Origin of the sequence: Zoogloea sp. (genome assembly GCF_041908905.1) — a bacterium.
GTDB lineage: Bacteria > Pseudomonadota > Gammaproteobacteria > Burkholderiales > Rhodocyclaceae > Zoogloea.
The window spans coordinates 1-53,419 of record NZ_JAYREK010000006.1; the positions used below are offsets into that span (position 1 = coordinate 1).

Genomic DNA, 53,419 nt, shown 5'->3' on the forward strand with positions numbered 1-53,419 from the left:
ATCGTCGTCGGCGCCGCCTTCGCGCTGGGCCTGCTGGCGATGTGGTTCGTCGAACTCTTCCACCGCCCGGCGCCGGCCCGGGCGCCGGCCGCCACCACCACGGTGATCGTGCCGCCCCAGTGGGGCGCTCCGGGCCACCCCGCCGCCGCGCTGCCCGGCGTTGTGCCGCCGGCCCCCGGGATGCTCCCGGCCGGCGGCCCGGCCCCGCTGCTGGCCGCTGCCCCCCAACCCATGCCCCGCGAACTCCGCCAGGAGGAGGCCGCGGCCCTGCTCGCCGCGGCGGGCGAGGCCCGCTTCGCCGTGGCCTTGCTGCTGCTCGGCCTCACCGTCGACGAGCTGGTCGCCCTGCGCGAGGGCGATCTTGCGGCCGATGGCGTAAACTTGCAGATCGGCGGCCCGGCCCGGCGCACCCTCGCGCTGCCCGCCTGGCTCGCCGCCGGCCGCCCGGCTCCCACCGGCGCCCCCGACACGCCGCTGCTGCGGGATGCATCCGGTGCCGCGCTCGGCGCCGCCGATGTCGAATCGATGCTCGCCTGCGCCGCCCTCGATGCCGGCCTCCCGGCGCCTGCCGGTGTCAGCGCCGAGGCCCTGCGCCACACCGCCATCGCCTGGCTGGTGCGCCAGGGGCTCCGGTTTTCGGAGCTGGCCGGCCTCGTCGGCCGCCCGAGCGCCGAGGCGCTGGCCTGGTATGCCGAGCTGGCCCCCGCCGGCCCCAAGCGCGGGCTGGCCGAGATCGACCCGCTGATGCCCGCCCTGCGCCAGGGCTGAGCGCCGCAAGAACAGGATTTTTTCAAGGAAGACACGATGCTGCAGAAATTCTCCGCCTTCCCGGGCGTTCCGGGCCCGGTCGTCGTCATCGTCATGGACGGCTACGGCATTCCCAAGTCCGATGTGGGCAGCGCCATCGCCGCCGCCCGCAAGCCGACCCTCGACGCGCTGTTCGCCGAATGCCCGCACATCACCCTGCGCGCCCACGGCACCGCGGTGGGCATGCCCTCCGACGACGACATGGGCAACTCCGAGGTCGGCCACAACGCCATCGGCGCCGGCCAGGTGTATGCCCAGGGCGCGGCCCTGGTGGCCAACGCGATCGCCGACGGTGCGATCTGGGCCGGCGAGGCCTGGCAGCAGATCGTCGCCGGGGCCAAGGCGGGCCGTGGGGTGATCCACTTCATCGGCCTGTTCTCCGACGGCAACGTGCACAGCCACATCGACCACCTGAAGGCGATGGTCGCCCGGGCCAAGCTTGAAGGCGTGCGCACCGTGCGCATCCACGCCCTGCTCGACGGCCGCGACGTGCCCGAGACCAGCGCCCTCGACTACGTGGTGCCCTTCGAGGCCTTCCTGGCCGAGCTGTCCACCGACGGCTTCGATGCCCGCATCGCCTCCGGCGGCGGCCGCCAGTACATCACCATGGACCGCTACGACGCCAACTGGGCGATGGTCGAGAAGGGCTGGAAGACCCACGTGCTGGGCGAGGGCCCCCAGTTCGCCAACGCCACCGAGGCCGTCAACGGCCTGCGCGAGCGGAACCCCGGCACCATCGACCAGGATCTCCCCGAGTTCGTCATCGCCGACGCCGGCCAGCCCGTCGGCACCATCGAGGACGGCGACTCGGTGGTGTTCTACAATTTCCGCGGCGACCGGGCCATCGAGATCACCCGCGCCTTCGTCGAGGCCGACTTCGACAAGTTCGACCGCGTGCGCGTGCCGCAGGTCACCTACGCCGGCATGCTCCAGTACGACGGCGACCTGCAGCTGCCCAAGCGCTTCCTGGTGGCCCCGCCGGCCATCAAGGACACCTCGGGAGAGTGGTTCAGCAGGATGGGCCTGGCCCAGTTCGCCTGCTCCGAGACCCAGAAGTTCGGCCACGTCACCTACTTCTGGAACGGCAACCGCTCCGGCAAGTTCGACGGCGAGACCTGGCAGGAGGTCCCGAGCGACGTGGTGCCCTTCGAGCAGCGCCCGTGGATGAAGGCCGCCGAGATCGCCGACGCGATGATCGCCGCGCTGCAGTCGGGCCAGTACAAGCTGTTGCGCTGCAACTTCGCCAACGGCGACATGGTCGGCCACACCGGCAACTTCCGGGCCGCCACGATGGCCGTCGAGGCCGTCGACCTGGCCCTGGCGCGCCTGCTGCCGGCCATCGAGGCCGCCGGCGGCGTCGCGCTGATCACCGCCGACCACGGCAACGCCGACGAGATGTTCGAACTCGACAAGAAGACCAGGCAGCCCGCCCGCAACCAGGACGGCAGCTTCAAGGCCAAGACCGCCCACACCCTCAACCCGGTCCCGCTGATCCTCTTCGACAAGGTCAGCGGCGGCAGGCTCGGCCTCAGGCAGACCGCCACCGCCGGCCTCTCCAGCATTGCCGCCACGGTGGCCAACCTGGCGGGCTTCGAGAAGCACGACAAGTGGGACGACAGCGTGCTCGAAGTGAAGTAAACCGGTTGTCCGGCCCCGCGCGGGCCGTGCATGACGCGGGCCTGCCCTGGACGGGGCGGGCCCGTTTTCTTTGGGCGGCTCCGCGCTTGGAATCCGGCGGGCATCCCGCATATGAGCATATTAGTTGTTGATGAAGTACCATGCAGGGGGGTATTTCCCGTTCGCCGGCCCGGCGGGCGCGAGGGCCGGGCGCCCTTGCGGCGGGTGGCGGCGGGGTTTCCGGAGTGAGCCCAGCCTTGATCGCAGAGAATAACGATCCGCCCTTGCGCATGGGGCGCATCCTCGGCCACCGGCGCCTGGCGTGGGCGGTGCTGTGCCTGTCGTCGCTGCTCTTCGTGGGGCTGTGGCATGTGCTGAGCGTCGATTACCAGGAGCGGTCCCGGGCGCGTTTCGAACTCCGCGCGACGGTCCTCAACGCCGAGCTGGCGGAGCGCATGCTCGATTACGTGCGGGTGCTCGACGGCGGCGTGGGCCTGTTCGAGGCAAGCAGCGAGGTGTCGCGCGACGAGTGGCGCGATTACGTCCGCGCCCTCAAGCTGAAGACGGCCTGGTCGGGCGTGCTGAACATCGGCTTCACCCGGATGCTCGCACCGGCCGAACGGGCCCGCCACGAGGCGCAGGTCCAGGCCGAGGGCTTTCCCGGCTACGTGATCCATCCCGGCGGTGAGCGCCCGGTGTACAGCGCGATCGTCTATCTCGAACCCTTCGAGGGCGACAACCTGCGGGCCTTCGGCTACGACATGTTCTCGGAGCCGATCCGCCGCGAGGCGATGACGCGCGCCCGCGACACCGGCGAAGCGGCGATGTCGGGAAAGGTGACCCTCGTGCAGGAAGGCGAGGGCGGCAGTGCCCAGCCCGGTTTCCTCATCTATCACCCGGTTTACCGCCGTGGCGCGCCGATCGATACCGTCGAGGCGCGGCGGGACGCGCTGCTGGGCTTCGTCTACAGCCCGCTCCGTGCGCATGAGGTGATCGGGCGTGTCTTCAGGTCGTCGGTGGCCGACGTGGAGGTCGAGGTCTTCGACGGGCCGCCCGTGGCGGAGAACCTCCTCTACAGCTCGGAGACCCAGGCACGCCAGGCGCACTACGTGATGGACGTGGAGTCCGTGATCGCCGGCCGTCCGTGGACCTTGCGGGTGCGCAGCAGCCAGGACTTCGAGGTGCTCACCCAAAGCGACCAGCCGAACCTGATCCTGGCGGGCGGGATCGCCTTTTCATTGATGCTGTTCGCCCTCATCCACATGCAGGCGCTGCATGGCCGGCGGATGGAGCAGATCGCCCATGAGCTCGAGCAGCGCCATGCCGCGCTGAGGGCCGCCTCCAAGTATGCACGCAGCCTTCTCGAGGCCAGCCTCGACCCCCTCGTCACGATCGACGCCACGGGCAGGATCAGCGATGCCAACGCCGCCACCGAGGAGGTGACCGGCATCCCCCGCAGCGAGCTGATCGGCACCGACTTCCCGCGCTATTTCACCGACCCGGCGGGCGCCGAGGCAGGCTATCAGCAGGTCTTCCAGGCCGGCACGGTGCGTGACTATCCGCTCACCATCCGCCACGTCTCCGGGCGGCTCACCGAGGTGCTCTACAACGCGGCGCTCTATCGCGACGAGCGCGGCGCGGTGGCCGGCGTGTTCGCCGCCGCCCGGGATGTCACCCAGACCAACGCGGTGGCCGCCGAACTCGCCCGGCATCGCCAGCATCTCGAACAGATGGTCGCCGAGCGCACCTTCGAGCTGGCCCAGGCGAAGGAGGCCGCCGAAGCCGCCACCGACGCCAAGAGCGCCTTCCTGGCCAAGATGAGCCACGAGCTGCGCACCCCGATGAACGGGGTCATCGGCATGGCCAACCTCCTCAAGAAGACCGAGCTCACGCCGCGCCAGCAGGACAAGCTCGAGAAGCTCCTCGGCGCCGGCCACCAGCTCCTCGGCCTGATCGACGACATCCTCGACTACGCCCGCCTCGACACGGCCCAGCTCCGACTCCACGAGCAGCCCTTCCAGCCGCGGCAGCTGGTGGACGAGATCGTCGCGGTGCTGCACAGCGGCGCCGCCGCCAAGGGCCTGCAACTGGCCGCCCGGGTCGACGACGAGGTGCCCGAAGCGCTCTCGGGCGACGTCCTGCGCATCCGTCAGGTGCTGCTGAAGCTCGCCGAGAACGCCGTCAAGTTCACCGAGCAGGGCCGGGTGGAGATCAACGTCGAGGTTCGCCTGGTGCAGGACAAGCCCGTGCTGCAGTTCGAGGTGCACGACACCGGCATCGGCATCGCCACCGACGATCAGAAGCGCCTCTTCCAGTATTTCGAGCAGTCGGACAACGGGCTGGCGCGCCGCTACGGCGGCAGCGGCCTCGGCCTGGCGATCGCCCGCCGGCTGGTCGAGCTGATGGGCGGGCGCATCTTCTGCGAGAGCGAGGAGGGCAGGGGGAGCCGCTTCGGGTTCTATGTCCCGCTCAATCCCGAGTCCGCTCCGTCGCTGCTCTCCGGCGCCGCGCCCCGCAACCCGCCGACGGTGGCCTGAGCTCCGCCCCAGTCCGATCCGGTTGCAGATGGCGCGACGGTGTTGTTTTTCCTGACAGCCTGGAGGCGTGCCGCGGACAATACCCGCGGTGTCGAAAGATCCCGCGCCGGCGGCAGCCCGCTTGCGGCGCTTGGGGCGGATATTCGGGCGACGGGAGCGGGGTGGTGATGGCGGGATTGCGAGGGGGTGGGGCGCTGGAGGTGCTGGGGGTGTTCCTGCGTCTCGGGCTGACGTCGTTTGGCGGGCCGGCGGCGCACCTGGGGTATTTCCATGCCGAATTCGTGCGCAGGCGGCGCTGGCTGGGGGAACAGGACTACGCCGATCTGGTGGCGCTGTGCCAGTTCCTGCCGGGGCCGGCGAGCAGCCAGTTCGGGATGGCGGTCGGCCTGGGGCGGGCCGGCTGGCCCGGGGCGCTGGCGGCCTGGCTGGGCTTCACGCTGCCGTCGGCGCTGCTGCTGATCGCCTTTGCGCTGGGGGCGCGGGCCCTTGAGGGGCCGGCGGCCACGGGGGTGATCCACGGGCTCAAGGTGGTGGCGGTGGCGGTGGTGGCCCAGGCCGTGTGGGGCATGTCCAGGTCGTTGTGCCCCGATCGCCCGCGGGCCGGCATTGCCCTGGCCGCGGCCGGGGTGACGACGCTGCTGCCGGGGGCTGGCGGGCAGCTCGGGGCGATCGCCCTGGGCGGGCTTGTCGCCCGCTGGGCCTTGCCGGTGCCGCCGCTGCCGGCGGCGCAGCATCCGGATTACGGGGTGAGCCGGCGCCAGGGGGCTGCCCTGCTGGCCCTGTGCGCGGGCTTGCTGGTGGCGCTGCCGCTCTTGGCAAGCCTCAGCGGGGCGGCCTGGCTGGCGGTGGTGGCGGTGCTCTTCAAGGCCGGCGCGCTGGTGTTCGGCGGCGGGCATGTGGTGCTGCCGCTGCTGCAGGCCGGCGTGGTGCCGCCGGGCTGGGTGAGCGAGGACGTGTTCCTGGCCGGCTATGGCGCGGCCCAGGCGGTGCCGGGGCCGCTGTTCAGCTTTGCGGCCTACCTGGGCGCGGCGATGGGGCCACCGCTGGGCGGCTGGGCCGGCGGCGGGCTGCTGCTCGTGGCGATCTTCGCGCCGTCCTTCCTGCTGCTCGCCGGCGCGCTGCCCTTCTGGGAGGCCCTCCGCCACCGGGACGCCATCCGCCGGGCGCTGGCGGGGGTCAATGCGGCGGTGGTGGGCGTCCTCGGCGCGACGCTCCACGACCCGCTGTGGTCCGGCTCCATTCATGGCCGGGCGGATTTCTGCCTGGCCCTGGCCGCCTACGGCCTGCTGGTGGTAGCCCGGGTGCCGCCGGTGGCGGTGGTGGCCCTGTGTGCCCTGGCGGGCGGGCTGGGCGCCGTCTGGGGATGAGCGCCAGCCTCCGCACCCACGCAAAAAAGGGGCCTCGCGGCCCCCTTTGGCGTGTGTGGCAGCGCGGTGCTTACTGGTTCTTGAACTCGGCCTTGCGCTTTTCGACGAAGGCGGCCATGCCTTCCTTCTGGTCGTCGAGGGCGAAGCTGGAGTGGAACACGCGGCGCTCGAAGAGCAGGCCCTCGTTGAGGCCGGACTCGAAGCTGCGGTTGATGGATTCCTTGATCATCATGATCACCGGCAGCGAGTAGCTGGCGATGGTCGCGGCGGCGGTGAGGGCTTCGTCGAGGAGCTTGTCGGCGGGCACCACGCGGGCCACCAGGCCGGCGCGTTCGGCTTCGACGGCGTCCATCATGCGGCCGCTGAGGCAGAGGTCCATGGCCTTGGCCTTGCCGACCGCGCGGGGCAGGCGCTGGGTGCCGCCGGCGCCGGGCAGGGTGCCGAGCTTGATCTCGGGCTGGCCGAACTTGGCGGTGTCGGCGGCGAAGATCATGTCGCAGCTCATCGCCATCTCGCAGCCGCCGCCGAGGGCGAAGCCGGCCACCGCGGCGATGATGGGCTTGCGGCAGGTCTTGATGCGCTCCCAGTTGCGGGTGATGTAGTCGCCCTTGTAGGCGTCCATGTAGCTGAACTTGGCCATCATGCCGATGTCGGCGCCGGCGGCGAAGGCCTTCTCGGAGCCGGTGATGACGACGCAGCCGATGTTCTCGTCGGCTTCGAAGGCGTTCAGGGCGACGCCGAGTTCATCGACGAGGGCGTCATTGAGGGCGTTGAGGGCCTTGGGACGGTTGAGGGTGATGAGGCCGACCTTGCCGCGGGTCTCGACGATGATGTTCTGGTAGTCCATGTTTCCTCCGTTCTTGTCGTGTCTAGATGGCGCCGGCCGTCTTGAGGGCGTCGATGGCGGCAGGGCTGAAGCCCCAGTCGGCCAGGGCGCCTTCGTCCGTCACTCCGGGAGCTGGAGGGCGCGGACGGGCCGGGGTGCTGCGGCTGAAGCGCGGCGCGGGGGCCGGCTGCATGACGCCATCGATGTCGATGAATGTGCCGCGGGCCTGATTGTGCGGGTGTTTGGGCGCTTCGTCCATGTCCAGGACGGGCGCGATGCAGGCGTCGCTACCCGCAAAGAGTTCGCACCAGGCGTCCCGCGGGCGGGTGGCCAGGTGGGCGGAGAGGCGGGCCTTGAGCTCGGGCCAGCGGGCGCGGTCCCACTGGTGGGCGAAGTCGGGGTCGGTGATGCCGGCCGTCTGCAGGAATTCGGCGTAGAACTGGGGCTCGATGGGGCCGATGGAAACGTATTTGCCGTCGGCGCAGCGGTAGGTGTCGTAGAAGGGCGCGCCCCCGTCGAGGAGGTTGCTGCCGCGCTGCTGGCTCCACTGGCCCATCGCCTTGAGGGTGTACATCATGGTCATCAGCAGGGCCGAGCCGTCGGTCATGGCGGCGTCCACCACCTGGCCGCGGCCGGAGCCGCGCGCCTCGAGGAGCGCGGCGAGCACGCCGACCACCAGCAGCATCGCGCCGCCGCCGCAGTCGGCCACCAGGTTGAGGGGCACCACCGGCTTGCCGCCGGGTTCGCCGATGGCGTGCAGGGCGCCCGACAGCGACAGGTAGTTGATGTCGTGGCCGGCGGTGGGGGCGAGGGGGCCGGTCTGGCCCCAGCCGGTCATGCGGCCATAGACGAGGCGCGGGTTGGCTTTGATGCACTCGTCGGGGCCGAGGCCGAGGCGTTCCATCACGCCGGGGCGGAAGCCCTCGATCAGCCCGTCGGCCGCGGCGATCAGCTGCCGCGCGGCGGCGAGGCCCTCGGGCTTCTTGAGGTCGAGGGTGACGACCCGGCGGTTGCGGTTGAGGATGTCGATTGCCGGATCAAAAAGCTCGGATGCCGGCTTGGCGCCCGGCGCCCGCTTGCGCTCGATGCGCACGACCTCCGCGCCCAGGTCGGCGAGGATCATCGCCCCCATCGGTGCGGGGCCGAGGGCGGCGAATTCGATGATCTTGATGCCGTGAAGCGGACCCATGCTGTCTCCTGCCTTTTGATTTTTATGCTGGGGGATGAAGGCTGTCGCAGGCGTGGCGGGCGGCCCGAGGTCGATCCCCCGGGCCGCGCAGCCGCCTGATGCGCCCTTTACTCGGCGGCGATCGCGCGGCCGATGACCAGCCGCTGGATGTCGTTGGCGCCTTCGTAGATCTGGCACACGCGCACGTCGCGGGCGATGCGCTCGACCGGCGATTCGTCGGTGTAGCCGCAGCCGCCGTGGATCTGGATGGCGTCGGAGCAGACCTTCTCGGCCACCTCGGAGGCGAACATCTTGGCCATCGAGGCTTCCTTGAGGCAGGGCTTGCCGGCGTCCTTGAGCTGGGCGGCGCGCCACACCATCAGGCGGGCGGCGTCGAGCTGGGTGGCCATGTCGGCGAGGCGGAAGTTGACCGCCTGATGCTCGATGATGGGCACGCCGAAGGTCTGGCGATCCTTGGCGTAGCGCACGGCGGCCTCGAAGGCGGAGCGAGCCATGCCGATGGCCTGGGCAGCGATGCCGATGCGGCCGGCCTCGAGGTTGGAGAGGGCGATCTTGTAGCCTTCGCCTTCCTTGCCGAGCAGCGCGCTGGCGGGCACGCGGCAGTTGTCGAAGACGATCTGGCAGGTGTCGGAGGCGTGCTGGCCCATCTTGCGCTCGACGCGGGCGACACTGTAGCCGGGGGTGGCGGTGGGCACCAGGAAGCAGGAGATGCCCTTCTTGCCGGCGGCCTTGTCGGTGACCGCAAAGACGATGGCCATGTGGGCGTGCTTGCCGGTGGTGATGTAGTGCTTGACGCCGTTGAGGATGAAGTCGTCGCCGTCCCGCTCGGCGCGGGTGGTGATGGCCGAGGCATCCGAGCCGGTGTGGGGCTCGGTGAGGCAGAAGCAGCCGAGCTTCTCGCCGCGGGCGAGGGGCTTCAGCCATTCTTCCTTTTGCGCGGTGGTGCCGTACTTGTTGATGATGCCGCAGGGCAGGGAGTTCTGCACCGACACGATGGTGGAGGTGGCGCCGTCGCCGGCGGCGATCTCCTCGAGGGTCAGCACCAGGCTCATGTAGTCCATGCCGGCGCCGTCCCATTCCTCGGGCACGCACATGCCGAGGGCGCCGAGTTCGCCGAGTTCCTTGAGGGCCTGGGCCGGGAAGGTGTGGTCGCGGTCCCATTCGGCGGCGAAGGGGGCGAGGCGCTCCTGCGCGAAGGCGCGCATGGAGTCGCGGATCATTTCCTGTTCCGGGGTGAGGATCATGGGTGTCTCCTGAGTGTGGGTTCGACCGCCGTGCGATGGGGCGGTGTGCGGCGGTCGGGTCCTGCTGCGCCAACCCGACCTGCGGGCGCGGGTGATGGATGGGTCGGGTTGGCCCGGGGGGCGTAACCCGACATCAAAGAGGTGTAAGCCCTCAGAGCATCTCGACGGCCAGGGCGGTGGCTTCGCCGCCGCCGATGCACAGGCTGGCGATGCCGCGCTTGCCGCCGGTCTTCTTCAGGGCGCCGAGCAGCGTGACGATGATGCGGGCACCGGAGGCGCCGATCGGGTGGCCGAGGGCGCATGCGCCGCCGTGGATGTTCACCTTGGCCGGGTCGAGCTGCAGGTCGTGGATGGCGGCCATGGTGACGACGGCGAAGGCTTCGTTGATCTCCCACAGGTCCACGTCGGCGGTGGTCCAGCCGGTCTTGGCGAGCAGCTTCTGCATCGCGCCGACCGGGGCGGTGGCGAACAGGTTGGGCTGGTGGGCGTGGGTGGTGTGGCCGACGATCTTGGCGATCGGCGTGAGGCCCTTGGCGGCGGCGGTGGAGGCGCGCATCAGCACCAGCGCGGCGGCGCCGTCGGAGATGGAGCTGGAGTTGGCCGGGGTCACGGTGCCGTCCTTGCGGAAGGCGGGCTTGAGGGTCGGGATCTTGTCGAGGTTGGCCTTGGGCGGCTGCTCGTCGGAGGCGATGGTCACGTCGCCCTTGCGGCCGGCCACGGTGACGGGGGCGATTTCCCACTCGAAGGAGCCGTCCTTGATGGCGGCCTGGGCGCGGGTCAGCGAGGTGACGGCCCAGGCGTCCTGCTGCTCGCGGGTGAAGCCATAGAGGCCGACGCAGTCTTCGGCGAAGGTGCCCATCAGACGGCCCTTCTCGTAGGCGTCCTCGAGGCCGTCGAGGAACATGTGGTCCATCACCTGGCCGTGGCCGAGGCGGTAGCCGCCGCGGGCCTTCGGCAGCAGGTAGGGGGCGTTGGACATGGACTCCATGCCGCCGGCGATCATCACGTCGTTGGTACCGGCCAGCAGCAGGTCGTTGGCGAGCATGGTGGCCTTCATGCCGGAGCCGCACATCTTGTTGACGGTGGTGCAGCCGGCCGACAGCGCCAGGCCGCCGCCGAGGGCCGCCTGGCGGGCCGGGGCCTGGCCCTGGCCGGCGGGCAGCACGCAGCCGAAGATGACCTCCTCGACGCTGTCGGCGGCGATGCCGGCGCGCTCGACGGCGGCCTTGATGGCGACGGCGCCGAGCTGGGCGGCGGTGAGGCTGGTGAAATCACCCTGGAAACCCCCCATCGGGGTACGGGCGGCGGAGACGATGACGATCGGGTCGTTGGCGTTGCTCATTCGGAAATCCTTTGTGTGGCGGTGAGGAGGGACGAGTGGGGAGCGAGGTGGGCTGTTGTGCCGAACGCTGCGCTCCTTTCTCCTTACGGGTTCTAGATCACTTGGCGGCCATGCGGATGGCGCCGTCCAGGCGGATCACCTCGCCATTGAGGTAGCTGTTGCGGCAGATGTGCTCGACCAGCGCGGCGAACTCGGCCGGCTTGCCCATGCGGGAGGGGAAGGGCACCATCTTGCCGAGGGCTTCCTGCACCTCGGCGGGCATGCCGAGGAGCATCGGGGTTTCCATGATGCCCGGGGCGATGGTCATCACGCGGATGCCGCTGCGGCACAGCTCGCGGGCGATCGGCAGGGTCATCGCAACGACGCCGCCCTTCGAGGCTGCGTAGCCGGCCTGGCCGAGCTGGCCGTCGAAGGCCGCCACCGAGGCGGTGCTGACGATCACGCCGCGCTCGCCACCGGCGTCGGGCTCGTTCTTGCTCATGATCTCGGCGGCGAGGCGGATCATGTTGAAGCTGCCCACGAGGTTGATGTTGATGGTGCGGGCGAAGGACTCCAGCTTGTGGGCGCCGTCGCGGCCGACCACCTTCTCGGCCGGCGCGATGCCGGCGCAGTTGACCAGGCCGCCCAGCACGCCCATCTCGAGGGCGGCGGCGAAGGCGCCCTTGGCGCTCTCCTCGCTGGTCACGTCGGTGGCGACGAAGCGGGCGGCGGCGCCCAGCTCGGCGGCCACGGCTTCGCCGGCTTCCTTGTTGACGTCGGCCAGCACGACCTTGCCGCCGGCCGCGACGATCATCCGCGCGGTGGCCGCGCCCAGGCCCGAACCACCGCCGGTCACCACGAATACCTTGTTGTTGATCTCCATGAAGCGCTCCTCGTTTCTGTGGGTGATGGGTGCGCGCCCCGCGCGCGAAGTGGTCCGCAGTCTAGGGGCAAGGCGGGCCCGCCTCCATGCCTTAAACGCTCAATGTGAATGGTAGAATTTGCCATATTGCGGTGCCGCAAGGCCCGCGCCGGCAACGGTGGCGGGTGTCCGATCCATTTCGCCTGCCGACTTTCATTTCCCCATGGCTCCGACCCGCGAACGCAGCGCCGACAAGGGCACCATCGCCATCGCCTTCGTGCAGGAGGCGCTGGCCGAGCTGGCCCGCCGCGGGCTGGCCGTCGACGCGCTGGTGGCGGCGGCGGGGATCTCGCCCGAGCTCCTCAACGCGCCCCAGGCCCGCGTCTCGTCGGCGCACTACGGGCGCCTGTGGCATCTGATCGCCGAGGCCACCGACGACGAGTTCTTCGGGATGGACAGCCACCCGATGAAGGCCGGCAGCTTCACGCTGCTGTGCCACAGCGTGATCCACTGCGACACCCTGGAGCGGGCCCTGCGCCGGGCGCTGCGCTTTTTCCGGCTGATCCTCGACGACATGGCCGGTGAGCTCGTGCGCGACGGCGACACCGCCCGGCTGGTGGTGGTCGACCGCTGCGCGGCGCCCCGCCGGGCCTTCGCCTATGGCACCTTCCTGATCATGCTGCACGGCCTCGCCTGCTGGCTGATCGGGCGGCGCATCCCGCTCGCCCAGGCGGTGTTCCGCTGCCCCGAGCCCGGGTTCAGCCCCGAGTGGCGGGTGCTGTTCTCGCCGGACCTGGTGTTCGACGCGGCGCAGACCGAGATCCGCTTCGCCGCCGACTACCTCGACATGGCCAACGTGCAGAACGAGCGCACCATGAAGGTCTTCCTGCGCAGCGCGCCGGCCAACTTCCTGGTCAAGTATCGCAACAGCGAGGGGCTGGTGGCGCGCATCCGGCGCCAGCTGCGCCACATCCCGCCCGACACCTGGCCGGATTTCGAGACCCTGGCCCAGCAGCTCCACAGCTCGGTGTCCACCCTGCGCCGGCATCTGCTCGAGGAGGGGCAGTCCTACCAGTCGATCAAGGACGACCTGCGCCGCGACCTGGCCATCAGCCAGCTGTGCCACTCCGATAAATCGGTGCTGGAGATCGCCCACGAGCTCGGCTTTGCCGAGGCGAGCGCCTTCCACCGGGCCTTCAAGAAATGGACGGGCACCCGGCCCGGGGAATACCGGCGCGCGCTGGCCGGGCAGTGAGGGTGTATTGCAGGGCCGCCCGGGGATGGGCGGCCCGGGGCGAGTTCAGCCCCCGAGGTTGGTGGCGGCGAGGGCCGCGAGCCAGCCGCCGGCCACCACGCCGGCCGGAAACAGCAGGCGGGTGCGGATCGCGAAGGCCGGGCGCTCGATGCGGCGGTGGAACTCGGCGCCGGCCACGATGCTCAGCGCCAGGGCCAGCAGCATGCCGAGCCCATTGATCACCGGATTGGCCGGAAACAGCCCGCTGACCGCCGCATTGACCAGCAGGCTGAGGGGGAAGTGCACCAGGAACACCGAGTAGGAGATCTGCGCCAGCCGGCTCACCGAGGCCGGCAGCGGCAGGGCGTGGAGCAGGCCGCTGCGGCCCGCGACGGCCAGGAACAGCATCACCCCGGTGGCCACCGCGATGCGCGCGCGGAAATCCACCGCCAGTGCGGCCACGGCCACCAGCGCCAGCAGGCCCAGCCACAGCGTGGCGCGCGGCAGGCGCAGGGCCCAGCTGCACAGGATGCCGAGCCCGAAGGCGCCGAAGAAATACAGGGCGGTCTCGTCCCACAAGTCGTTGCGGTTGAAGCCGAACAGCGAGGCGACGGTCATCCCCGCGACGAGCGCCACGGCCATGGCCCGCAGCGCCTCGGGCCGGGCCGGGATACGGGCAGCCAGCCGGTGGGGCAGCCACAGCAGCAGGACCGCCAGCGCGAACAGCTGGAAGTCGATGGCCACGTACCACACGCCGGCGGAGAGGGCTTCCTGGTCGAGCAGGTCGTGGAGCAACAGCACGTGGGCGAGGAGCTGGCCGAGGTCGGGCGGCTCGGAGATGGAGCGGTGTTCCATCCACACCCCGGCCACGGCCGAGCAGGCGATGGCCAGCAGCAGCGCCGCCGAGTAGGGCACCACGAGGCGGGTGTAGCGCTGGAACAGCAGCGCCAGCGGGGTGTCGAGGGCGGGGCTGCCCGGGCCGAAGCGGGCGGCGAAGAGGAACCCGGACACCACCAGGAACACCTGCACCGCCATGCGGCCGTAGTCGAACAGGAAATCCATCAGGCCCGGCATCAGCGGCCGGGCGATGTCGGCCATCGGCCCGTAGAAGGCCAGGTGATGCAGGACGATCAGCACGCAGGCGGCGGCCTTGAGGGCGTCGATGGCGGGCATTCTTGAAGCGTCGTTGCGCATGATCCTTGCGCGTCCTCCCAAAGCAGGAATCGGTGCTCAACGAGGGCCCGGTGATGCCGCGGCTGCGGATGTTGCACTGCAGCAGTTGAGCGAAAGGCGAAGATTATAAAGGCTCGAGCGCCGAGGGGCGTGGCATTTGCTTGTAAGCGTGTGCTTCAGGCAACACTGCCGCATCCATTGCGTGGGGTGTTTTTGCGGCGCCGCGGGGTGGCTTCGGGCCCGGTGAGCGGGCCCGCCGCCGCCCTCAGCCGGCCTTGCGGAAGGTGAGGTTGAGCCGGCAGGCGCCGGTGGCCGGGTGCGTGCCGTCCTTCACCGGCAGGACGCCGTGGAAGCGCAGCCGGGCGGGTCCGCCCCACACCAGCACGTCGCCGTGGCCAAGGGGGATGCGCGTCGGCCGGTCGCCGCGCTCGAAGCCTCCGAACAGGAAGACCGCCGGCAGGCCGAGGGACAGGGACACGATGGGCTGGTCGAAGTCGGCTTCGTCGCGGTCCTGGTGCAGGGCCATGCGGGCGCCGGGGGCGTAGCGGTTGATCAGGCAGGCGTCGGGCACGAAGCCGGCAAAGCCGGCGCGGGTGGCGCTGGTGGTGGCGAGGGCCTGCAGCACCGGCGGCATCGCGGGCCAGGGGGCGTCGCGCTCCGGGTCGAGTGGCGCATAGCGGTAGCCGCGGCGGTCGCTGATCCAGCCCAGCGCGCCGCAGTTGCTCATCGCCACCGACATCTTGAAGCCGCCGCGGGTGACCATCTGGCGCAGCGGCGCCCGGGCGAGGATGTCGCGGATCGCCGCGAGGAGGGCCGGCGCATCGTCGAGGGCCGCGCCGGGCAGCAGCACGGCGCCCGGGGCGAGCACCTGCGGCTCGCCGGCGGGCGGAGCGAAGAGGTCGGCAGTGTGCGGATCGCTCATGGGTTGATACCGGCCTGGGCCTCCCGCTCGAGGAGCTGGCGCTTGCGGGCTTCGCCCCAGCGGTAGCCGGCCAGTTTGCCGTCGCGGCGCAGCACCCGGTGGCAGGGGATCACCACCGCCAGCGGATTGGCGGCGCAGGCGCCGGCCACCGCCCGCACGGCCCGCGGGGCGCCGATGCGCTGGGCGAGGTCGGTGTAGCTGAGGGTCTCGCCGGCAGCGATTTCGCCCAGCGCCTGCCAGACCCGCCGCTGGAAGGGCGTGCCCTGGGGGGCGAGGGGCAGCCCCAGCGGTTCGCCCGGGGTGTCGATGAAGGCGGCCACGCGCTGGAGGGCGGCGAGGTCGGTGTCCGGCCGGGCGTGGGGGTGGCGGGCGCACAGGGCGACGACGAGGGCGCCCGCGTCGTCGCCGAGGCTGATTGCGCACAGCCCCTCGGGGCTGCGGGCGACGAGCAGGGCGCCCAGGCCGCAGCGGCCGGTGGCGTAGCGGATGTCGGAGTGGGGCATGGTGTCTCTCCCAAGGCGTGGGCAGGGGTTGTCCAACCCGGAAATTAACCCGGAAACGGTGGTCGTGCCGCGCGCCGCACGATGGGCGGCGGCGCACGGCCCGGGGCCGGCGCGATCGGCCGCGCCTATGGCGATCAGCAACACAGGCAATTGGACGGCGGGCGCCCGGGACGCCAGAATTGACCCGGGAAAACGCAGGAGATTCACCATGAAGACGATCCAGACCGCCCGTCACGTCGCCCACGCCAGCGCCCACGATCATCCGGGGCGCTTCTATGCCGGGCTCCTGGTGGCCGCCCTCGGCTCGGCCCTGTGGCTCGCCGAGATGGCGCGCACGCTGGTCGGGCTCTGAGCCCAGGACGGGAGAGGCGATGAATCCGCATCAACCGGTGGCCGCCCGCGGCCTGACGACGAACGACGTGGCCGCGCTGGCCTGGCGGGACGCCTGGCGCCTGCAGGCGCGCAACCACCCGTGGATGACCGGCGGCCTCGGGCTGGCGCTGCTGGCGGTCGCGTGGCTGCTGGCCTCGGGCATCCGCCAGGGGCTGAGCGGAGGCGGCGAGCCGCTGCGGCTCGCGGTGCTCGGCGGCCTGGCGGGCTTCGGCGCGACGGCGGTCGGGGCGCTGGCGGGCGTCACGCTGCGTCGGCTGTCCCAGCGGGCCGAGGACAGCCTGCTCGGCTTTGCGGCGGGGATGATGCTGGCGGCGAGCTCGTTCTCGCTGATCCTGCCCGGCCTCGCCGCGGCCCGCGAGATGACCGGCAGCGGCCCCCAGGCGGCCCTCACGGTAGTCGGCGGGATGGCCCTGGGCGTGCTGCTGATGCTCGGCCTCGACCGCTTCACGCCCCACGAGCACGACAGCACCGGCCCCTGCGGCCCGGGCTGCGAGCGCATCGGCCGGGTGTGGCTGTTCGTGCTGGCGATCACCCTGCACAACCTGCCCGAGGGCATGGCGATCGGCGTGAGCTTCGCCCAGGGCGACATGAACGTGGGCCTGCCCCTCACCAGCGCCATCGCGATCCAGGACATCCCCGAGGGCCTGGCGGTGGTGATGGCCCTGCGCGCCGCCGGGATCGGCAGCTGGCCGGCGGTGCTGATGGCGGGCGCCTCCGGCCTGATGGAGCCGCTGGGCAGCCTGTTCGGGGCCGGCATCGCCGGCGGCCTGGCGCTGGCCTATCCGGTCGGGCTGGGCCTGGCGGCGGGGGCGATGATCTTCGTGGTGTCCCACGAGGTGATCCCCGAGACCCACCGCAACGGCCACCAGACCACGGCGACCCTCGGCCTGATGGCCGGTTTCGCGGTGATGATGTTCCTGGATACGGCCATGGGCTAGCCGATTGCCTGGGCCAATCCGGCCGAATGGTTTTTGCAATTGGACGGCATGGCCGGCCGGGGCGATACTATTGCCGCAGCCCCGCCCCCGGTCTGGTGATCCAGCCTGGTGGCGGGCCCGGGAATCGCTCACCAGGAGACCACACCATGAAGAAGAAATCGTCCAAGACCGCCGGCCCCGTGATGGATATCGGCATTTCCGCCGACGACCGGGCGGATATCGCCGCCGGCCTGTCGCGCCTGCTCGCCGACAGCGTCACGCTCTACCTCATGACCCACAACTTCCACTGGAACGTGAAGGGGCCGATGTTCAACACCCTGCACGTGATGTTCATGGAGCAATACACCGAGCAGTGGAACGCCCTGGACATCATCGCCGAGCGCATCCGCGCCCTGGGGCACCCGGCGCCGGGCACCTTCAAGGCCTTCGCCGGGCTGGCCAGCATCGATGAGCCCGAAGGCGTGCCGACCGCCACCGAGATGATCCAGTTGCTGGTTTCCGCCCAGGAGGCCACCGCCCGCACCGCCCGCGGCCTGTTCCCTCTGGTGGACAAGGCCAACGACCAGCCCACCGCCGACCTGCTGACCCAGCGCCTCGAGGTGCACGAGAAGACCGCCTGGATGCTGCGCAGCCTGCTCGAAGAGTAAGCCCGCGCCCCGCGGAGCGGGGTTTTGCGGTGCTTTATGCGATGCCCTCCGGCGCCCCGTTGCGGGGTTCCGGAGGGCATCGTCGCTAGCAGGCTCCGTTCAGCGTTCCCGCTGCCACAGCATGCCGTGGGTGACGATGAACTGATACTTGCGCGCGTGCTCGCGGATCACCAGCGGGACCTCTTCTTCGCGGCGCAGCACGAAGCCCTCGTCGCGCAGGAAGGCCTTCAGGGCGTCGGCGCTCTTCACCGGCTGGCCGTCCCGCTCGAAGCCGCCCAGCCAGGCTTCCCGCGGGGTGAATTGCTCCAGCCACGAGTAGGGCGAGAACAGCGCCACCAGGCCGCCGACCCGCACCAGCCCGCGCGGCCCGCCGAGGCGGCCGAGGAGCGACTTGGGGCTGGGCAGGCGGCACAGCAGGTTGGCCATCAGCACCGCGTCGAGGTCCACCAGCTCGGCGGGCAGCGAGGTGGCGTCGGCCTGGCGGAACTGCACCCGCGAGCGGTCGATGGCGGAGTCGATGCGGGCGCTCACGGTGACGCCGAGGTCGCCCTCGTCGCGCCGGAAGTAGTCGAGGTGGCCATGCTTCTGGAGTTCGCCTGCCGCGTCGATGAAGGCGCGGGAGAGGTCCACCCCGAGCACCTCGCCGAAGCCGCGGGCCAGCTCGAAGCTGGCGCCACCCACCGCGCAGCCGATGTCGAGGGCGCGGGCGGTGCCGCTGGCGTACTTCTGGGCGCCCTCCAGCAGCCACTGGGCGCAGCGCTGGGGGAAGGCGGTGGCGCACTGGGGGCCGCCCGGCCAGGGCATCTGGCTTGCCGGCATGCCGTGGTGGAGCAGCATGTATTCGTCGACGATGCGCGCGTCCTCGTACACCTGGCTGCCGGCGTCGGCGGCGCCGAGCTTGACCACCCCGCCGTCGTGGGCGGCCTGCACGACGCGGAAGCCCGAGTGCTGGAAGAAATGCGGCCGGAAGTGGAAGCGCGACCACACGCTGGCTTCGTCGCCGCAGGAGATCCACGAGCCGCCCAGGATCATCTGGTGCTGGCCGTCGTAGCAGGGCGTCGAGAAGTCGTCGTAGTAGGGATGCACGCGGGCGCCGGGCAGGGGGTTGAAGTCGTCGCCGTGCCATTGCCAGACGTTGCCGAACACGTCGTGGGCACCGCTGGGGGCCGGCCGGCCGGCATCGACGGGCCACGGTGAGCCGTGGGCGAGCTGGCTGTTCCAGCCGGTCTCGCGACCGAGGGTGGCGCCGTCCATCCGGAAGGCCGGGTCGGTGCTGGCCCACGCGGGGTCGCGCAGGGCGTTGTGTTCGGCCTCGGTGGGCAGGCGGCAGGGCTGGCCGTCGCGGGCGCTGCGCCAGGCGCAGTAGGCGGCGGCCTCGTGGGCGTTCACCTCGGCCGGCCAGTTCCAGGGCATCGGGATGGTTTCAAACAGCGTGCGCAGGCGGTAGCGGTGCAGGCCGGCGGGGCCCTCCGAGACCCAGAAGCAGGGCCACTTGCTGTTGCGAAAGGCGCGCCACTCCCAGCCCGCCTCGGTCCACCACTGGGGGTCGAGGTAGCCGCCGGCCTGGATGAACTCGAGGAAGGCGCCGTTGCTGACCAGCAGGTTCTCGGCCCGGAAGGCCTGCACCGAGACCTTGCGCTCGCCGTACTCGTTGTCCCAGCCGAAGCTCGGCCAGTCCCGCGGCTTGCCGAGGCGGACGGCGGTGGCGGGGATGTCGAGGAAGCGCGCCTGCGGGTAGTCGATGCCGGCCCGGGGCGGGAAGTTGCCGCTCTCGGTGGCAGGGTAGAGGGCCGGCCAGCCCTCGGGCCGCCGGACGAGCTCCACCGGCAGCTCGCGGATCAGCACCGAGGAGGTCTCGAGGTGGATGCGCTCGTGCTCGAAGCCCAGGAAGAGCGCCCACAGGGGGTGATCCATGCCGATGGGCGGATGGCCGTCGGCGAGGTCGGGATGGGTGGCGATGAGGTCGCGGACGACGGCATACACCTGCTGGCGGTAGGTGTGGGCTTCGGAGAAGCTGGGCCACAGCATCTCGTTCTTCGACATGTCGTCCCAGCGCATCTCGTCGACGCCAGTCTCGAAGACACGCTCGAAGTAGGGGTTGAGCGGCGCCTGCAGCAGGCCGGCGACGCGCAGCTTGTTGATGTAGAGGGCCGCCGGATGACAGTAGTAGAAGATCATCGGGTGGCGCAGGTGGTGGTAGGGCGGCCGGTAGAAGGCCTCTTCGCCCTGCAGGCTGGCGAACAGCAGCTCGGTGAGGGCCCACCCGTTGTCGAAGGCGGCCTGCACCGACTGGCGGGTGCAGGTGGCGAGGTTGGGCGCCGGCAGCGCGGTGAGGGTGCCGTCCGGCTGGCGGCCGGGGCAGCGCTCGGGGGGCAGGCCGGTCCACCACCAGGCGGCCCGCGGGCCGCGCAGCGGGGCGTCGTGCTCGCCGCGGAGGTTCTGGCGCCAGGGCTCGGCGGTGGTCTGGGCTTGCGACATCGTGATCTCCTTGAAGACGGGGTGCCCGGGGGCGGTGTGGTGTCGATCGGGTGGGCTCAGGCGAAGAGTTCGGCCTGGGCGGGGGGCTCGGGGGGCGCCTCGGGCAGGGCGTCGCGCCGGGAAAGGCCGGAGACCCGCACGCCCAGCAGGCGGATGCGCCGCTCCAGCGGCACGCGCCGGGCGCACTCGCCGGCGGCCCGGCGGATCCGTCGGGCGTCGCCGGTGGGGGCGGGGAGCGTCTGGTCGCGGGTGACGGTGTGGAAGTTGTCGAAGCGCAGCTTGAGGCCGATCGTCTTCCCCACGTAGCCCTTGCGCGCCAGGTCGTCGGCGAGCTGCTCGCATAGACGGGTGAAGCGTTCGGAGAGTTCAGCCCTGTCGAGGCGCGGATGGAGGTCGCGCTCGAAGGTGGTCTCGCGGGACAGGCTCTTGGGCTCCCGCTCGGTCACCACCGGGCGGTCGTCGCGGCCGTTGGCGGCGTCGTGCAGCCATTGCCCGTAGCGGGCGCCGAAGTGGGCCTGCAGCCAGGCCGGGTCGGCGGCGGCGAGCTGCCCGATGGTGGCGATGCCGAGGCCCTCGAGGCGCGCCGCGGCCTTCGGTCCGATGCCGTTGATGCGCTTGGCCGGCAGCGGCCAGATGCGCGCGGGGATGTCCTCCGCGGCGACGATGGTGATGCCGGCGGGCTTGTCGAGGTCGGAGCACAGCTTGGCGAGCAGCTTGTTGGGCGCCACCCCGAGCGAACACGACAGCCCGGTGGCGGTGCGCACCGCCTGCTGCAGCTCGAGGGCCAGGGCGCGGGCGCCTTCACGGCTGCCGCCGGGGTTGAGCGGGGTGAGGTCGAGGTAGATCTCGTCGATGCCGCGGTCCTCGAGCTGCGGCGCGAGGGCCCGGGCGGCGCGCTTGAAGAGGCGGGAGTAATGGCGGTAGGCGTCGAAGTCGGCCGGCAGCAGGACGGCGTCGGGGGCGAGCTGGGCGGCTTTCATCAGGCCCATGCCCGAGTGCACACCCAGGGTGCGGGCTTCGTAGGTGGCGGTGGTGATCACGCCGCGGCCGCTGTAGCCGCGCAGGTGGGGGAAGTGGTCGCCCTCGATGGGGGCCGTGGCGCGGCGCCCGCCCACGACGACCGCCCGGCCGCGCAGCTGGGGATAGCGCAACAGCTCGACGGACGCGAAGAAGGCGTCCATGTCCAGGTGGGCGATGCTGCGGGGCAGGGGAGGCATGGGGAGGGACGGAACCGCAGGACCCCCATTGTGCATCAGAGCCGGCCACTTCGGCGGCCCCGCAAAGCAGACGGCCCGCGCTGCAGGGCAGGGCGGGCCGTGGTGCCAGTCAGGTGATGCCCGGGGGCATCACCGTCCGGGAAGGATGCCGTGATCAGGCAACCTTCTTGGAGGACTTGACCGGGGTGGAGGCGCTGACGGCCTTGACGGTGGCGCTGGTGGCAGCGGCAACGTTGGCTTCGGCGATCTCGGCGACTTGCTTGGCGGCCTTGGTCACGCTGTCGTAGGCGGAGTTGGCGGCGGCGATGGCGGACTTCACGGCAGCGACGGCGACGTCGGAGCCGGCCGGAGCGGACTTGGCAGCCTTGTCGAGGGCGGCGGCGAAGGTCTTGTTGGCTTCAGCGACTTGGGCTTCGAACAGCTTGGAGACTTCTTCCTGGGTCTGGGAAGCGATCTCGTAGATGCTGCGGGAGTAGGCGACGGCCTTCTCGACCACCGGCTGGGCCAGGGAGCTCTGCAGGGCCAGCAGCTCTTGCACGTCCTTGGCGGCCATCAGGGCCTTGGCGGAAGCGACGGTGTCTTCCAGCACGGCACGGGCGGTGTTCAGGTTCAGGGCGGCGATGCGCTCGGCGCTGGCGAAGGCGGTGTTGGCCAGGGTCAGCAGGGTTTCGACGTTGGCTTTGTTGGCGGCAACGATTTGCTCGGGGGTGGTGGTCATGACAAGCTCCTGAAGTGAATTGATGCGTGAATTGGTGAAACCGAATTCTCAGGCTGGGCGCGGACCTTTTGGTGCGACGCAGCATTGATTTGAATTATATTCACTCGAAAAGCACTGTCAACCACTTTTTGGTGCGTTGCACAAAAATATTTAAGTCAAGCTTAATCTTTTTGAAAACAACTGCTTGTATTGATTTTTCGGTGCTCCTCCAGGATGCCCCGAAGGGGGTGGCAGACGGCCCCGCGGAGTCCCCGGCGGCGAGGGCTTCCGGGCGGTTTCAGGGCTTGGCGGGGGCGTCTTTCTTCTTGGGCTGGATGGTCACCTGGACGCGTCCCTGCTGGGCCGGCACGGTGGTGGCGTTGGGGCCGTTGGTGACCAGGTAGGTCTCGGTGAGGCCGTTGAACTGGATGTACTGGCCGCGCACTTCGTCCTCGCCGCTCTTCACGTAGGCGCGCTGGAAGAACTGCGACAGCTCGCTGCGCGCGTCGTGCTCGATCCGTTCGCCTTCGCCTTCGACCCACTCGTTCTTGCCTTCGCGCTTCTGGCGGAAGCGCGCCAGGCCGCCTTCGCCGCCGGTGGCGACGCCGCGCTGGTAGCCTTCGAGATCCTGGGTGACCACCAGCTTGTCGCTGCGCAGGGTCAGGGTGCCCTGGGTGAGCACGACGTGGCCCTCGAAGATGTGGATCTTGTTCTTGTCGTCGACCGTGACCCGGTCTGCCTCGATGTTGACGGGCTTGCTCCGGTCGGCCTTTTCGGCGTGGGACGGGGCCGCAGCCAGGCTCAGCAGGGCGGCGAGGGCGAGGGGGACGATTTTCATGGTTTCTGCGTCGGGGCGTTTCGGTAGAGGATTCCGCGGACCTGACCCTGCAGGCGGACTTCGCCGACGATGTTGTCGCTTTCCATGCGTTCGGCGTTGATGACGGTCTGGCCCTGGGTGAGGGTGACGGGCTTGTCGGCGCGCATCTTCTCGTCGTCGGGCCAGACCGTCATCTGTTCGGTGCGCAGCGTGGATTCGGGCTTGCCGTCGTGGGCGGCGCGGCGTACCAGGACGTCGTCGGTGAGGTGCACCGTGCTGCCGTCCTTGTTCACCGCGGCGAAGCGCGACTCGATCCACACCGGCTCGGGCCGGTTGAGGTAGTTGAGGCGCGGATTCTTGAGCTCGGAGGATTCGTCGTCGGCATAGTGCACCATGCTGTCGGCCACCAGGACGTACTGGATCTTGCCGGTCTGGTCGAAGCGGTGCAGGGTGATCTTGTCGGCGGAGAAGTCGGCCTCGTGGCGGGTCTTGTCCGTCCTGGCGACCGGCTCCTGCTGGGTGACCCGGTCGAGCCACACGGAGACGCCGGCGAGCAGGGTCAGCAGGAGGGCCGGAAAGAGGCTGTGGCTGCGATCTCTCATCGTGCGCGGGCGCCTGGCTGGGGCATCAGATGACCTTCGCGAGCATCAGGTCGTGGTGGTTGAGGGCGCCGACCAGTCGGCCCGCCGGATCGGCCACCAGGAGCTGGCTGATGCGCAGGCGCTCCATCATCTCGGCGGCTTGCACGGCGAGGGCTTCGGGGGCGATGGTCCGGGGGCCGCGGCTCATCACGTCGGCCACCCGGGCGGTGCCGAAATCGCAGCCGCTGGCGAGGGAGCGGCGCAGGTCGCCGTCGGTGTAGATGCCGACGATGCGCCCGTCGTCGCCGATGATGGCGGTCATGCCCATGCCGGCGCGGGTCATCTCCATCAGCGCGTCGGCGAGCAGGGCGCCTTCCGGCACCCGGGGCACCGCCGTGCCGCTGCGCATCACGTCGGAGACGTGGGTCAGCAGGCGGCGGCCGAGGGCGCCGCCGGGGTGGGAGCGGGCGAAGTCGTCGGCGCCGAAGCCGCGGGCGTCGAGCAGGGCCACCGCGAGGGCGTCGGTGAGGGCCAGGGCGGCGGTGGTGCTGGCGGTCGGGGCGAGGTTGAGGGGGCAGGCCTCCTCGCGCACGGCGCCGTCGAGGTGCACGTCGGCTTCGCGGGCGAGGGGCGAATCGGGGTTGCCCGTGAGGGCGATCAGCCGGGCGCCCTGGCGCTTGATCAGCGGGACGATCTTCAGCAGCTCCTCGCCGGAACCGGAGTAGGACAGGGCGATCAGCACGTCGTCGGCGGTGATCATGCCTAGATCGCCGTGGGCGGCTTCGGCGGCGTGCACGAAATATGCGGGCGTGCCGGTGCTGGCGAGGGTGGCGGCGAACTTGCGGCCGATGTGGCCCGATTTGCCGACCCCGGACACGATGACCCGCCCCCGGGACGCGAGAATCAGGCCGACCGCCTGCGTGAAGGCGTCACCGAGCCGGTCGGCCAGGGCGCGGACGGCGTCGGCCTCGATTTCGAGGACGCGGCGGGCGAGGTCCAGAATGTGGGCCGGCGCGGCGGCGATCGGGGTGGAGCTCATGGAGGCGTGGTTATAATCCGGGCGTCGAAGTATAGCAGAACGACTATTCCGCCCCTTTTCGGGCCGCCTCCCTTCGCCTCTATGGTCAATACCCTCGAGCTGGTCCTCGCCCTCCTTGCCGGTGCGGTGCTGGTGGTCGGAATCTTCCGGTCCCTCAACCTGCCGCCGGTCCTCGGTTATCTGATGGTCGGGGCGGCGGTCGGGCCCCACGCGATGAATCTGGTGGCCGACACCGACGGGGCCCGCTACCTGGCGGAGTTCGGGGTGGTGTTCCTGATGTTCACGATCGGGCTGGAGTTTTCCTTGCCGCGGCTCTTCAGCATGAAGCGCATCGTGTTCGGGCTGGGGGCCTTCCAGGTGCTGGCCTCGATAGGGCTGGTGATGGGGGTCGGGGCGGTGGCCGGGCTCGGCTGGGGGGCGGCCTTCGCCCTGGGCGGGACGCTGGCGATGTCGTCCACGGCGATCCTCTCCAAGCTGCTGTCGGACCGCGTCGAGCTCGATTCCAAGCACGGCCGCGAGACCATCGGCGTGCTGCTGTTCCAGGATCTCGCGGTGGTGCCGCTGCTGATCCTGATCCCGGCGCTCTCCAAGCCGGCCGACGTGCTGTTCGAGACCCTGGCGCTGGCCACCGTGAAGGCCGTGGTGGTGCTGGGGCTGGTGCTGTTCTTCGGGCAGCGCCTGATGCGCGCCTGGTTCTTTCGGGTGGCGCGCCAGAAGTCGGCCGAGCTGTTCATGCTCAACGTGCTGTTCATCACCCTGGGTCTCGCCTGGCTGACCGAGCTGGCGGGCCTGTCGCTGGCGCTGGGGGCTTTCCTGGCCGGCATGCTGATTTCCGAGACCGAGTACCGCTATCACGTGGAGGAGGACATCAAGCCCTTCCGCGACGTGCTGCTGGGCCTGTTCTTCGTGACGGTGGGGATGTTCCTCGACGTGGGGCGGATCCTCCTCAGCCTGCCGGCGGTGCTGGCGATGCTGGCGGCGCTGCTGGTGGGCAAGTTCGTGATCGCCGGGGCGGCGTCGCGGGTGTTCGGCAGCGCCCAGGGCACGGCGGCGCGTACCGGGTTGTGGCTGTGCGCGGGGGGCGAGTTCGGCTTCGTGCTGCTGTCCCAGGTCGATCAGGCCCGGCTGCTGTCGCCGGCCCTGTCGCAGGTGGTGGTTGCCGCGCTGGTGCTGTCGATGCTGCTGGCGCCGCTGATCGTCCAGGCGAGCGAGAAGATCGTGCTGCGCCTGGTGCCCTCCGAGTGGATGAGCCGTTCGCTGCAACTCACCAGCATCGCCACCCAGTCGATGTTCGTCGACAAGCACGCGATCCTGTGCGGCTTCGGCCGTAACGGCCAGTACCTCGGCCGCCTGCTCGAGCAGGAGGGGATCACCTACATCGCCCTCGACCTCGACCCGGAGCGGGTGCGCGAGGCCGCCGCCGCCGGCGAGACGGTGGTGTTCGGCGATGCGGCCAAGCGCGAGACGCTGATCGCCGCCGGCATCGCCCGCGCCTCGGTGGTGGTGATCACCTATGCCGACACCGATGCCGCGCTGCGGGCGATGAGCCAGGTGCGGGCGATCCGCCCGACCGTGCCGGTGGTGGTCCGCACCGCCGACGAGGTGGACCTGGACAAGCTCCGTGAGGCCGGGGCCGCCGAGGTGGTGCCGGAGGCGGTGGAGTCGTCGCTGATGCTGGCCTCCCATGCGCTGGCGCTGGTGGGCGTGCCGCTGCCGCGCATCCTCAAGCGCATCCGGGAGATCCGCGCCGAGCGTTACCACCTGCTGCGCGGCTTCTACCGGGGCGGCGAGGTCAGCCACGGCGAGACCCTGGAGGAGCGTCAGCAGATCCGTCTGCACTCGGTGGCGCTCGACGCCGGCGCCTACGCCATCGGCAAGACCCTCGCCGACCTGCGCCTCCAGGAGCTGGGCGTCGAGGTGAGCGCCCTGCGCCGGCAGCGCGTCCGCATCGTCGAGCCCGCCGTCGACACCCGGCTGGACCTGGAGGACGTGCTGGTGATGCTGGGCACGCCCTCGCAGCTGGCCAACGCCGAGACGCGCCTCTTCAAGGGGCTCTGAGGCCCTCGCGCCGCTGCCGTCCTGGGCGGGGGCGTCTCACGTTTCCCCCGGGCCTTGGGGTGCTCGGTCTTGCCTGCCTTGCCGTGGGGCCGTGGTGGTGAACCGCCGGCCCGCTGCGGGTTCTGCCGGGCCTGCCTGGGCGGTGGCGGGCGTTCCTTCTTTCTCAATACGCTGCGCAGACCGTATACAGCCCGCCGTCGTTCAGCTCGGCCGGGGTGATCGCGGTGCCGCTGCTGGCGCCGCTGGCCAGCAGGCGGACGGTTCCGCTGGCCGGCAGGCCGTCGTCCATGGCGATGTCGATCTGGCGCGCGAAGCTGCCCGGGAGGTTGTCCTGGCAGATGAAGAAGGTGCCGCCCCAGCCCGCGACGGGCGGCGCGCCGGTGACGCCGATGCGCCCGCCGGCGGCGTTGCGCGGCAGCCAGTCGGTGAGCACGATGCCTTCGGCGGCGGGGCTGCGCCCGTCCCCGGTGGCCAGGTTGGCGAGGCGGACGTGTTGCCAGAGGAGCACCGTCTCGTCGGTGGGGGTGACGGAGTTCCAGGCGCCGTCGATGCGCCCGTTGCCGGTGGTGCCGCCGGTGCTGGCCCGCACCGCCCCGGCCAGCCGGTTGGCGACGCCGGGGTCGTCGCCGGGCATCGCGCGGAAGCGGTCCTGGTAGCCGAAGACGTGGGTGGAGGTGTTGCGGAAGTCGTTGATGACGCTCTTCACCTTGGCGCTGTTGATCAGCTCCTGCCCCTTCAGCACGCCACCGAGCAGGAGCCCGATGATGACCATCACCACGGCGATCTCGACCAGCGTGAAGCCTTGTTGCCTGTTGTTCATGGCATCTCCCTCGAAGCAAGCCGGCACCCGGCAGGGGTGCCGACGCCTCCGAATATATGCCAGGAGGGATGTTTGATGCAAATGGGTTTTGGCTGGGGCGATCCTCAGGCGTTGCGGCCGGGGCGGGGCCTGGCGAGGATGCGCGGGCCGCGCAGGCGGTACACCGGCACATAGCCCTTGCCCTTCAGCAGGAGCAGGATCGGCCTGGCGAACACGAACGCGTCGCCGAGGCGCTCGAAGGTCCGGCCGTCGCACTGGATCACGCCGGGGTCGCCTTCGGTGCACAGGCGATGGGCGAGATTGACGGTGTCGCCCCACAGGTCGTAGATGAAGCGCCCGCGCCCGACGACGCCAGCCACCACCGGCCCGGTGGCGATGCCGATGCGCAGCTGCAGGGCGAGCCCGTCGGTGAAGCTGTGGTCGCGCAGGGCGGCCTGCATGTCGAGGGCCAGGGCGGCCATCGCGGCGTGGGCCTGCCGGGGGTGGGCGTGCAGCCCGCCCGCCACCATGTAGCCGTCACCGATGGTCTTGATGCGTTCGAGGCCGTGGGTTTCGCATAGCTCGTCGAAGCGGCAGAAGATGCGGTTGAGCATCTCGAACACCGCCACCGGCGCCATGCCGCTGGCGATGCGGGTGTAGTCGACGATGTCGGCGAACATCACCACCGCCTCCGGGTGGCCGTCGGCGAGGGTGCCCGCGTTGTCCTTCAGGCGGGCGGCGATCGGCGCCGGCAGGATGTTGAGCAGCAGCCGCTCGGAGCGTTCCTTCTCGAGGCGCAGCTGGTGATGGGCGTCCGCCAGCTTCTCGCGGGTCTTGCTGCGCCGGCCCTGGGCGTGGCGCAGCTGCAGGTACAGCACCGAGGAGACGAGGGCGATGTGGAGGGCGGGGAAGGCCGCCGGTTCGCCCTCGGGCCGGGGCTGCCCTGCCGTCAGCGCGGTGGCCAGCAGGAAGCCGGCAAACCACCCCGTCGACCCGGCCGCGCGCTCGCTCAGCAGCGCGGTGGCCGGCGCCAGCAGGCCCCACAGGGCGAGGCCCGAGGTGCCGGGGAGGGGGGCCGCGTCGTGCAGGGCGACGGCGGGAAAGGCCAGCAGCAGGGCGAGCTGGATGAACCGGTAGGGGGCAAACCCGCGGTGGCCGGCAAAAAGCAGCAGGTTGGCGAGGCTCAGCCCCGCCACCGCCAGCGTCGTGAGCACCGGAAAGCCCGGCGTCACGGCCCGGCACACGGCCAGCCACAGCAGCACCGCCAGCACGAAGAGCAGGTTGCCGAGGTTGAGCAGCACCTTGCTCAGGCGCAGCTCCTCCGGGTCCTGCGCCGCCACCCCCGCGTGGAGGAGTCGTTTCAGTGCGGCGGGGGCGGTGCTGGGGGAGGCCTCGGTGGCCGGCATGCGGGTTCCTGGCGGGCTGGGGACGGGAAGTGTCACGCTGCCGGGAAAGCCGGGTCAATACCGCCGATCCGTCACTTGGGGGAAATGTGTGTCGCCGGGCGAGGCTCAGGGAAGGCGGCCGGCGCTGATCAGGCGATGGGCGATGAGGTTGGGCGAGAGCCAGCTCACCCGGTCGTCGAAGGCGCCGCCGGGCGCCGCGGGGTTCTCGGACGGTGGCCGGGCGTAGAACAGCCGGCCGTCGGGGCTGGCGTTGCGGGCTTCGTCGCTGCCGGCGGCGGGCGGGGCGAGGGCGTTGCCGTCCTGGTCGGTGGCGCCGAGCCCGTTGGCGCCATGGGAGAGGATGACCACCGGGGTGCGTCCGCCGTCGGTGGTGAGGAAGAGCTCGGTGCCGTCGAGGTTGCGGGTCTTGATGTCGATGTCGCCATCGGCCAGGTTGGCCTTCTCGCCGGCCACGGTGTGGCGGATGTCCCACACGTACTCCCGGCCGACCGCGTAGCGCAGGCGCCGCGACCAGCCATCCACGCCGGGGATGCCGAGGGTGGCCCAGGGCAGCAGGCCGACGTTCTTGCGGCAGCTGCGGGCGTCCTGGCGGTCTTCGCTGCCGTCGGTGGCGCTCCTGGCGGGGCAGGGGAAGTAGCCCTTGCGCACCACGTGGCCGAGCAGGGCGTCGCGGGCTTCGTCGAGGGCGGCGTCGGTGGCCGCCTCGGCGCGGCGGGCCAGGTGGGCCGACAGCCCGGCGGTGAGGCTGCCGGCCAGCAGGGTGAGGATCAGCAGCACGATGGCCATCTCGACCAGGGTGAAGCCGGCGGGGCGGCGTGAAGGGCGTGGCATGGGAGAGGGGCGGGGGTCAGGGGATGCAGAGGGCGACGTCGGTGGAGGCCGCGGCGTCGGCGCTGCCGAAGGGGAGCTCGATGCGCTCGGCCAGCCCGGCCAGGCGGCCGGCGCTGAGCGCGGCGAGGGTGGGGGCTTCGAGGTAGTGGGGGGTGACCTGCCGATCGGCCGGGGTGAGGCGGGGCTGGCTGCCGCCGGCGGACTCTCCGCCGAAGATCAGCGCCCCGCGGCAGCGCCCGGCGGTGCCGACGAGGCAGTCGCTGCCGTCCCGGCAGCGGGCGTAGCGCATCGTTTCGGCCCAGTTGGCGGTGGCGTCGCGCAGATCGGCGTTGCGGCACGGGCCGCCGAGCTGTTCGAGCGGCGGCAGGCGGCCCAGCACGACGGGGCCGAGGGGTTCCGGGGCCACCACCGCCGGCAGCGGGCTCCGGCCCAGGCAGGCGGCGATGGCCTGGAGCAGGCCCTGCAGGTACGGGCCGTAGCTGCTGCGGCGCTTGAGCTGACGGTAGATGTCGCCGGTGGTGATGGTGGCGATGCGGTCGTTGCCGCCGGGCTCGGGGCGCACGTCGATGACGTCGCTGCCCCCGGTGGCGCCGAGGGCCTCGACGTAGTGCCGGATATGGCGGGCCTCCGGGTCCCCGCCACAGCGGGCGGGGCCGGCGCTGCGCTCCTGGCCGGGCAGCGCCGGCCCGGCGGCGATCACGACCGCGGCGGCGAGGCCGGCCGGATCGCCCGGCAGGGGGACGACGGTGCCGGTGGCGTCGTGGAGGCGGAAGCGGCCGCTGCTGTCCCAGTTGAGAATGTCGGGCTTCGGGTTGTTCTTGATGCCGCCGCCGACGGCATACCACAGGCACTCGCCGGCGCCGTCGCGCAGGTCGGGCAGGTTGAGCGTGAGATAGGGCAGGCGGCCGACGCTGGCCTGGTCCTTGGCGCCGCAGGTCTCCGACGAGCCGTCGCCATCGAGATCGGGGCAGGGCAGGTAGCCGAAGTCGGCGGTGGGGTGTTCCCGGTTGCGATAGGTGACGGCAAAGCCGATGAGGGCTTCGCGGGCCACGGCCAGGGCCTGGGCGGTCTGCATGTCCTGGCGCAGCTGGCGGGTGGCGGCGCTGGTCTGTTGCGACAGCAGCCAGCCGGCGGCGCCGAGGGCGGCGAGCACGAGCAGCGCTGGCAGGACCATGCCCCGCTCGCGGAGCCGGCGGCGGCCCGGGCCCATCAGGGGGTGGGCGCGTCGGGCGGGGCGCCGACGCGCAGTCGGTGGCGGCGCCCGTCCGGGCCGGGGACCTCGGCCGAGGCCTCATCGAGGCGGATCTGCTGCGGAATGGCCGGACGGGCCCGACCGTCGACGAAGAGCGTGGGTGTGCCGCTGCGTGGGCTCACGATGCCGTCCAGCCGTGGCGGAGGCGCCGCCGTGGCGTGGGTTGCGGGCGGGTGGTCAATCGCGGCGCGTTCGGCGGGGGTGAAGAACAGGCGCCCGAGGGCCTCGGCCCGACAGGGCTGCAGGGGGGCGGACAGCAGCAGGAGCGCGATGGAGAGGCGGAGCGCAGGCGCGGCCAGGTGTTCGGGCGTCGAATACGTTTGCATGACGCCAACAATTTAGCATGCTTCCGCCCGGGGGCGGCAGGCTCTGCGCCGGGGCGAGTTCAGGGGGCGGCGATGACCCGGTTCTTGCCCGAGCGCTTGGCGAGGTACATGGCCTTGTCGGCGCGGTCGATGGCGTCCACCGGCTGCTCCTCGGCGCGTAGCTCGGCGACGCCGGCGCTGAAGGTGATCAGCAGTTTCTGCTGCCGGGCCAGGAAGAAGCGCTTGGTGAGGGCGCGCTGCAGGCGCACGAGGGCGGCGGTGGCGCTGTCGAGGTCGGTGTCGGGGAGCAGCACGACGAACTCCTCGCCGCCGTAGCGGCCCACCGAGTCCTGCGGCCGGACGTTTTCGCGGATCACGTTGGTGAGGTGCTGCAGGGCCTCGTCGCCAGTCTGGTGGCCGTGGGTGTCGTTGATCTGCTTGAAGTTGTCCACGTCGAGCAGGCCCAGGCACAGGGGCGTGCCGCGCCGCTGGGCGAAGGCGGCCTCCCGGCTGAGGGCTTCGTCGAGCCCCTTGCGGTTGAGCACGCCGGTGAGGGGGTCGTGGCGGATCAGCGCGCTGGTCTGTTCGAGCTCGGCCTGCAGGCGGGCGATCTCGGCGTTGGCCTGGTTGGCCTGCTCGCGCAGGTCTTCGATCTCGCCGCGGGAGCGCTGGGTGGATTCCTGCACGGCGCGGGTGTCGCGCAGCACGTCGGCGATGACGTCGGTGAGCTCGGAGATGTCGCGGGCGCTGGCGATGCGTCCGGCGGATTCTTCGATCCGGGTCTGGTAGTCGCCGGTCGAGTCGGCAAACCTGCCCAGCCGGTCGACGAAGGTGCTGAGCATCTCCTTGAGGCGGTTCTGCGCTTCGTCGAGTTCGTGCTTGAGGGTGCTCTGGCGGGTGATCACGTCGCGCAGGCGGATCTCGAGTTCGCCGAGGGTCCGCACGTCGAGCGGGTGGGCGAACATCTCGCCGAGCAGCGCCATCTGGCCGTGCAGCCAGTGGTCTTCGACGACGAGTTCGCTGATGTTCTCGAGGATCAGCTGGAGCACGCGCTGGAGGGCTTCACGCACGGCCTGCTGGTCTTCGGCCGCCCAGTCGAGCTTGCTGCGCAGCTTCTTGAGGCGCTCGATGAACTCGGCCGGGGCGAGGGGCGGCGCGCTGCCGCGCACTGCGTCGGCCAGCGTGTGGGCCTCTTCGGCGATGCCGGGGGCCAGGCCGCTGGCATGGCTGGCGATGCCGTCGAGCAGCAGCGCCAGCAGTTCGGCAAGCGGCGGATTGCCGGCGGGAATGTCGGGGGCGGACGTTGGCGGCGGCGCGGCGTCGGCGGGGAGCGTCGCCACTTCGATGCCGACGTTCTCCTCGTCGCTGCTGTGCGACCAGCTGCGCAGCATGCCGCGCAGGCGTTCGGCGAGGGTGTCGGGGTTGACGTTCGAGGTGCCCAGCACGCGCTCGAGCATCTCGCGCTTGCGGGCCTGGGTGAGGCCGGCCTGGCGCCGGTCCCATTCGGTGATCAGGTCGCGCAGCAGGGCGCCCAGGTTGAGCGTCGGGCCCTTGCTTTCCGACAGGGCTCCGACCAGCACGCCGCGCAGCGCCACCCAGTCGGCGGCGGCGATGGCCGCCTCCACGCCCTGGGCGACACGCAGGGCCTCGCGGTTGTGTCGCGGCAGGGCCGCCGCGAGCTGGCGCAGGGGCCGCTCGGGAAAGACCTCGTCGAGCGGCGTGCCGGCGATCTCGTGGTAGAGGGCGCGGTAGTTGTCGGGGGTGGGGACGATACGCCTCAGGGCCAGCTGGCGCAGGGTTTCGCGTGCGATGTCCGAGGGTGGGGGCGTATCGCTCATGGTGGGCTGGTGCTGGATCGGGGCTCGTGTCGGGTGCATTCGGACATTCCGCTGCAGTATCGGGCGAACGGGCCCCGGGAGTTGCGCTGGAATCGTCCGGAATAACGGCGCGCCATCGGCGGGCTTGAGGGCGTGCGCGGTGCTTTGTTGGAATATTGGGGGCTTATTCGGCGAGGCCGTGCTTGAGGCCGTAGTGGGTGAGCTCGGCGTTGTTGCGCAGGTTCATCTTCTCGAGCAGGCGGGCACGGTAGACGCTCACCGTCTTGACGCTGAGGTTGAGCGCCTCGGCGATCTCGGCGGGGGTCTTGCCGGAGGCGATCATGCACAGGGTCTGGTATTCGCGGTCGGAGAGCTTCTCGTGGGGAGGGCGCTCGCTGTCGTCGCCGATGGCGTTGGCGAGCTCCTCGGCGAGGGAGGGGCTGACGTATTTCTTGCCGCTGGCCACCTGGCGGATCGCGGTGACGAGGAGTTCGGGGGCGCTCTGCTTGGTGAGGTAGCCCGCCGCGCCGGCCTTGAGGGCCCGGATGGCGTATTGCTCCTCGGGGTACATGCTGAGGATCAGCACGGGCAGGCGGGGGAATTCCTTCTTGATCAGCTTGAGGGCGTCGATGCCGTTGCGGTCGGGCATCGAGACGTCCATCAGCACGACGTCCCAGTCGCCCGCACGGACCATCTGCACGGCCTGGACGCCGTTCTCGGCTTCGCCGGCCACGGTGAGGTCGGGCGTGTCGGAGAGGATCTGGCGCAGGCCCTGTCGCACGATCGCATGATCGTCGGCAATCAGGACCCGGATGGGCTTCTTCATGTTTGCTGACTCCGGTGAGTGTTCGGATGTTCGTCTGCCATGGCGGGCAGAAGGGGTGCGCGCAGCGTGAGGCGCGTGCCCTGGGGGGTAACCGGGTTCAGGTCGAGGCGGCCGCCGAGGCTGGCCAGCCGTTCGCGGATGCCGCGCAGGCCGAAGGAGCGGGGCTTGCGCAGATCGGCGGGGGCGAGGCCGCAGCCGTTGTCGGAAATCTCGAGGACAACCTCGTCGCCTTCCTGCATCAGGCGGACGTCGACCGCCGTCGCGCGCGCGTGCTTGCTGACGTTGGTGAGCGCCTCCTGGAAGACCCGGAACAGGGCCAGCGACGTGTCATAGTCGGGGTTGAGATCGTGATCTGTACACCGGATGTTACAGCTTATGCCGGTGCGCTGGGCGAAGTCTTCGCCGTGGGATTCGATCGCCGCGGCGAGGCCGAAGTCTTTCAGGATGCCGGGGCGCAGTTCCCGGGTCACGCGGCCGACGGTGGCGATGGCGTCGTCCACCATGCGCCCCACGTTGCGGGCCCGCTCCCGGGCCCGGGCCGGGTCGGACTCGAGCTTTGCCTCGAGCAGCGACATCTCGAACTTCATTGCCACGAGGGTTCCTCCGAGCACGTCGTGGACGTCGCGGGCGATGCGCTCGCGTTCGTCTTCCTTGATCCGCTGCAGGTGGTTGGAGAGGGCCGCCAGCTGGCTGCGGGATTCCCGCAGGTCGGCCTCCACGCGCTTGCTGTGGGTGATGTTCCACATCACCCCCTCCCACACCACCGCGCCGGCTTCGGAGAGCCGGGGCGAGCTGCGCAGGTTGATCCATTTGAGTTCGCCGCTGGCGAGCCGGATGCGCCCCTCCCAGTTGAGGGTGGACAGGTTCTCGGAGGAGATCCGCGCGGCCTCGGTGAAGCCCGGCACGTCCTCGTCGAGCAGCCAGCTCATCCAGCCGGCGGTGCCGCCGATCAGCTCGTCGGCCGGCGTCCCGAAGAGCATCGCCGCCGCCTCGCTGAGGTACTGGAAGCCGAGCATCCCCTCGGGGGTGTAGCTCATCTGGAAGACCACCCCGGGGATGTTGTCGGTGAGGGCCCGCAGGCGCGCCTCGCTCTGGCGCAGGGTCTGTTCGGCGAGCCGCTTCTCGCGGCGGTTGCTGGCCTCGCGCAGTTCCCGTTCGACGGCCGGGATCAGGCGTTCGAGCTTGTTCTTGCTGAGGTAGTCGTGGGCGCCGGCGCGCATCGCGGCGATCGCCTCGTCCTCCTGCATCACCCCGGAGACGATGATGAAGGGGAGGTCTAGGGCCAGCTCCTGGATCAGGCGCAGCGCCGCCTGGGCGCTGAAGCCCGGCAGGTTGTGGTCGCACAGGATCAGATCCCAGTGCTCGGCGCACAGGGCCTCCTTCATCTCCGCTTCCGACATCACCTGCCGGTAGGTCGGCGCGTAACCCGCATCGCGGAAGCGGCGGAGGAGCAGGATCACGTCATCCTCGGCATCCTCGATGAACAGGAGGCGGATCGGCGGTTTGGCGGCGGGTGGTTTCGGGGCAGCGGGCATTCAAACTCCCGGGCTACGTTATTCGGGCGGTTCTGTTTATAATCGCGGGCTTGCTGAGGGGCGCTCTGTCCGCAAGAATAGAGCAGCCTTCAGGCTCCCGTCCATGCCGCAAGGTGCCCGAAGGGCTTCAAGGGGCGGAGCCCATGTCTGCCGGTGTAGCTCAGTTGGTAGAGCAGCGCACTTGTAATGCGAAGGTCGAGGGTTCGATTCCTTTCACCGGCACCAATAAAATCAAGCGTTTAGGCCGATCTTAGAAGGTCGGCCTTTTCGCTTTCGGTGGTGATGTAAGCACTTTGTAACTGCTGGACGAACATCGTTCGGCACACTTCAGAAGCACGTAGCCTTGGACGGAATCATCGGGATCACCATCATCGGCGCTTGCGTCTGTGCGGCGCTCCTTGCGTTCGCCTTGTTCATCCGGGATGTCAAGCACAGCCAGCGGGCCGCCGAGAAGCGGCGCCGGCTCGCGTCGCGGTTGATCGGGAAGTAGGTCACTGTCCGCCCGTCTGCTCTATCAAAGGTGTGAATCCAGCTCACACCCTGGTGGTGCACTTCGAGGCCCGGGCCGCGGTGCGCTGGCAGCTCTCCGAAATCGGAGATCAGGTGTTGGGCGACGTAGGTGCCGTTGTTCTTCCCGTCATTGACGATGTTGAAGGGGGTGCAGGAATTCCTATAAGCCCCTGCACAGCCCGCACGTAGTCGCCCCGTGCCTCAGCCCGGTCCGCTGCTTCGAGATCTCGCCGTGGATCAGCGCTGGCAGGGCATGCGACAGGGCCTCGGCGACTTCCTTGTGCACGATGGCCTTGATGATGCCGCCTACCTGCTTGGCGACGGCGGGGGGTAGGCTTTCGAGGGTCGCGCCGGCCGGCGTAGCCGCCGGTCTTGCGGATGGTCGGCAGCACGTCGTGAGTCACCCAGCGCTTAAAGCGCTTGGCGGTGTCCTTCGTGCTGCCGAGGATCAGTGCGTAGAGGCCTGACTCGTTGACGTGGTTGGCGCGCTGGGTCCGGCCGAGACTGTCGATGGTGTCCAATTTCTGGACGTCATCGGCATCGACGTGCGACTCAAGTGCCTGACGTGGGTTTCCGAAGTCAAGCGCAGCGCACACGTCGCTGGCGTTGAACCACGGCTGCCCGAGTTCATCGACCTGGACGCGCACGGCGTGCGCCTCGAACCTGAAAGGAATGATAGCGGCTCCCATCACGCCGCCCTCGCCGCTTCGATCTGCGCCCGCACGTCGGTGATCAGCGCCTTCAGGTCATCCGGTCAGGGGTCGGAATTGAGTTCCGCTCCTTCGGCGCCGTGGCCTTGAGCACGGCCGGCGGCCTCACCTGGGCAGCGGCCAGGACCAAGAAAAGTGCGCTTGATCTATGGCGTCACGTGCAGTTGGCATGAGAAGCTATGGATTGCGACTTTCCCCTTGCGTATCAGAGGTTCCGAAATGAAGAAGATTGCGGTCCCGGTCATCGCTGCGCTGGTGCTAGCAGGATGCTTATCGGAAGAGAAGAAGATCACCGAGATCAACTGTGGTGATGAAATGACTAAGTCTACCCTTCGTGACTTGGTGCAAGAGAGCCTGGAAGATCAGGTCAAGAAGGAGCTCCAGAGCGGAGTCAACGGCCAGCCGCTGTCATGGGATGCGGCTAAGTTCAGGGCCTTGGTCAGCCTTCTGAACATCGATTTTGTGCATGTACGCACAACGAAGAAGGACCCGAACAGCACGAAGCGCTTTTGTGAGGCGGAGATGAAGGTCATCATCCCCGTGGACGTGGCGGAAGCTGCTGACAAAGTGCGAAAGTCGTTAGGCTATCCGAACATCGTGACCTATGCAGCTGCGCTGGATGTGAAGTACGAAGCTGGGGCAGCCTTCGGTGACATCGAATATTCAGCTCAGCCAACAGACGACGGTAACACCGTTTATGTTTCAACTGCCAAGAAAAACAAGTCCGTGGATCTGGTGACCGAGGTGATTGCCGCAAACTTGGTGAAGCCACTGATTGAGGCGGCAGAAGCGAAGAAAGTAAAGGAGCAAGCGGACGAACAGGCGCGCCTCGCAAAGATCGCACAGGAGCGGCAAGAGCTTGAGAAAGAACAGGACCGTCTCCGCCTTGAAAAGGCGCAGTCCGGCATCAAGGAAGCAAACGACCAGATCAACGTTGTCTGGAATGGAGCGACTTCCGACTTCAGAAAAACAGCGCTACCGGAACAGCGGATCTGGTTGAAGGAGAGAGACTTGGAATGCCGGGAAAAGGCGAACGCAGTCGGCGAGGGTGCCAGCGAAACCGACCGAGAAGTCGTCAGACTGAACTGTGAAACAGAGATGACCGTAGCTCGAACCAGCCTCCTGAAAGCAAAGGTCGCCTCTCATGGTGCGTCTGTCTCCACCAAGACCGATCAGCAATAGAATGTAAGGCGGTCAGGCCGCTCAGAATCCCGCTCCAACATGGCATGAGATCCCCGCCGTGTGCGAGGGGCGGTAGGGGTGTAAGTTGGGCTTACACCGCTTGTCGCGGTGCCCGCGCCGGCCTGGTAGTGAAGGGTGTCGTCATTGCCGACACCCTTGATGCGGTGCACTCCGGCGCCGGCCTGGTGGTGGTGCACTCCCACTTCCGCGGCCCCCCGGCTTTCCCGGGCAGGGTGTCCACCAGATGGACACCCTGCGCCGGCAGATGGGGTAACGGCTCGTGAGGCCATCTGCCGGCCTCCAGGCGGCTCCGCGCCGGGGCGGCGGGGGGTGGTGTGCCCTCGCTCACCCGACAAAGGCGCGTGGCGGGCCGTCTCGTGCGCCGGCAGGGGTAGGCACGAAGCGCCTACGCCCGGTCAGCAGTCCGGGCGGTGCCCTCCAAGGGCTGGAGGCCATCGGCCCGGCTCCAGACGTGAAAAACCCGCCACGCGGGCGGGTCGGGGTGGTCGGGCGGAGGGAGGTCAGGCCCTCACGCGCTCGATCAGGCTTTCGGTTTCACGGGCCATGTCGTAAAGGGCGTGGAACGTGGGCCACAGGTTCGCCCCGGTGAGCGTGACGCCCTGGTTCTCGACTGCGATTGCCGCCAGAGCCGACACGCCCATGATCTTGCCGATGGTGTCCTTCATGTAGATGTCGGCCTCGTTGATCGCGGCTTGCAGCTTCTGAGCCCGGGGATCTGCATCCGGGGTCGGTTTGAATCTGAGGTCCGGGTAATCCTCGCAGCCCACGGTTTCGGCGATCTGCTGCACCTTGAGGCCCACGGTGCTGGCGGCTTTGTTGATCGCCAGGAACATCTGGGACAGCTCGGAGCGCTGCATGTCCTCGTACTCCTTCATACCGATGCCGGCGAGCTTCATCAGCTCGGCCAGGCCCACAAAGGCGGCCTCTTTTTGAGCCTTGAAGGCCGTGCGCAGGGCTTCGCGGTCGGTGGTCAGGGCGGTGGTGGTGTTGGTTTCGATGGTGTTCATGGTGGCGCTCCTAGATTTGAGATTTTTCCCGCTGCCCAGCCGCCAAGCTGGGTGAGCGGAACCGTGCAGGTTGGCGGACCGGAATCTAGGAACCGGCAGGGCCGAAGCCCTCCCGCACGGCCCGCCCAAAGGGGGCGATACCATGCTGCGGACGAAAAAAAAACCGCGCTGCGGCGGTTGTCCGCCTAGATTATTCCGGGCCGCCAAGCCCGCGTTGCCGTTGTTTGCGACAGCGTTTATAGGATGCTCTTGGCGTTGGCGCGCCGTCAAGCTTTTTTTGCTGTCGCGGTTGGCGTTTTGATGATGGGATAGGGACGGGAAGATTGTTAGGTGAAAATCGGCCCGCTTTAACCTTTCCGGCAGGCCGTCCAGCTCAAGCCGGGTAGGCGGCCGCTGAAGGCCCCGCAATCCCTACCAGGCCCCGCCAGACATCCCGCCGGTCACGACATGGGCAATGCCCCTGTCTGAAACGTCCCGGCCCGCATCTTCACGCTGTACCACGACCACGGCCGGCTTTGCGCTGGCGTTGCTGCCCAGCGGAACCGACACCCGCTGCGCATCAGGGATAGAAGGCACAGAGGGCATGCTGCCTGCCGGCGGGGTGGGCATGTTGACGCTCACAGGTGATCGCACCGTCACCGCCCTCGCCTCTTCCGCGTAGCGCGCGCCGGCCGACATCTTCTTGCCCATGGCGGAGTAGGCGTCGCCGACAGAGATCGACCCGTCACCGTAGAGCGAGCGGTTGTTCGCGATCACGCTTTCCACGCGCTTCCGGCCCTTCTCGGTCGTCACGCCGCGCATCAGCGCGTCACGCACCGACATTCCTGGGTTGGCCGATAGCGACTTGAGGAACTTCGCCCCATCGCCTTCTCCCAGGTTGTGCAGGGCATAGACGTTCGCCGCATCGTTCTTGCCGCCCAGCGCCCGGCCACGCTCCGCATTCTCGCGGGTGAGCTCTGCCAGCATCGCCGCCTGGAGCTCCACGTCGCTGCGCAGCTTCGCGGCCTGGTCCGCCGTCAGCTTCGACGCATTGGCCACGCCATGCTTGCCGCCGTGCTTGCGCAGAGTCTCGAGCCAGGTGGCGTCGGTGAATTGCCCGAGGCCATGGGCGGAGCTCATCCCCATGCGCCCGTCGAACAGCCTCACGTTGTTCTTCGCCGGGTTCTTGTGGATCGGCGCCGCGTCCGGGTTGAATCCGCTCTCGAAGTGGGCGATCTGAGCGACCAAGCCCGGGTCAGTGCCGGCCCGCTGCGCTGCCCTACCGATGAAGCCCTTGACGGAATCCCACCCGGCACCGACCTTTCCTGCGACTACCTTCGCCCCTGACCGGGCCGTATCGGCTGCACGCTCAAGCATGCCCTTCTTCGCCTCGGCCTCCTGCTTCGCCAGCTCCTCCTGACTGAAGCGGTAAAACTCATCGTTCCACTGCTTCGAGCCCTGTGCCGCGCCGCTTGGCGACACGAAGCGCCTCTTCAGCGCCTCCTCTTTCGCGTACTCGCCGTCACGGCCCTCGAGAACCCGGGCTCGCTCTTCTGCCGCCCGCTTGTCGGTATCGACTCCCACCGCCTTCAAGGCTTCCTTGGTGGGCTCCGCGACGCCCTTCTTGATCGCTTCAGCGCCTTCCTTCGCCTTCTCGCCGTCGCTGACAAAGCCCTCGATCTTGAGGAAGGCCGCCAGCGCCGCGGCCGTGGCCGCCAGGCCTCCCAGCACCGGAAGCAGCATCGGGATGAAGCGCCCCAGGAGCGCAAACACGCCTCCCTGCTCCACGACAACCGGCTCGCTGCTCTTGTCTTCGATGCCCTTCAAGCGCTTCAGGATCTTCTTGAACCAGCCATCCTGCCGGCGAGCGTCCTTGTCGCCACGCAGCGCCCCGTAGGCGCGGCTGATGGGGTCGGCGATCTCCTGCATTGCCCTGACCGTGGGGTCGGCCTCGCCGACGTTCTCGAGGCCGCCAACGGCCTGAGACAGGCGGTCGACCACGGAATGCAGCCGGCCATCAACGCCGCCACCGTCACCAGCGCTGCCGCGCCCGCCTACCCCGACCGATGAGGCCCCGGAAACGAATCGCCCCTTGGCATCCCGGGCGCCGGCCATCACAGGCGCCTGCGTGGTCTTCCGGGGGCGCCTGGAGACGATCTTGGATGCCACAGCGCCGGCAGGCACCGCTGCCGGCATGGCCCGTCTTGCCGCCGACGAACGGCTGCCGGTGTCGCCCTTGATGCCGCCCCGCGGCACGGCCGCCACCTGTGCCCCAGGAGCACGACGCCCACGGCCCGCCATCCCGGACACCGTACCGGCTCGCCGCACAGCCTCAACCGGGGAGCCCTCTACGGCAGCACGAATCGCCCGCACGTCGCCGCGGATGTCAAACAGCAGATTGTCGGTGCGTGTCCGCTTGACGCCTTCGACGGGCACCCCGCCGGTGATGAATCCGTCCTTGTCGCTGGTCAGCATGTCGGCTGAACCGCGTTCGGCCGGGCGGCCTCGAGGATGGCGCGGGCCGCCTGGATGCGATCAGCCGCCGGTGCACTCGGGTCGGTGGCGATTTCGGCCAGCGCCTCGACGGCGGCGGATGCCTTGCGGGCGGCAGCGGCCCGCACGCCCTCGCTTCCGGGCGGGCGCCCGCCGCGGTCCTTTGTGGTGGTGCTCTGCGTGGTGCTCATGAGGGTTTCTCCGAACTGGTGGTGCACTCGGGCGAGGGCCGGCCTGCACCCTCGCCCGGGGGTGGAATCAGGGGATCAGCCAGGGCCGTTCCTTGATCGGATTAGGCGCCTCGACCTTGCCCGGCGCTGGCGTTGCCACGAATCCGGCCGGAAGGTCGGCAAGGACGCCCGTGCGAAGGTACTTGGTGAGCTTCGCGACCTCGGCTTGCTTCGTAGCGATGTCCTGCCGGAGCTGGGCCGCCTTGGCGGTCTGGCGGTAGTGCTCAGCCCAGTCAAGGTTCTTCTCGTGGGCCTCGATCTCGGCGGTCAGCACCAGAACACGGCGCGCCGCGGCGTCGTGGCGGATGGGATCAGACGGCATGGCGGAAGCTCACAGTTTCGACGGGGGCGGGGATCTCGAAGCCCTCGGGAAGGTCGTTGGGGTTGTGGGTGGTGTGGAACCGCTTGAGGGCGTCAAGCTCGGCCCGCAGGGCGGCTTCTTCGGCGTCCAGGGCCTCGATGCCTGCTTCCGCCTGGTCGCGCTGCGGTTGAATCAGGCGCTCCACTTCATCGTTCCGCAGGCCGGCGGCGATGTACCGGGCATGGGCACTCTCGACGGCGGACTTCTTGAGGGCCACGCTATGCGGGATCTCGGCAAGGCGCTTGTCGATGGCGAGGCGGCGGACGGCGACCGCATACATGGTGGGGCGGAGGGCTTCCTCGGCGGCCGCGAACGACGCGGCAAGCTCGGTGCTCAGGTGGGCCAGCATGGCCAGCGGGGCGAGCACTTCGTCGCGGAGCTCGGCGAGGGCATCGGCGAAGATCTTCTCGTGCTCGACGCTGGCGTCAGCGGCCACGAAGCACAGGGCTTCGGGGGAGATCTTCGCGCAGGTAGCCTTGATTTCGGCCAGGACGGCCGTGGATGCGGCAAGGGTGGTGTCGTGGGTCCGCAGCTGCGCGGCGGTGGTGAGGGTGATGCTGCTAGGTGTGTTCATCTGGAGGGCCTCCAAGTTGTGGAGCCCCCATTTTCCCGGCGAGGTTTTGGGGTTTATGCGGGGTTTTCCGTGTGTGTCACCTCGACAACCAACGGGTAGCCTGCCGGGTCCGTCGCGCTGCCGGCCTGCCCCTGCCCGTCGTTCGGGGCGCCGGCTTTCGGCGCGTCGAAGAGCGGGATGGACGCCTTCAGGGTCAAATCGCCCACCAGAATGGTGATGTTCTTGTTGTCGGTCGGCACATTCGAGAAAGGCACGTCAGGCGACTCGACCTGAACCGGCCAGTCGTGCGACACGCCAGCGTAGGTGAAGCGTGCCGGGAAGCGCCGTCCGGCCATCGAATCCAGGTAAAGGGCGAGCTGCGCCGCGATGCTGCTAGCCGTGCCCGTGTCGTGGGCGAAGATGGCTACCTGGGTGCGGATGTCGGCCGCGATGATGCGCATCCCGAAAAGGCGCTCCTTGTCGTCTCCGGGGATCATCACCGGCACGCTGTCGGCGATCTGGCGGCCGTAGTCGCGCCCGGTGGGCATGTAGTCACGGGCCATCGCCACCAGGATGACGGGCATCTCCGGCGGCGTGGTCGTGGCGCTGTCCGTGTCGTTCTTCTGCCACGCGGCGAGCATGTCCTCGGCAGCGTCGACCATGCGCGACGGGGCCCACATGATCGCCTTCTTCAGCGGGCGATCAATCAGCAGCTGCACAGCGGGCGTCGTGGGCACCAGGCTTGAGAAGAACCCCGCCATGAACCCGCCAAACCCGGTCTTGATCGGTAGCAGCATCAGCTTTCCTCCTCGTGATCGTTCAGACCGCGCTCACGCAGGGCCTTGAGCTGCATTTCTCGGGACTTCTCCATTAGGGACACGTACCGCAAGGCAAGATCAGTTTCGATCGCCCCCGGGCCGGCGCTGGCGGGCGCATCGCGGAAGACGCCCAGGGCGCGGCCCAGCTTCTCGGTGGCCGCCTGCTGGTCATGGAGCTTGACCTCGACGCCCTCACGGCCTTCCTTGACACCGGCAAACAGGGCCTTGGCGGCTTCGGACAGGTCGCGGGTGTCGGCGATGAAGACACCCGGCACGCCATCGCCGAAGCACTCCGGGCACTCGGGATTCGGTCGCTTCCGCGCGTCGAACCAATCGCCCTCAACGGCAGGAAATGCCCCGATGTCCGCGCCGCCTTTGCTCAGGATGTCCGCCCGCTGCTGCTCATGTTCGATCATCGCCCGCTTGTATTCGGCCGGGGTGTATTGGTAGGCGAAGCCCTCGCCGTGGCAATGGCGGCAGGCGTCGCGACGGTGTTGGACGATCTCCCGGGCATCGGCTGTTGCGACGGTGGACCACAAGCGCGTCAGGCCGTCTGCATCGAGGTCGAGGCGCTCAAGGCGTGCCCGCTGCTGCTCTTCGATGGCCGCGGCAACGTGGTTTTTTTGGAGTAGCTGCGGCCCCTGCCACATGGCAGTTTTCGGGCTGTATCCGGCCCGCCGGGCGGCTTCGGTCGCGTTGAGGCAGGCGAGGTATTCCCTCACGAAGACCGCTTGCTTGTCGGTCAATCCGCGGGGCCTGGTGGGTTTCTTTCTGGTCATTTTTCGCGCTTACCTTTGTCGATCTTGGGGGCCGAAACTATCGCCGCTCAGGGTGAAGGCGTTGTAAAGCTTGGGGAATATGAGCGGTGAAACTATCGCGGGGCATGGCGACACCTTCACAGGGCCATGGTCTTGAAGCCGTCCCAAAGCTCCCGGTCGAGCGCCGTGAGGCTGCACAGGGTCATGGGAATCACCAGCTCGACGTGCCGGCCGTTGCGGTCCACCGGGGCATCCAGGGGCTTCCCGATGCTCTCGATTACCATCGGGGAGTAGGTTCGGCCCTTGTAGGTCATGCCGATGCGAACGGGCGCAGCGGAGGGGAACAGCGCCTCGACGAAGGACATCTCGCCACGGGCGGTCTTTGCGGCACGGGCCAGGACTGAGCCATCCTTGGATAGCGATGCCGGCAGGGCCCATTGAATGAGCTTCTCGACGGGCGTCTCGACCTCTCTTGCCGGATCATCCCAAGCGCGGAACAGGGCGTTGACCTGGATCTTGATGGGCGGCATCCCGGCGAAGACCTGGGTCGAGTTGAGGCGGGTTATCCCGGTGCGGCCCTCGAACTGCTGAAGGAAGTCGGCGCTCTTGCGCTGCGCGGCGCTGGCATCGGCCGCGTTGTTCGAGCCGCCTGCTGCGGCTTCAACGACGGGTTGCAGGGCTCCGCTACTGAGCATCGCCATCAAGGCCGGCGCCTTCGTCTCCGGGCCTGCGGCCTCGAAGGGGCTTTGCCAGTTGAGGGCCATTTCCATGCTTGCTTCGGTCAGCGGCGCGACAACGGTCGCCAGGTCGGACTCGGATCGCTTCCACGCGCCGTCCTTGTTCTCAACAACGAAAAATGAGGCCAGGAGGTGCGGCGATAGGCCGTCCCACTTCGAGCCCAGCACCTGCCCGGCCTGTGTGAGGTTCGGGATTTTCACGCCTCGCCTCCTTCGCTTTCGGTGTGGGCTGCGTTCCCAGCGGGGAGCATCTGCCGGCGGACGGCCTCCAGTGCTTCGAGGCAGGCCCACAGCGCGCTTTTTGCGGCCTCTTGGGGGGTAGGGTGCCCCTCGGCTCTTGCGCGGCCCTCTGCGGCCCTCTGCACGGCTTCGGGCGTCAGGCCGGCGGCGACGGCCTGGACGGCTTCGACGATGGCCACGGCCAGGCTGTGGGCGATGCCGTCGACGGCGGGGGTGGTGGTTTCAGGCATTTTGGGCTTCCTCGGCAAGTTCGGGCGGCAGCTGGGCTTGAAGGTGGCGTTGCGCCTTGAGGGCTTCGGCCGCGGCGGCCTGGAGACGGCGGGCGGCGGCCTGGAGGCGCGCACCGCCGGGCATGTCGTTGAAGTTTCGGTTTTTCTCTTCCAGCACCTTGATGGCCCCGAGGGTGTAGTCGGCGGCTTCGGCCAGGGCTGGGAGCACTTCCAGCGCCGCTGTTACACGCTGATTCACAGTGGCCAGCGCCTTGAAGTCTCGCGCCCGCTGCTGGTCCCACGTCTTTTGCATGTACGGTGTGATTCCCCGCCAGCACCCGGTTTGCCAGTCGTCGGACAGGGAATAGAGGTACTCGGTGGAAACGTCATACAACTTCGCCGCTGCGGGGATCAACCAGAAGGGCACGGATCGGGTGTCGGTAGCGTTTTCGACTTTCGAGAGCTTGCTAGGATTCGCATATCCAAGCTGCCGCGCCGATTCTGAAAGGCTCATGTTGCACAGCTCCCGTGATTCTTTGAGGCGGGCGCCGATGGTCTTGACCAATTCGGCTTGCTGGTGACGCAGGCCGTTCGTGGCGGGTTTTTTGCGTGAGGCGAGGGTCGTCATGGGGGGCTCCTTTTTCTGAAATGGTGCGGGGCCTGGTGAGGGCCGGTGGGCTCGATTTCCGGTGGGCGGGGTCACTCGGTCCAGAAGGATGGCCGGAGCATGTCGGCGGGCTGTTGATCGGCCCGCTCCGTGAATTGGAGGCTCTCTTGTTCAAACCAGAGGCCGACCTTCCCTTCAAATTCGCCGTTGCGCTGCTTCTCAATTAGCATCAGCGCGTCAGGGTTGTTCGGGTCGCTGGGCTCGCCGGCCTGAATGGCGTTCTCCTTGGCCTTGTTGCGCCACCAGATCACGACGTTGTCGACCTGGTCCGTAATGCTGCCCGACCCCTTCACGTCCATTTTTCCCGGCGCTTGCGTTTCGTCGCGGGCCTTGCGGCTGTGGGCGACCAAGTGCACGTGTATCCCGGTGTCACGGCCGATGGTGCAGAGAGCGTCGAGGAAGAGCTTTTGGGCCGTGTAGTCGTCTTCGGATAGGCCGCACTTCATAAGGCTGTCGAGAATGAAGTGCTTCACGCCCAGCTCTTGCGCGGCGTAGCGCATCACGGCCAGGATCTTCTCGGAGTGCACTTGGCCTTGTTGGTCATACGCCCACAGCCAGGAGGACCAAATCTCGTGGAGCTCAAGGACGGCGCCCCGGTCGGGCTGGCGGCAGCCCAGGGTTTGACGGGTCATTCGGGCCAGGGTGACAACCGGCCGCATCTCGAAGGAGGCGATGCAGACCGGTTCACGCTGACAGACGAACCCCGCGGCGGCCTGCCCAAGCGCCAGGCTCTTGCCGTGGCCGTTCATGCCGCTCCACAGCGTCACCTCGCCCGGGCGAAACCGAATGCGCTCCCAGGTTTTTCGCCAGGGAAGGCGCGCGCCGGTCATCTGGAGGCCGTTTTGGAGGTAGTCGGCGACCTCTTCGGCGAAGGCCCCGGCCGGGATTAGTTTGTGGCCGGCCTCGGTGGACTCCATGTAGAGCCCGAAATCGATGTCATCGCGGATGATGTTTGCGCTCATTCCTGGTGCTCCTTCTGTTCGCCGATACCAAGCCATTCGGCCTCCTGCCCGCGCTCCCAGCGCATCCCCAGGTTGTCCGGCAGCCAGTCGAGGACGAAGCATTCAATCGCGATGGCGTAGCCCTTCAGGCGGGACAGGAAGCGCAGCAAGGGTCGGTTGTAGGTCGGGGCCACCACGATCACGCGCAGGCCCACCAAGGGGCGAAGATCAAGCCGCTCGATGGCTGCGGCGGGCGGGATGCTGATTTCAACCGTGCTATCGGCCCACCTCTCCCACCGGGAAGGGGCGTAGTCGCCCAGCCACAGCCAAACTTCGCCGGCCGGGCGCTTGCCCGCAAGGCGCATGGCCGCCAGCGGCTTCATGTCGGGCAGGTCCATCAGATTGCCCCCCGAAACAGGTTCGAGGCGCTGGCGGCCGCTGCGGGCGCTGCGGCGGTGGTGCGCTCGGCTTCACGCCGGACCCAGTTGCGCCAGGTGGCCAGCCAATCCGCTTTCACGGCATCCCGGCCGGTCTTGGCGATCCAGTAGTCGCGGAACTTGTCGGCGGTCTTGCGCACCTGGTCGGCAGACCACCCGGGCACTTCGGACAGCGCCCACTCGCCCCAACTTTTTGGCAAGGTCCAATCGCCAGGCAGGCGTGAGCCCTTGGATTGCTGCTTGCGCCCTGCGTCGCCGGGGGCGGGCTTGCCCGCTGCTCTTGACGGGTGTTGACGGTTTAATGACGGTTCGTCTGACAATTTCGTCAGGGGGGTGGTGACAATTCCGTCAGGGGTTGAGGACGATTCCGTCAGGGTGACGAAACTGTCAGGGGTGACGAAACTGTCAGGGGTCGAAGGGGGGCAAATTCGGTACATATTCGCCCCGCGAGGCCCGGCGTTCACGTCGATTTGCAGTTCTCCGCTTTCCCGCAGCGCTGCAAGAACTCGATTTGCATTTCGCGGCGACATCCGGCACTTTTCCGCCAGGGTCGGGACCGCTGGGAAAGCCACACCTCGGTCGTCGGCGTAGTCCGCGAGGGCCAGGAGAACAAGCAGGTCGTTCCCAGCTTGCTTCGAGCTTGCCCAGACCGCTGAAATCACGCGGATGCTCATGGATTCACCCCCAGGCGGGTCAGGTCGATTTGAAACCACCGGGGCGTGATCTGCTCCATGAAACCACGTTTCACGAGCCGGCCGATCACCTTGACGGCCTCGGGTTGGGTTACGCGGATCTTCCCGGCAAGCTCAAGGGCGGTCACGAGGGCGCGGCCGTCGTCATCGGCCCAGTCGGCGATAGCGAGGGCGGCCAGCTTCTCGACGGCGGGGCCGTGGAAGGTGTCCCATACTCGGGCGTATTGAACTATGCTCATCGCCTAGACCCCCATCTTCCGGGCCAGGCGGCGCACGGCCCGGGCGTATTTCAGGGGGTCAAGACCGGCGGCGGCGATGGGGGCCTTGCTGGCTTCGTAGGAGGGCCAGGAGGCGCGGCGGCGTGGCTTCCGTGAGGCGGTGGGCTTGGTGCGTGGGGCGGGCATTTAGGCCACCTCGCCGCTCAGCAGGGCATCGACTGCGGATGCATCCCATATCAATCTCCCGTTCGGGAGCCGGGCGGGCCTCAGGCCAAGATAGTGTCCGGCGCGGCAAAGGCCAGCCCGGACGGTCTGCGGGCGCACCTTGAGGGCGGCGGCGACCTCCTCAGTACTGAGTCTGCGGGTGGTGGTGGGTGAGGATTGCATGCTGGGCTCCTGTTGGGGCCACGTCCTCCCAGCGGGGCGCTGAGATCAACGTCGGTGCATGCATTTTTATTTTTATCAACCCTAAAAAAAACGAAAGAAAATGTTCAGCGCATTTTCTTTCGGGTCGATTATTTTTTTGCCCAGGCCCCAGGACATTCCCAGCGAATACGCCCGTACTCAGCCGTCGCGCCGGCAAAGCAAAGCCATCCCCGCGAATCGATCACCTGAATCCCATTTTTCTCAACCGGCGGCTTCTCCAGCGCCATCCAAAATCCGGTCTGCGCGGACCTACTCATAACCAAGCATTTCTTCATCCCCACCACTTCATCCCTGGCCTTTTTCATTTGGATCTGAAGCAATCGTCCTTCCCCGTCGGCAATCCGATCTCGAGCCCACTCCTCTGGCCTGGCCTGCGTCGCTGAAACAATCGCCTGCAAGGCGTTGCATCGGATTTCCTTCACCGATGATCCTGCCGGCGCGAGTTCGCGAGCCATCTCGCAGTGTGCGAGAAGCGTGATGTACGCCTCCGTCTTAATTGGCCGCCCCCTCCTCTTCTTTTCAAATGCGGGAAGCCTGGGCATAGTCAAATTTCCCATGCCCATCCGCCGCCCTGGGAATCCGGCTTCATCGGTCTGCAAGAAAACGTGACCCGCGAATATCTCGCGTTCGCCGTCCTGAACCGTGCTCCCAAAAAAATTGAGCTGCGGCCGGAACGGGGGGTGGGATTGAATCAATTTGCGCTCCTTCTCAGGCGGCGATGCGTGCCACCGGCGCCCGCTTCACGACCGGCGCCCCCGCAGCGCGGGCTTTCCAAAGGCCATAGGCGGCCTGCTGCGCGATCCAGGCATCAGCGCTGCCGCCGTTCTCCACACCCAGCCAACCCTCGAGGCGCAGCGCCATCTCGGGGGAGATTGCAGCCCGCCCGTTGAGCACCCGGGAGAGGGCCGCACGGGTTACGCCAAGCTGCGCGGCGGCTTCGGTCACGTTCAGGCCCAGGGCTGGCAGCACGTCCTCGCGCAGCGTTTCCCCAGGGTGGGGCGGGTTGAATATGGTGGTCATGGCCGGTCCTTGTGCCCGTCAGGCGGTACGCTCCAGGCGCACCACGGCGCGGCTTCCCGTTGCCTCTGCAAAGCGGGCAAGGGTGCGCATGCTCGGCAGGGTGCGGCCACTCTCCAAGCGAGCGATGGCCGATTGCGTGGTGTGCATCCGCTCGGCAAGTTCGGCTTGAGTCAGTCCGGCGCGGTCGCGGGCCGCGATCAACTCTCGAGCGAGGTCAAACTCGGGTGCCTGCGCTTCGTACTCGGCGCGAGCTTCCGGGGTCGCCAGGATGCGGGCTTTCAGGGTGGCAAGGTCAGTCATCGTCTAGGCTCCTCAGTCGCGCATGGGCGGTTTCTATGGCCTTGCGCGGTGTCTTCTGGGTCTTCTTGGTGAAGACATGCAGGACCGTCAAACGCTGCCCGGTGCGGGCCACATAGACGGCGCGGGCAATCCCGTCGCGGCCCGTCATGCGCATTTCCCACAGCTTTCCTTCCAGCGGGCGCACGTGCGGCATTCCAACCCTGTGCGGGCCGAATGTCTCCAACAACTCCGCAACGTGCAGGAAGCGGGTTTGTATGTCCGCAGGTATCGCCAGTAGCTCGGCCTCTGCCTCCGGGGTAACGGTTACGGTCCAATGCATAGACTATCTCATTTTCGCTATGTTCCGTTAGCCTACCACGCGCAGCCCCGGTGCCTGCCCCTCGCCCGGCTGCTCGATGCCGGCTTGTTCGAGAATCCAGCCCTCAATCTTGGTGTGCCACATGCGCAGCAGATCCAGCGGCCGGCGGCGGTAATGCTTCTCGGCCAGGGCGGACGGCTTGTGCCCCATGATCTGCGCGCTTACGCCGGTCGGACATTCGACCCACTCGGCCAGAGTGCCGAAGGAACGGCGCAGGCCATGCAGGGTGAGGGCGGGGAGGCCGGCGGCGGCCAGCGCCTTGTTGTGCGGAATGCGCGGCTCCTGCAGCCGTCCCGACTTGGCGCCGGGGCTGCTGAAAACCCACTCGTTCCGGCGGGGTAGGGCGGACAGTAGGGACGCGACGTAGGGCGTCAGCGGCACGATGCGCTCGCCTTCCACCTTGTCCCGGATCGTCAGGCTCTTCCATTGGAAATCCACGTCGGTCCAGGCGAGCCCGGCCAGCTCTTCGCGGCGGGCGCCGGTCAGCAGCAGGGTTTGCAGATAGGCGGCCTGCACGGGGTTGGCGAGTTTGCGCACATGCTCGAACCACAGCGGGAGCTGTTCGCGTTGAAGGCAATCGTCCTTCGCGGCCTTGCGGGGCAGTTCATCGCGGGCGAGCCGGGAAGCACAGGCTTCGGCGTGGATCTGGCCCTTGTATTCGGGGCGATCGGCGCACCAGTTCAGGAAGGCGCGCAGGCGCACGAAGGCGTTTTGCGCCTGCGTTGGGCGTCGCTCGGCCTCGTCCTTCAGGAAGCTGCGGACGGCGGGCGCGTCGATCTTGGCCAGCGGCCCGGACAGCAGCGCCAGCAGGATGCCCGGCTGCGTGGTGTCGCCTTCGCCCTTCTTGCGGCCGCGGGTCTTGGGCTTGCCGCCTGGTGCGGTCAGGCGCTGGTGATCCAGCAGGGTGCGCGGGCTCCATCTGGTCGTGCGGGCCTCGATGTAGGCGCCCCAGGCTTCGAGGGCGGGCGCTTCCACCCGGCGGGCTTCCTCGCGCTTGGCTTCGGTCACGGCGAGACGCTCCGCTTTCTCGTGACGCGGGTCGGTGCCCTGGTCGACCAGCGTCTGCAGCCGGCGGGCTTCGGCGCGGGCGGCGTCAATGCCCCAGGCGCGCACGTCGCCAATGGTGATGCGCAGGGCTTTGCCGTTCAGGCGGCTTTGGAAGATGAACCCGCGGGCTTCGCTGCCAGGGGTGGCACGCACGGCGAGGCCGGGCGCTTCGGTGTCCCACATAAAGGCTTGGGTGGTCCCCGCTGGGCATTCAAAGTCACGAATGCGGCCGGCGGTCAGTTTGGTGCGTGCCATGTTCCAGACTCCTTTGTAAGCGCTCATGTAAGCATCTTGTAAGCGGATTCTAAAACGCGGATCAACTCAAATCAACGTCTGTAAATATAAAAGTCCAATTTTTACAGTGACTTGTTGTTTTTGCTGCATCCTGTTCAACGCCGATAAATGCTGTCTTTTGCGAACTTGTAATGCGAAGGTCGAGGGTTCGATTCCTTTCACCGGCACCAATAAAATTAAGCGCTTAGGCCGATCTGCGAGGGTCGGCCTTTTTGCTGGGTCACGCCGGGGTGATGTCTCCGGCGCGCCAAGCCGATCAAACATGCACGGAATCGTGGGTTACATCATCATCGGCGGGTGCTTCTGTGCGGCTGCGCTGGCGGCTGTCTTGTTCGTCCGCGACGTGAAGCACAGCAAGCGGGCTGCGGCCAAACGGCGCCGGCTGGCGTCGCGCCTGAAGGGAAAATAGGCATTGCGGTGCGCCCGCCCGGCGGGATTCTGGAACGCAACTTGCAAATAGGGCTTGACGGCCGCTTCGGGTTTCTTTAATATTCGATTCTTCAGACGCGGGGTGGAGCAGTCTGGCAGCTCGTCGGGCTCATAACCCGAAGGTCGCAGGTTCAAATCCTGCCCCCGCAACCAGATACAAGCAAAAAGCCTGAGCATTCACGTGCTCGGGCTTTTTGCTTTTCGGCCGGCGGTCGAGCGGGTCGCCTCTCGCCGCGTGGGCTGCGCTTGAACCCGCCGGGCGTGTGGGTGGCGGATGTCGCGCGATGCGGATCTTGCCCGGCTGCCTGGGTTGTTTCGTCCGGTTGCAAATGCTGCGTCGCACAAAATTCATTTGACGCCCCGGTGGGCGGGGCTAAAATCGGTTGCAACGCCGCCCCGTGGTGGAGCCCTCGCGGCACGGCCACGGCGTCCGGCGATCGATCATCCGCAACCACCTTCCAGGACACCCATCATGAGCTTCAAGAACCCCGAGCAGTTCTATGCCGTCAATAAGCTTACCGTCGAGGCCGCGCTGCGCATGGCCAGCAGCGCCCTGGCCCGTGCCGAGCGCCTTGCCACCCTCAACCTCAACACCGCCTCGGCCCTGCTCAAGCGTGGTGCCGACGGCAGCCAGACGCTGACCGCCGTCAAGAGCCCCGAGGAGCTCGCCAGCCTGCAGGCCGCGCTGTCCCAGCCGATCGTCGAGCAGGCCGTGGCCTACGCCCGCAGCGTCAACGAGATCGTCGCCGAAGGCCAGCAGGAGATCTCCCAGCTGTTCGAGAACCAGATCGCCGAGCTGCAGAAGACCTTCACCGCCGCCCTGGATCACGCCGCCAAGTCGGCGCCGGCCGGCTCCGAGCCCGCCTTTGCGGCGGTCAAGTCGGCCCTCGAGACCGCCAGCAGCGTCTACGAGAACGCCAGCCACTCCGTGCAGCAGCTGACCGAGGCGAACGCCGCCAAGGCCGCCGAGGTCACCGAAGCCGCCGTCAAGGTGCTGGCCGCCGGCAAGGCGGCCTGATCGCCTCCGGCGCGGCGCGTCGGCAGATCAACCGCCCGGCCTGGTCCGGGCGGTTTTGTTTTTGGGGCGGTAGGCTAGTCTGGAAAGACGCGGCGAAGTTGCGCGGCTTCGAGTAAGCTCCGGGCCATTCCCGACCGGGCAGGCGAGCGTCTGCCGGCGCGGAGTCTTTTGCCCGGAAACTCTCTTTATCTTTGCGCTTCACTATGGACACGAACAGGGGTTCTCAAACACAGGCCGGCGACGCGGCCGGACAGGCGCCGCGCATCGAGCGGGTGGCCACCTCCCGCCTGCCCACCCGCCACGGCGAATTCACCCTCTACGCCTATCGCCAGCCGTCCGACGGCACCGAGCACGCGGTGCTGGTGCATGGCGACGTGGCCGGCCGGGAGGACGTGCTGGTGCGTCTTCACTCCGAATGCCTGACCGGCGACGTGCTGGGCTCCCTGCGCTGCGATTGCGGCCCCCAGCTCGAGATGTCCCTGGAGCGGATCGCCAGGGCCGAGCGCGGCGTGCTGGTGTACCTGCG

57 protein-coding genes, 2 tRNA genes and 1 pseudogene (1 of these 60 cut by a window edge) are annotated in these 53,419 nt (G+C 68.7%); 16 read left to right on the top strand and 44 right to left on the bottom strand.

Translation table 11 applies throughout. The features are described from left to right. The 4 genes and pseudogenes from ACE3OU_RS05465 to chrA form a co-directional block, all read left to right on the top strand. Nucleotides 1-768: pseudogene (locus ACE3OU_RS05465) on the top strand (hypothetical protein); the annotation flags it as partial. 36 nt (nt 769-804) lie between these two features. Continuing rightward, nucleotides 805-2,445, top strand: coding sequence for a 2,3-bisphosphoglycerate-independent phosphoglycerate mutase (gene gpmI / locus ACE3OU_RS05470; RefSeq protein ID WP_374240532.1), 1,641 nt, complete (start codon nt 805-807; stop codon nt 2,443-2,445). 236 nt (nt 2,446-2,681) lie between these two features. Next, nucleotides 2,682-4,961, top strand: a complete 2,280-nt coding sequence (locus tag ACE3OU_RS05475) for a CHASE domain-containing protein (protein ID WP_374240533.1) — start codon at nt 2,682-2,684, stop codon at nt 4,959-4,961. 167 nt (nt 4,962-5,128) lie between these two features. Further along, nucleotides 5,129-6,328 carry a chromate efflux transporter gene (gene chrA, locus ACE3OU_RS05480; RefSeq protein ID WP_374240534.1) on the top strand — a complete coding sequence of 400 codons (1,200 nt, stop codon included), beginning with the start codon at nt 5,129-5,131 and terminating at the stop codon, nt 6,326-6,328. A 70-nt stretch (nt 6,329-6,398) separates the two neighbouring features. Here the strand turns inward: chrA and ACE3OU_RS05485 are convergent, their stop codons facing one another. The 5 genes from ACE3OU_RS05485 to ACE3OU_RS05505 all read right to left on the bottom strand — a co-directional run bounded on the left by ACE3OU_RS05485 (nt 6,399) and on the right by ACE3OU_RS05505 (nt 11,791). Beyond that, on the bottom strand, nt 6,399-7,175 hold the full coding sequence (locus ACE3OU_RS05485) for an enoyl-CoA hydratase (protein WP_374240535.1): 777 nt from the start codon (nt 7,173-7,175) through the stop codon (nt 6,399-6,401). 22 nt (nt 7,176-7,197) lie between these two features. Continuing rightward, a complete protein-coding gene (locus ACE3OU_RS05490) occupies nt 7,198-8,343 on the bottom strand; it encodes a CaiB/BaiF CoA transferase family protein (protein ID WP_374240536.1) in 1,146 nt (381 codons plus the stop codon). A 107-nt stretch (nt 8,344-8,450) separates the two neighbouring features. Next, nucleotides 8,451-9,587, bottom strand: coding sequence for an acyl-CoA dehydrogenase family protein (locus tag ACE3OU_RS05495; protein ID WP_374240537.1), 1,137 nt, complete (start codon nt 9,585-9,587; stop codon nt 8,451-8,453). Nucleotides 9,588-9,738: 151 nt separating this feature from the next. Next, nucleotides 9,739-10,929: an acetyl-CoA C-acetyltransferase gene (locus tag ACE3OU_RS05500; RefSeq protein WP_374240538.1), complete on the bottom strand. Its 1,191-nt coding sequence runs from the start codon at nt 10,927-10,929 to the stop codon at nt 9,739-9,741. A 97-nt stretch (nt 10,930-11,026) separates the two neighbouring features. Next, nucleotides 11,027-11,791, bottom strand: coding sequence for a 3-hydroxyacyl-CoA dehydrogenase (locus ACE3OU_RS05505; protein ID WP_374240539.1), 765 nt, complete (start codon nt 11,789-11,791; stop codon nt 11,027-11,029). Between the two features lie 202 nt (nt 11,792-11,993). Between ACE3OU_RS05505 and ACE3OU_RS05510 the strand changes: the two genes are divergently transcribed. Further along, nucleotides 11,994-13,025 carry an AraC family transcriptional regulator gene (locus ACE3OU_RS05510; protein WP_374240540.1) on the top strand — a complete coding sequence of 344 codons (1,032 nt, stop codon included), beginning with the start codon at nt 11,994-11,996 and terminating at the stop codon, nt 13,023-13,025. A 45-nt stretch (nt 13,026-13,070) separates the two neighbouring features. Here the strand turns inward: ACE3OU_RS05510 and ACE3OU_RS05515 are convergent, their stop codons facing one another. The 3 genes from ACE3OU_RS05515 to ACE3OU_RS05525 form a co-directional block, all read right to left on the bottom strand. Then, a complete protein-coding gene (locus tag ACE3OU_RS05515; RefSeq protein WP_374240541.1) occupies nt 13,071-14,198 on the bottom strand; it encodes an acyltransferase family protein in 1,128 nt (375 codons plus the stop codon). Nucleotides 14,199-14,442: 244 nt separating this feature from the next. Then, on the bottom strand, nt 14,443-15,099 hold the full coding sequence (gene alkB, locus ACE3OU_RS05520) for a DNA oxidative demethylase AlkB (RefSeq protein ID WP_374240542.1): 657 nt from the start codon (nt 15,097-15,099) through the stop codon (nt 14,443-14,445). After that, entirely contained in the window at nt 15,096-15,602 is a 507-nt protein-coding gene (locus tag ACE3OU_RS05525; protein WP_374240543.1) for a methylated-DNA--[protein]-cysteine S-methyltransferase, read from the bottom strand. Before ACE3OU_RS05525 ends, alkB begins: the two co-directional genes overlap by 4 nt. Before the next feature lie 208 nt (nt 15,603-15,810). Here ACE3OU_RS05525 and ACE3OU_RS05530 point away from each other — a divergent pair, with 208 nt between their 5' ends. The 3 genes from ACE3OU_RS05530 to ACE3OU_RS05540 all read left to right on the top strand — a co-directional run bounded on the left by ACE3OU_RS05530 (nt 15,811) and on the right by ACE3OU_RS05540 (nt 17,580). Beyond that, nucleotides 15,811-15,954, top strand: coding sequence for a hypothetical protein (locus ACE3OU_RS05530; RefSeq protein ID WP_374240544.1), 144 nt, complete (start codon nt 15,811-15,813; stop codon nt 15,952-15,954). Between the two features lie 19 nt (nt 15,955-15,973). Continuing rightward, on the top strand, nt 15,974-16,933 hold the full coding sequence (locus tag ACE3OU_RS05535) for a ZIP family metal transporter (protein WP_374240545.1): 960 nt from the start codon (nt 15,974-15,976) through the stop codon (nt 16,931-16,933). Between the two features lie 146 nt (nt 16,934-17,079). Next, a complete protein-coding gene (locus ACE3OU_RS05540) occupies nt 17,080-17,580 on the top strand; it encodes a Dps family protein (RefSeq protein WP_374240546.1) in 501 nt (166 codons plus the stop codon). A gap of 99 nt (nt 17,581-17,679) precedes the next feature. Here ACE3OU_RS05540 and ovoA read toward each other — a convergent pair whose 3' ends face one another. The 6 genes from ovoA to ACE3OU_RS05570 all read right to left on the bottom strand — a co-directional run bounded on the left by ovoA (nt 17,680) and on the right by ACE3OU_RS05570 (nt 24,409). Continuing rightward, nucleotides 17,680-20,058 carry a 5-histidylcysteine sulfoxide synthase gene (gene ovoA / locus ACE3OU_RS05545; RefSeq protein WP_374240547.1) on the bottom strand — a complete coding sequence of 793 codons (2,379 nt, stop codon included), beginning with the start codon at nt 20,056-20,058 and terminating at the stop codon, nt 17,680-17,682. 56 nt (nt 20,059-20,114) lie between these two features. After that, nucleotides 20,115-21,275: a DNA polymerase IV gene (dinB, locus tag ACE3OU_RS05550; protein ID WP_374240548.1), complete on the bottom strand. Its 1,161-nt coding sequence runs from the start codon at nt 21,273-21,275 to the stop codon at nt 20,115-20,117. Nucleotides 21,276-21,429: 154 nt separating this feature from the next. Further along, the gene (gene phaP / locus ACE3OU_RS05555) at nt 21,430-21,993 is read right to left on the bottom strand and encodes a TIGR01841 family phasin (protein WP_374240549.1); all 564 of its coding nucleotides are present in this window, start codon (nt 21,991-21,993) and stop codon (nt 21,430-21,432) included. Between the two features lie 277 nt (nt 21,994-22,270). Next, the gene (lptA, locus tag ACE3OU_RS05560; RefSeq protein WP_374240550.1) at nt 22,271-22,810 is read right to left on the bottom strand and encodes a lipopolysaccharide transport periplasmic protein LptA; all 540 of its coding nucleotides are present in this window, start codon (nt 22,808-22,810) and stop codon (nt 22,271-22,273) included. Next, nucleotides 22,807-23,391: an LPS export ABC transporter periplasmic protein LptC gene (lptC, locus tag ACE3OU_RS05565; protein WP_374240551.1), complete on the bottom strand. Its 585-nt coding sequence runs from the start codon at nt 23,389-23,391 to the stop codon at nt 22,807-22,809. The genes lptA and lptC overlap by 4 nt, the downstream gene beginning before the upstream one ends. A 25-nt stretch (nt 23,392-23,416) precedes the next feature. Further along, the gene (locus ACE3OU_RS05570; protein ID WP_374240552.1) at nt 23,417-24,409 is read right to left on the bottom strand and encodes an SIS domain-containing protein; all 993 of its coding nucleotides are present in this window, start codon (nt 24,407-24,409) and stop codon (nt 23,417-23,419) included. A gap of 81 nt (nt 24,410-24,490) precedes the next feature. On the opposite strand from ACE3OU_RS05570, the gene ACE3OU_RS05575 reads away from it, so the two are divergent. Next, on the top strand, nt 24,491-26,467 hold the full coding sequence (locus ACE3OU_RS05575; protein ID WP_374240553.1) for a cation:proton antiporter: 1,977 nt from the start codon (nt 24,491-24,493) through the stop codon (nt 26,465-26,467). A gap of 163 nt (nt 26,468-26,630) precedes the next feature. Here ACE3OU_RS05575 and ACE3OU_RS05580 read toward each other — a convergent pair whose 3' ends face one another. From ACE3OU_RS05580 to ACE3OU_RS05615, 8 genes are all read right to left on the bottom strand, one after another. Then, nucleotides 26,631-27,287 (bottom strand): prepilin-type N-terminal cleavage/methylation domain-containing protein, encoded by a 657-nt coding sequence (locus ACE3OU_RS05580; RefSeq protein ID WP_374240554.1) that lies wholly within the window; start codon nt 27,285-27,287, stop codon nt 26,631-26,633. 104 nt (nt 27,288-27,391) lie between these two features. Continuing rightward, nucleotides 27,392-28,672: an adenylate/guanylate cyclase domain-containing protein gene (locus ACE3OU_RS05585; protein WP_374240555.1), complete on the bottom strand. Its 1,281-nt coding sequence runs from the start codon at nt 28,670-28,672 to the stop codon at nt 27,392-27,394. 105 nt (nt 28,673-28,777) lie between these two features. Beyond that, on the bottom strand, nt 28,778-29,503 hold the full coding sequence (locus ACE3OU_RS05590) for a type II secretion system protein (RefSeq protein ID WP_374240556.1): 726 nt from the start codon (nt 29,501-29,503) through the stop codon (nt 28,778-28,780). Between the two features lie 16 nt (nt 29,504-29,519). After that, nucleotides 29,520-30,677 (bottom strand): hypothetical protein, encoded by a 1,158-nt coding sequence (locus ACE3OU_RS05595; RefSeq protein WP_374240557.1) that lies wholly within the window; start codon nt 30,675-30,677, stop codon nt 29,520-29,522. 35 nt (nt 30,678-30,712) lie between these two features. Beyond that, nucleotides 30,713-31,081, bottom strand: coding sequence for a hypothetical protein (locus ACE3OU_RS05600; RefSeq protein ID WP_374240558.1), 369 nt, complete (start codon nt 31,079-31,081; stop codon nt 30,713-30,715). Between the two features lie 59 nt (nt 31,082-31,140). Beyond that, nucleotides 31,141-32,937 (bottom strand): diguanylate cyclase, encoded by a 1,797-nt coding sequence (locus ACE3OU_RS05605; RefSeq protein ID WP_374240559.1) that lies wholly within the window; start codon nt 32,935-32,937, stop codon nt 31,141-31,143. Between the two features lie 124 nt (nt 32,938-33,061). Continuing rightward, the gene (locus tag ACE3OU_RS05610; RefSeq protein WP_374240560.1) at nt 33,062-33,703 is read right to left on the bottom strand and encodes a response regulator; all 642 of its coding nucleotides are present in this window, start codon (nt 33,701-33,703) and stop codon (nt 33,062-33,064) included. Beyond that, the gene (locus ACE3OU_RS05615) at nt 33,700-35,238 is read right to left on the bottom strand and encodes a histidine kinase (RefSeq protein ID WP_374240561.1); all 1,539 of its coding nucleotides are present in this window, start codon (nt 35,236-35,238) and stop codon (nt 33,700-33,702) included. The genes ACE3OU_RS05610 and ACE3OU_RS05615 overlap by 4 nt, the downstream gene beginning before the upstream one ends. Nucleotides 35,239-35,387: 149 nt before the next feature. Here ACE3OU_RS05615 and ACE3OU_RS05620 point away from each other — a divergent pair. Next, nucleotides 35,388-35,463 (top strand) — tRNA-Thr (locus tag ACE3OU_RS05620). A gap of 118 nt (nt 35,464-35,581) precedes the next feature. Continuing rightward, nucleotides 35,582-35,728: a hypothetical protein gene (locus ACE3OU_RS05625; RefSeq protein ID WP_374240562.1), complete on the top strand. Its 147-nt coding sequence runs from the start codon at nt 35,582-35,584 to the stop codon at nt 35,726-35,728. A 109-nt stretch (nt 35,729-35,837) separates the two neighbouring features. Here ACE3OU_RS05625 and ACE3OU_RS05630 read toward each other — a convergent pair whose 3' ends face one another. Next, complete coding sequence (locus ACE3OU_RS05630; protein ID WP_374240656.1) at nt 35,838-36,344, bottom strand: Bro-N domain-containing protein; 507 nt, start codon at nt 36,342-36,344, stop codon at nt 35,838-35,840. On the opposite strand from ACE3OU_RS05630, the gene ACE3OU_RS05635 reads away from it, so the two are divergent. Together ACE3OU_RS05635 and ACE3OU_RS05640 are read left to right on the top strand one after the other, a co-directional pair. Next, the gene (locus tag ACE3OU_RS05635) at nt 36,225-36,548 is read left to right on the top strand and encodes a hypothetical protein (RefSeq protein ID WP_374240658.1); all 324 of its coding nucleotides are present in this window, start codon (nt 36,225-36,227) and stop codon (nt 36,546-36,548) included. The genes ACE3OU_RS05630 and ACE3OU_RS05635 overlap by 120 nt on opposite strands. Nucleotides 36,549-36,677: 129 nt before the next feature. Then, nucleotides 36,678-37,640, top strand: coding sequence for a hypothetical protein (locus tag ACE3OU_RS05640; protein ID WP_374240563.1), 963 nt, complete (start codon nt 36,678-36,680; stop codon nt 37,638-37,640). A gap of 521 nt (nt 37,641-38,161) precedes the next feature. On the opposite strand, the gene ACE3OU_RS05645 is transcribed toward ACE3OU_RS05640, so the two are convergent. The 21 genes from ACE3OU_RS05645 to ACE3OU_RS05745 all read right to left on the bottom strand — a co-directional run bounded on the left by ACE3OU_RS05645 (nt 38,162) and on the right by ACE3OU_RS05745 (nt 51,710). Next, the gene (locus tag ACE3OU_RS05645) at nt 38,162-38,668 is read right to left on the bottom strand and encodes a hypothetical protein (RefSeq protein WP_374240565.1); all 507 of its coding nucleotides are present in this window, start codon (nt 38,666-38,668) and stop codon (nt 38,162-38,164) included. Between the two features lie 411 nt (nt 38,669-39,079). Continuing rightward, nucleotides 39,080-41,122, bottom strand: a complete 2,043-nt coding sequence (locus ACE3OU_RS05650) for a hypothetical protein (RefSeq protein WP_374240566.1) — start codon at nt 41,120-41,122, stop codon at nt 39,080-39,082. After that, nucleotides 41,116-41,331, bottom strand: coding sequence for a hypothetical protein (locus tag ACE3OU_RS05655; protein WP_374240567.1), 216 nt, complete (start codon nt 41,329-41,331; stop codon nt 41,116-41,118). The genes ACE3OU_RS05650 and ACE3OU_RS05655 overlap by 7 nt, the downstream gene beginning before the upstream one ends. 67 nt (nt 41,332-41,398) lie before the next feature. Then, complete coding sequence (locus ACE3OU_RS05660; RefSeq protein ID WP_374240568.1) at nt 41,399-41,692, bottom strand: hypothetical protein; 294 nt, start codon at nt 41,690-41,692, stop codon at nt 41,399-41,401. Next, nucleotides 41,682-42,305, bottom strand: a complete 624-nt coding sequence (locus tag ACE3OU_RS05665) for a hypothetical protein (RefSeq protein WP_374240569.1) — start codon at nt 42,303-42,305, stop codon at nt 41,682-41,684. Before ACE3OU_RS05665 ends, ACE3OU_RS05660 begins: the two co-directional genes overlap by 11 nt. 53 nt (nt 42,306-42,358) lie before the next feature. Then, nucleotides 42,359-43,081: a hypothetical protein gene (locus ACE3OU_RS05670; RefSeq protein ID WP_374240570.1), complete on the bottom strand. Its 723-nt coding sequence runs from the start codon at nt 43,079-43,081 to the stop codon at nt 42,359-42,361. Continuing rightward, nucleotides 43,081-43,848, bottom strand: a complete 768-nt coding sequence (locus tag ACE3OU_RS05675; RefSeq protein WP_374240571.1) for a terminase small subunit — start codon at nt 43,846-43,848, stop codon at nt 43,081-43,083. Before ACE3OU_RS05675 ends, ACE3OU_RS05670 begins: the two co-directional genes overlap by 1 nt. A 149-nt stretch (nt 43,849-43,997) precedes the next feature. Beyond that, on the bottom strand, nt 43,998-44,798 hold the full coding sequence (locus ACE3OU_RS05680) for a hypothetical protein (protein ID WP_374240572.1): 801 nt from the start codon (nt 44,796-44,798) through the stop codon (nt 43,998-44,000). Then, nucleotides 44,795-45,067, bottom strand: a complete 273-nt coding sequence (locus ACE3OU_RS05685; protein WP_374240573.1) for a hypothetical protein — start codon at nt 45,065-45,067, stop codon at nt 44,795-44,797. Before ACE3OU_RS05685 ends, ACE3OU_RS05680 begins: the two co-directional genes overlap by 4 nt. Then, on the bottom strand, nt 45,060-45,674 hold the full coding sequence (locus ACE3OU_RS05690; RefSeq protein ID WP_374240574.1) for a helix-turn-helix transcriptional regulator: 615 nt from the start codon (nt 45,672-45,674) through the stop codon (nt 45,060-45,062). Before ACE3OU_RS05690 ends, ACE3OU_RS05685 begins: the two co-directional genes overlap by 8 nt. A gap of 71 nt (nt 45,675-45,745) precedes the next feature. Beyond that, nucleotides 45,746-46,675: an AAA family ATPase gene (locus ACE3OU_RS05695; protein ID WP_374240575.1), complete on the bottom strand. Its 930-nt coding sequence runs from the start codon at nt 46,673-46,675 to the stop codon at nt 45,746-45,748. Further along, on the bottom strand, nt 46,672-47,052 hold the full coding sequence (locus tag ACE3OU_RS05700; protein WP_374240576.1) for a hypothetical protein: 381 nt from the start codon (nt 47,050-47,052) through the stop codon (nt 46,672-46,674). Before ACE3OU_RS05700 ends, ACE3OU_RS05695 begins: the two co-directional genes overlap by 4 nt. Next, complete coding sequence (locus ACE3OU_RS05705; RefSeq protein WP_374240577.1) at nt 47,052-47,765, bottom strand: helix-turn-helix domain-containing protein; 714 nt, start codon at nt 47,763-47,765, stop codon at nt 47,052-47,054. The genes ACE3OU_RS05700 and ACE3OU_RS05705 overlap by 1 nt, the downstream gene beginning before the upstream one ends. Further along, the gene (locus ACE3OU_RS05710; RefSeq protein WP_374240578.1) at nt 47,762-48,022 is read right to left on the bottom strand and encodes a hypothetical protein; all 261 of its coding nucleotides are present in this window, start codon (nt 48,020-48,022) and stop codon (nt 47,762-47,764) included. Before ACE3OU_RS05710 ends, ACE3OU_RS05705 begins: the two co-directional genes overlap by 4 nt. A gap of 3 nt (nt 48,023-48,025) precedes the next feature. Beyond that, the gene (locus ACE3OU_RS05715; RefSeq protein ID WP_374240579.1) at nt 48,026-48,187 is read right to left on the bottom strand and encodes a hypothetical protein; all 162 of its coding nucleotides are present in this window, start codon (nt 48,185-48,187) and stop codon (nt 48,026-48,028) included. Between the two features lie 329 nt (nt 48,188-48,516). Beyond that, nucleotides 48,517-49,122 carry a hypothetical protein gene (locus tag ACE3OU_RS05720; RefSeq protein ID WP_374240580.1) on the bottom strand — a complete coding sequence of 202 codons (606 nt, stop codon included), beginning with the start codon at nt 49,120-49,122 and terminating at the stop codon, nt 48,517-48,519. A gap of 13 nt (nt 49,123-49,135) precedes the next feature. Next, the gene (locus tag ACE3OU_RS05725) at nt 49,136-49,447 is read right to left on the bottom strand and encodes a HigA family addiction module antitoxin (RefSeq protein WP_374240581.1); all 312 of its coding nucleotides are present in this window, start codon (nt 49,445-49,447) and stop codon (nt 49,136-49,138) included. A gap of 18 nt (nt 49,448-49,465) precedes the next feature. Next, on the bottom strand, nt 49,466-49,747 hold the full coding sequence (locus ACE3OU_RS05730; protein WP_374240582.1) for a helix-turn-helix domain-containing protein: 282 nt from the start codon (nt 49,745-49,747) through the stop codon (nt 49,466-49,468). After that, nucleotides 49,740-50,066: a type II toxin-antitoxin system RelE/ParE family toxin gene (locus tag ACE3OU_RS05735; protein WP_374240583.1), complete on the bottom strand. Its 327-nt coding sequence runs from the start codon at nt 50,064-50,066 to the stop codon at nt 49,740-49,742. Before ACE3OU_RS05735 ends, ACE3OU_RS05730 begins: the two co-directional genes overlap by 8 nt. Nucleotides 50,067-50,093: 27 nt before the next feature. Beyond that, the gene (locus tag ACE3OU_RS05740; protein ID WP_374240584.1) at nt 50,094-51,407 is read right to left on the bottom strand and encodes a tyrosine-type recombinase/integrase; all 1,314 of its coding nucleotides are present in this window, start codon (nt 51,405-51,407) and stop codon (nt 50,094-50,096) included. A 66-nt stretch (nt 51,408-51,473) separates the two neighbouring features. Further along, nucleotides 51,474-51,710, bottom strand: a complete 237-nt coding sequence (locus tag ACE3OU_RS05745) for a hypothetical protein (protein ID WP_374240585.1) — start codon at nt 51,708-51,710, stop codon at nt 51,474-51,476. A 241-nt stretch (nt 51,711-51,951) separates the two neighbouring features. On the opposite strand from ACE3OU_RS05745, the gene ACE3OU_RS05750 reads away from it, so the two are divergent. From ACE3OU_RS05750 to ribA, 3 genes are all read left to right on the top strand, one after another. Continuing rightward, nucleotides 51,952-52,028 (top strand) — tRNA-Met (locus ACE3OU_RS05750). A 319-nt stretch (nt 52,029-52,347) separates the two neighbouring features. Next, a complete protein-coding gene (locus ACE3OU_RS05755; RefSeq protein WP_374240586.1) occupies nt 52,348-52,893 on the top strand; it encodes a phasin family protein in 546 nt (181 codons plus the stop codon). A 203-nt stretch (nt 52,894-53,096) separates the two neighbouring features. Then, a protein-coding gene (gene ribA / locus ACE3OU_RS05760) for a GTP cyclohydrolase II (protein ID WP_374240587.1) crosses the window boundary here: on the top strand, nt 53,097-53,419 show its start. It continues 325 nt past the right edge of the window; 323 of the gene's 648 nt are visible here — the first part of the coding sequence; its start codon is at nt 53,097-53,099; its stop codon lies beyond the right edge, outside the window.

Coding starts and splice junctions, on each gene's coding strand:
- lptA (WP_374240550.1), bottom strand. CDS start 22,810: ATGAAAATCGTCCCCCTCGCCCTCGCCGCCCTGCTGAGCCTGGCTGCG.
- ACE3OU_RS05740 (WP_374240584.1), bottom strand. CDS start 51,407: ATGGCACGCACCAAACTGACCGCCGGCCGCATTCGTGACTTTGAATGC.
- ACE3OU_RS05490 (WP_374240536.1), bottom strand. CDS start 8,343: ATGGGTCCGCTTCACGGCATCAAGATCATCGAATTCGCCGCCCTCGGC.
- ACE3OU_RS05700 (WP_374240576.1), bottom strand. CDS start 47,052: ATGGACCTGCCCGACATGAAGCCGCTGGCGGCCATGCGCCTTGCGGGC.
- ACE3OU_RS05610 (WP_374240560.1), bottom strand. CDS start 33,703: ATGAAGAAGCCCATCCGGGTCCTGATTGCCGACGATCATGCGATCGTG.
- ACE3OU_RS05515 (WP_374240541.1), bottom strand. CDS start 14,198: ATGCGCAACGACGCTTCAAGAATGCCCGCCATCGACGCCCTCAAGGCC.
- alkB (WP_374240542.1), bottom strand. CDS start 15,099: ATGAGCGATCCGCACACTGCCGACCTCTTCGCTCCGCCCGCCGGCGAG.
- ACE3OU_RS05595 (WP_374240557.1), bottom strand. CDS start 30,677: ATGGTCCTGCCAGCGCTGCTCGTGCTCGCCGCCCTCGGCGCCGCCGGC.
- ACE3OU_RS05530 (WP_374240544.1), top strand. CDS start 15,811: ATGAAGACGATCCAGACCGCCCGTCACGTCGCCCACGCCAGCGCCCAC.
- ACE3OU_RS05715 (WP_374240579.1), bottom strand. CDS start 48,187: ATGCCCGCCCCACGCACCAAGCCCACCGCCTCACGGAAGCCACGCCGC.
- ACE3OU_RS05570 (WP_374240552.1), bottom strand. CDS start 24,409: ATGAGCTCCACCCCGATCGCCGCCGCGCCGGCCCACATTCTGGACCTC.
- ACE3OU_RS05650 (WP_374240566.1), bottom strand. CDS start 41,122: ATGCTGACCAGCGACAAGGACGGATTCATCACCGGCGGGGTGCCCGTC.
- ACE3OU_RS05660 (WP_374240568.1), bottom strand. CDS start 41,692: ATGCCGTCTGATCCCATCCGCCACGACGCCGCGGCGCGCCGTGTTCTG.
- chrA (WP_374240534.1), top strand. CDS start 5,129: ATGGCGGGATTGCGAGGGGGTGGGGCGCTGGAGGTGCTGGGGGTGTTC.
- gpmI (WP_374240532.1), top strand. CDS start 805: ATGCTGCAGAAATTCTCCGCCTTCCCGGGCGTTCCGGGCCCGGTCGTC.
- ACE3OU_RS05755 (WP_374240586.1), top strand. CDS start 52,348: ATGAGCTTCAAGAACCCCGAGCAGTTCTATGCCGTCAATAAGCTTACC.
- phaP (WP_374240549.1), bottom strand. CDS start 21,993: ATGACCACCACCCCCGAGCAAATCGTTGCCGCCAACAAAGCCAACGTC.
- ACE3OU_RS05485 (WP_374240535.1), bottom strand. CDS start 7,175: ATGGACTACCAGAACATCATCGTCGAGACCCGCGGCAAGGTCGGCCTC.
- ACE3OU_RS05505 (WP_374240539.1), bottom strand. CDS start 11,791: ATGGAGATCAACAACAAGGTATTCGTGGTGACCGGCGGTGGTTCGGGC.
- ovoA (WP_374240547.1), bottom strand. CDS start 20,058: ATGTCGCAAGCCCAGACCACCGCCGAGCCCTGGCGCCAGAACCTCCGC.
- ACE3OU_RS05690 (WP_374240574.1), bottom strand. CDS start 45,674: ATGACGACCCTCGCCTCACGCAAAAAACCCGCCACGAACGGCCTGCGT.
- ACE3OU_RS05705 (WP_374240577.1), bottom strand. CDS start 47,765: ATGAGCATCCGCGTGATTTCAGCGGTCTGGGCAAGCTCGAAGCAAGCT.
- ACE3OU_RS05575 (WP_374240553.1), top strand. CDS start 24,491: ATGGTCAATACCCTCGAGCTGGTCCTCGCCCTCCTTGCCGGTGCGGTG.
- ACE3OU_RS05645 (WP_374240565.1), bottom strand. CDS start 38,668: ATGAACACCATCGAAACCAACACCACCACCGCCCTGACCACCGACCGC.
- lptC (WP_374240551.1), bottom strand. CDS start 23,391: ATGAGAGATCGCAGCCACAGCCTCTTTCCGGCCCTCCTGCTGACCCTG.
- ACE3OU_RS05665 (WP_374240569.1), bottom strand. CDS start 42,305: ATGAACACACCTAGCAGCATCACCCTCACCACCGCCGCGCAGCTGCGG.
- ACE3OU_RS05615 (WP_374240561.1), bottom strand. CDS start 35,238: ATGCCCGCTGCCCCGAAACCACCCGCCGCCAAACCGCCGATCCGCCTC.
- ACE3OU_RS05580 (WP_374240554.1), bottom strand. CDS start 27,287: ATGAACAACAGGCAACAAGGCTTCACGCTGGTCGAGATCGCCGTGGTG.
- ACE3OU_RS05540 (WP_374240546.1), top strand. CDS start 17,080: ATGAAGAAGAAATCGTCCAAGACCGCCGGCCCCGTGATGGATATCGGC.
- ACE3OU_RS05510 (WP_374240540.1), top strand. CDS start 11,994: ATGGCTCCGACCCGCGAACGCAGCGCCGACAAGGGCACCATCGCCATC.
- ACE3OU_RS05535 (WP_374240545.1), top strand. CDS start 15,974: ATGAATCCGCATCAACCGGTGGCCGCCCGCGGCCTGACGACGAACGAC.
- ACE3OU_RS05590 (WP_374240556.1), bottom strand. CDS start 29,503: ATGCCACGCCCTTCACGCCGCCCCGCCGGCTTCACCCTGGTCGAGATG.
- ACE3OU_RS05695 (WP_374240575.1), bottom strand. CDS start 46,675: ATGAGCGCAAACATCATCCGCGATGACATCGATTTCGGGCTCTACATG.
- ACE3OU_RS05710 (WP_374240578.1), bottom strand. CDS start 48,022: ATGAGCATAGTTCAATACGCCCGAGTATGGGACACCTTCCACGGCCCC.
- ACE3OU_RS05670 (WP_374240570.1), bottom strand. CDS start 43,081: ATGCTGCTACCGATCAAGACCGGGTTTGGCGGGTTCATGGCGGGGTTC.
- ACE3OU_RS05585 (WP_374240555.1), bottom strand. CDS start 28,672: ATGCCGGCCACCGAGGCCTCCCCCAGCACCGCCCCCGCCGCACTGAAA.
- ACE3OU_RS05725 (WP_374240581.1), bottom strand. CDS start 49,447: ATGACCACCATATTCAACCCGCCCCACCCTGGGGAAACGCTGCGCGAG.
- ACE3OU_RS05745 (WP_374240585.1), bottom strand. CDS start 51,710: ATGTTTGATCGGCTTGGCGCGCCGGAGACATCACCCCGGCGTGACCCA.
- ACE3OU_RS05500 (WP_374240538.1), bottom strand. CDS start 10,929: ATGAGCAACGCCAACGACCCGATCGTCATCGTCTCCGCCGCCCGTACC.
- ACE3OU_RS05600 (WP_374240558.1), bottom strand. CDS start 31,081: ATGCAAACGTATTCGACGCCCGAACACCTGGCCGCGCCTGCGCTCCGC.
- ACE3OU_RS05735 (WP_374240583.1), bottom strand. CDS start 50,066: ATGCATTGGACCGTAACCGTTACCCCGGAGGCAGAGGCCGAGCTACTG.
- ACE3OU_RS05730 (WP_374240582.1), bottom strand. CDS start 49,747: ATGACTGACCTTGCCACCCTGAAAGCCCGCATCCTGGCGACCCCGGAA.
- ACE3OU_RS05495 (WP_374240537.1), bottom strand. CDS start 9,587: ATGATCCTCACCCCGGAACAGGAAATGATCCGCGACTCCATGCGCGCC.
- ACE3OU_RS05655 (WP_374240567.1), bottom strand. CDS start 41,331: ATGAGCACCACGCAGAGCACCACCACAAAGGACCGCGGCGGGCGCCCG.
- ACE3OU_RS05685 (WP_374240573.1), bottom strand. CDS start 45,067: ATGCCTGAAACCACCACCCCCGCCGTCGACGGCATCGCCCACAGCCTG.
- ACE3OU_RS05640 (WP_374240563.1), top strand. CDS start 36,678: ATGAAGAAGATTGCGGTCCCGGTCATCGCTGCGCTGGTGCTAGCAGGA.
- dinB (WP_374240548.1), bottom strand. CDS start 21,275: ATGCCTCCCCTGCCCCGCAGCATCGCCCACCTGGACATGGACGCCTTC.
- ACE3OU_RS05605 (WP_374240559.1), bottom strand. CDS start 32,937: ATGCACCCGACACGAGCCCCGATCCAGCACCAGCCCACCATGAGCGAT.
- ACE3OU_RS05525 (WP_374240543.1), bottom strand. CDS start 15,602: ATGCCCCACTCCGACATCCGCTACGCCACCGGCCGCTGCGGCCTGGGC.